Here is a 41,986-nt window from a genome sequence, read left to right as displayed (position 1 = left end):
GGACCGACCCACCCCCGACGCGTACGCCTGTGGCCCCCCGGGTCCGCGTAGGGGCCCCGGGGGCCCCCGGGGGGGTGGGGGTGGCCCCGCGTCGGGGACCGGCCGAGCCCGTGGGCGGGCCGGCCCCCGGGGCCGGTGGCGGGCCAAAGCCCGCCGGCGCTACTCCAGGCCCTTGTCGATGGCGGACATCAGGCTGCCGTTGGGTGTGTCACCCGACATTTCCCAGATCATGGCGCCCAGCAGGTTCTTCTGCTTCATCCAGGCGGTCTTCTTCTGGATCGACCAGGCGTCGTCGAAGGACCACCACTGACCACCCGGTCCGGTGTAGCCGTAGGTGGAAATGGACTGCTCGTCGTGGTGGATGGTCATGTTGGGCACGCTGGACAGCATGTTCTGGTAGCCGCGAATACCGGCCTCCTCGGCGAACTGCCCCGGCGCGGCCCCCTTCGCCGCCTGCCACTCACCCTTCTTGCCGCCCTCGTCCACACCCTGCCAACCACGCCCGTAGAACGGGAAGCCCATGGTCAGCTTGCGCGGGTTGACCCCGGCGTCGGTGTAGATCTTCAGGGCCTCCTCGATGCTGAAGTGTGTCGGATACGGGTCGTCGGTGTCGGTGTAGAGGTTGCCCTGGTGGCCGGTACGGTTGGGCTCCCAGGAGTTGTCGCTGCCCGAGCCGTGGAAGTCGTAACCCTGGATGTTGACGAAGTCCAGGTAGTTGAAGATCTTCGACAGGTCCCAGCCCTGCTCCACCTTGACCGGGTCGGCCGGCGTGAAGGCCGTCAGCAGCTTGCGCTCGCCGCCCGTCGCGTCGAGCTGCTTGCGGAACTCGGCCAGCAGCGCCGTCAGGTTCTCCTTGTCCTTGACGTTGTAGTGGTTGCCCGGGTGGCCGCCGTCAGGCGAGCCCGGCCACTCCCAGTCGATGTCGATGCCGTCGAAGACGCCCGCACCGGTGCCCGGACCGCCCGCGCCGTTGTAGGCGGGCAGGTTGCCCTTGATCCACACGTCGATGCAGGACTTGACGAGCTTCTCCCGCGACTCGGGGGTCGCCGCCGCGTCCGAGAAGAACTTGGAGAAGGTCCAACCACCCAGCGAAACCAGCACCTTGAGGTGCGGGTGCTTGGCCTTGAGCTTCTTGATCTGGTTGAAGTTGCCGCGCAGCTTGCCCCAACCGTCGTCGGCCACGCCGTCCACCGACTGGGCCGCCGACATGGGACGGCCGTAGTCGGCGTCCGCGTCTCCCGCGCCGGTGCCCTGGTCCGGGTCCTGCGGGTTGGTGGTGGTGCCCTTGGTGACCCCGGCCATGCAGGTCAGGTTCTTCGGGTCGAGGTTCTCGAAGGCGTAGTTGATGACGTCGAGCTTGGCGGCGGCACCCGAGGTGTCCAGGTTCTTGACGAAGTACTGGCGCCCGTAGATGCCCCACTGCACGAAGTACCCGACGTTCAGGTGCTTGCCCGAACCCGCCAGGTCGTCCGTGGTGACCTTCGCGGTGTTCGAGGCGGGGGAGGAGTTCTCCGCCGCGTCCCGGGCCTTGACGGTGAAGGAGTACTCGGTGACCGGGGACAGCCCGCTGACGACGGCCGTGGTGGTGTCCGCGGCCACCGTCTTGGCCAGCTTGCCGCCCTCGTAGACGTCGTACGCCGCCACGCCCACGTTGTCCGTCGCCTTCTCCCAGCTCAGGCTGACGGTGGAGGCGGTCTTGGCGGTGGAGCGCAGGTTGCCCGGCGCGGTCGGCGGCGTCGGGTCGGTGGCCGGGTCCACGGTGGTGGCGGTCACCGGCGCGCTGAGCGGACTCGGGTTGCCCCGGGTGTCCTTGGCGCGTATCGCGTAGGTGTAGCTGGTGGCCGGCTTGAGGCCGGTGATCGTCGCCGAGGTGGTGTCCGAGGTGGCGACGGTGGCGCCGTCGCTGACGACCTCGTACGACTTGACCGGGTAGTCACCGGCCGAGGCGGCGGTCCAGTTCAGCGCGATGGTGCGCGCTGTGGCGGTGGTGACCTTGGGCGTGCCCGGCGCGGTCGGCGGCACGTCCGGCGTGCCGTCGCACTTGTCGCCGTTGACGGTGCACGTCGTGGGCGCCTTGGCCGGCCCGTTGCCGATGAACCAGTAGCTGAACGGGTCGCTCGTGCCGCCGGCCGGGATGGTGCCGTTGTAGTGCGCGTTCTTCACCGAGACATGGTTGCCGGTGACGGTCGCGTCGCCGTAGTAGTGACCGTTGGTCGTCGTGCCCGCCGGCAGGTCGAACTCCAACTGCCAGCCGTTGACGGCCTCGGAACCACTGTTGCGAATGGTGTAAGTGCCCTTCCACCAGGATCCGTTGTCCTGGATGGAGAAGGTCGCCGTCAGCTTCCCGGCCGCCTGGGCCGAGCTCGACAGACCGGTCAGTAGGGCCAGGGGCAGGACGATCGCGGTGAGCAGAGCCGCGGCTCTGCTCCGGAATCTGCGGTGATGGTGAGACATGGCTCTCTCCCTGTGGGGGGTTGACCAGGGGAAGTGCGGAACCGTGCACAGACGCGCATCACCTGGGGGCCGTGGTGCGCGTGGTGCGGGTGCCGGCGGCCAGGGAAGCAGTCGTACGGTAAATGGTCTGGACCAAGGCGTCAACGGTTTCGGCCGTCACGGCGGGACCGGAGGAGGTGCCTCCGGTGGCCCGGACCAGCCGGGCGCCGACGATGGCGCGGCGGTCGGGGTGGGGCGGGGCGCTGTCCCGGACCCCTCGCGGCCGGCCGGAGTGTGGGGGCTCCCGCGTTCACGGTGGGGCGGGAGGAAGTGTGGCGGGGCGCGCGGAATGTGGGTGCGGCACCCCATGGTGTCGCTTTGAGCGGCGCGGGTGACCGAAACTGATCGAACTCGGGCAAAACGGTTTCGGATTTTGCGAAAGTGAACATTCGAGAACCGCAAGCCGCCCATTAACGGATCGTAGTGATGGTGATCGTATGAGTGAGCGGGTAGCGTCGCGAAAGATACGGGGGTCCCGGACCGGCGCCAACCATGAGCCGGGACCACCCGCTCCTCACTGACCCATACGATCGAGGAGGGCGAGATGCCTCCTAGTCCGTTCCGCGACCCGACTGCGGTGAGCAGTGGTCCACGGGAGTCCGAAATTAGCATCCCGCGCGGCCCGGGGTTCAAAACCTGCGAACGACGTGACATCGCAGGCAACAATCCCGAACTCCCCTTGGTTATCGCCCTTTTCCCGCAGGTCGCGCCGCCCCCGCTCGCTGACGCGAGCGGCCCGCCCGCCACCTGCCGCCCCCGGTCGGCGCCTGTCGGGTCTCGCCCGCTCCCGCGCCACCGGCGCCTTCGCGTCGCGTGTCGCCCACCGCTGCCGACCGGCTGTTGCTGACAGTCCCGCGGACTCCGCCGGCGCGGTCACCCCATCTCCCTACGGCTGACCGCCGCCGGTCGGGGTTTTCCACCCCGCGATACGGAAAACTCCCCGTTTTCGCACCGCGTTTCCTTCCGCACACCTCCCGAAAGGGCGAGATGCCATGACCGCCAAGGCGCAGGGAAGCAGCCTTCCGTGCCCCAACCCGGGCTGCCCCAACACCGTCAACCAGAGCGCGGGCTCCGGCCGCCCCCGGCAGTACTGCAGCGAGGGCTGCGGCCGGGCCTACCGCAAGCTGCGCAGCTCCCAACCGGAGACCGCCGACACCGACGACTACGCCGTCCAGGTCGCCGAGCGGGCCGCCCGCCACCTCCAGGACATCGTCCGACTGGTGCGCGACGGCCAGTCCCTCAACGTCCTGGAGAAGATCACGGAGAGTCAGCTCATCACGGGCGACCTGACCGCCGCGGTCGTCCAGCAAGCACGCGCTCGCAAACGCAAGGCAGCCGACATCGCCGGCGCGATGAGCATCAGCGTCGACAAGCTCAGCCGCGACTTCTCGGCCGAGTCCTGCGCCCGCCGCCAGCACCGCCGCCTGCGCGGCTCCGCGCCCAGCGCGCCCCGCCCCCGCAAGCCCCCCGCCCCGCGCGGCAAGCCGGGCGGGTCCGGTGGCGGCGAGAGCGAGGGCCGCACCGGGTTAGCCACGCCACGGGACCCCGCGGCCTGTCTCACCCAGGCCCTGAACCACCTCCACCGCGCCAGCGGGAAGACCCTGCGCGCGGCGGGCGGCGAAAGCCACGTCACCGCCTCGTATCTGTGTCGCGTACTGGCCGGTGACCGTCTGCCCTCGTGGACGGTCACCCGCCACCTCGGCCTGGCCTACGGCGTGGACCCGGGCGACCTGCGCCCCCTGTGGGAGGCCGCCCACGGCCACGAGACGCCCCAACCCCCCACCCTGCACGCCGCCCTGCGGGGCCTGCACCTCTCCGCCGCCCGGCCCTCGCCCACCACCATCCGCACGCGGAGCGGCAACGCCCTCACGGTGACCGACATCCGCGGCATGCTGGACGGCACGGCGGTTCCCGCCTGGGAACAGGTGCGCCACCTCGTCGAGGCCCTGCACGGCCAGGCGGAGGCCATCCGCCCCCTGTGGCGGGCCGCCCGGCAGGCCGCCGATGCCGGCCGCGCCTCGCCCGCGCCCACCCCGGTCGCCCAGCGCCGGCTGCCGGCCCAGGCGTTCGGGTGACCGCGCCCGCCCCCCGGGCCCCCGCGTCGTGTGGGCGCGCGGCCGTGGTCTTCGAGGGCTTCCGCGCGCTGTACGCCGGCCCCTACTCCGCCTACGCCCGCATCCACCTGGACCGCCACCAGGCGGCGGACGCGGTGCGCCGCACCTTCGGCACGCTGGTGCGCCGCTGGCCGGGAGTCGTCGGGTGCCACAGCCCCGCGACGGTGGCCTGGGAGCACCTGGTCGCGCACACCGGAAGCCGCCACCAACCGCTGCCCCTGGGGGCGCGCTCACCCCTGGAGTACGACACGGTCGTGCTGCACCACATCCTCGGCTACAGCGTCGCGCGCACCGGCGATGTCACCGGCCACCACCCCAGCAAGATCGACTACCTGGCGCGTGCCTGGTCCCCGGCCCTCGCCGCCGAGTGCCCCACACTCCCGCGCGCGAGCCCGGCTCTCCCCGCTCCCGTGGCCCGGCCCGCGCGACCCTGACCCCGTGCCCGCCCCCGGCTCCAGCCCGCCCGCCGGCGCTAGCTCTCGCCCCGGGCCGTGGCGGGCACGGGGCGGGCCTCGCCCGGGGTGTGCCCGAAGTGGTCCCGGAAGACCCGGGTGAAGTGTGCCTGGCTCGCGAAGCCCCACCGGTGCGCGACCTCGGCGATCGTACGGTGCCTGGCTTGCGGGTCGGCGAGCTCCTCGCGGGCCCGGGCCAGCCGCTGGCGCAGGATGTAGCGCGAGGGGCTGAGCCCCGCGCTGGCGAAGATGCGGCTCAGCTGTCGGGTGGAGACCCCCACCGCCTCCGCGACCTGCTCGGCGCACAGCCGCGGGTCACCCAGGTGCCGCAGGACGTACTCCTGGGCCACGACCAGTTGCGCGGGCCGGGCCGGGGTGGCGGAGCCATCCCCGATGCGGGGCGCGGCCAGCGACCTGACCAGGTCCAACACGGTCGCCTCGGCGCTCACCGGGTCTCCGGCCCCGCGCCCGCTGGCCCAGTCGCTGAGCACCGAGCGCAGGGTGGCGACCAGCACACCCTCGGCCGCCGAGTCCCCACCGAACAACAACGGCGTCGCGACGCCGCCGGGCGCGCAGTGCTCACTGAACGTCCTGCCGGGGATGTCCACCAGGAGCTGGCGCATGGTGGAGGGGAACCCGAACAGGTAGGACTGGCGCGTGTCGTACAGCACCAGGTCACCGGCCCGCACGTTCAGACACCCACCCGCGTGGAAGAAGACGGCCTGGCCGGCGGTGAGAAGGGTGGCGAACACCGACTCCTTGGGCAGCGCCCGACAGGTGCGCGGGGTGCGCTCGATGACGTGCTCGTTGCCGGCGATCTCGGCCAGCCGCAGACCACGCAACTGCACGTTGGTCTGCGAGGCCAACAGCCCCTGCTCGGAGTAGGGCGAGCAGGTCAGGCCGACGAGGGCCTTGCGGTTGTACTCCTCCCAGAAGTCGACCCGATCGGCCGGATCGACACACCGTGTGGAGACGTGGGAGGCGGCGGGGGCCGCGGGTGTGGACATCTGAGCCTCCTTGCCGGTCGGCGTGCCCGTGGCGGGGAAAGGTACCGGCATTCGCCGGGTTCCGCTACGGCCGGGACCCGCCCCGGGTCCACCGCCGGGACCGCGCCGAGCCGGGCCCGCCGGCCACCCACGGTGGCGCGGCGGGCCCGGGCTCACACGGCCAGGTAGCCGCCGTCGACCGGCAGGACGGCCCCGTTGACGTACGTCGCGGCCGGCGAGCACAGGAACGCGATGGCCGCCGCGACCTCGGCCGGCCGGCCGAACCGGCCCAGGGGGACCCGGGCCAGCGCCGCCCGCATGGCCACCGGGTCGTCCAGCACACCCCGGGCCAACGGAGTGGTGACGAAGCCCGGGGCGACGGCGTTGACCCGGATGCCGTCCTCGGCGTACTCGGCCGCCAGCGAACGGGTCACCTGGGCGATGCCGCCCTTGCTCGCACTGTAGGCGGGGCGGTCGCGGCTGCCGAAGAAGCCGAACATCGACGAGATGGTGACGATGCTCCCGCCGCCCTCGGCCAGCGCCGGGTGGGCCGCCCGGCAGGCCACCATCGTGGCGGTCAGGTTGACCGCCAGCACGTGGTCCCAGGTCGCGGGCTCGTACTCGGCGCGGTCGCGGCTGACACCCGCGCAGGTGACCAGGTGGTCGAGGGGGCCGACCCCGGCGATGTGGTCGGCGAGCCCGGCCCGGTCGGTGACATCGAGTTCGACCACGCGCACCCGGGGGTGCCGCGGCAGCTCCTCGGGCTGGGCCGGAGCCAGGCCCAGCGCGTGCACCCGGGCACCCAGCTCGGCGAACAGCACAGCCGTGGCGGCCCCGATACCGGAGGTCCCACCGGTGATCACGACACTGCGGCCGGCGAAGAGATCCGGGGCGAAACCGCTGGTCATCGTGTTACCCGCGCCCGGTCACCGGCCATGGCGGGCGGCGCGGGCGCGCGCGGGTCCACCAGCACCTTGATCTGGTCCCCACCGCCGAGCAACGCCTCGAAACCCGCGCCCACCACGTCCTGGAGCGCCACCGTCGAGGTGACCACGGGCCGCAGGTCCACCCCCTCCTCGGCCACCAGGCGAATCAGCTCGGGGTAGGTGTCGCGGTAGCCGACGCTGGAGATGATCGACTGCTCGTTGTTGACCAGGGCGAAGGCGTCCAACCGCACCTCCTGGGCCAGCCCCACCAGGACCACGCGCCCACCACGCCGGGTCGCGGCCAGACAGGTGTCCAGGGCGGCCTGCGAGCCCACGACCTCCAGGGCCACGTCCACACCCTCCCCCTCGGTCAGCTCACGGACCAGCGCGCCCGCGTCGGCCCCGCCCCCGGCGTCGACGAGATCGGTGGCGCCCATGCGGGCGGCGAGCTCCCGCCGGTCCGAGGCCACGTCCACGGCGATGATCCGGTCGACCCCGCGCTGCGCCGCCAGCCGCACGGCCAGCAGGCCGATCGGCCCCAGACCGACGATCGCCACCGTTGACCGCAGCGGCTCGGCCCGGCGCAGCGCGTGCAGGGCGACCGAGGCGGGCTCGAAGAGCGCGGCCTGTTCCAGCGGTACGCAAGCGGGCAGCCGATGCGCCATGTACCGGGGGACCGCCGCGTACTGGGCCAGCCCGCCGTTGCCCATCAGCCCGGCGAAGCCGAAGTGACGGCAGATGTGGTAGTCGCCGGCCTGACAGCGGGAGCAGGTGCCGCACCGGTAGTTCGGCTCGACGGCCACCGGGTCACCCACGGCCAACCCCTCCACCGAGGGCCCGAGCGCGGCGACGGTCCCGCAGAACTCGTGGCCCAGGGTGAGCGGCGCCGTCAGACCCGAGGCCGGGTGCGGCGCGGCGGTGGGGATGGCGTGCGGCCCGTCCGCGTACTCGTGCAGGTCGCTGCCGCAGATCCCGCAGTACGCCACCTCCACGAGCACCTCCCCGGGCCCGGGAACGGGCACCTCGGTCTCGGTGACGCGTACGTCGCGGGCACCGTGCCAGATCGCGGCCCTCATGCGGTGGCTCCTGTCGTGGTGGTGGCGTCGGTGCCGGCGGCACGCCGCCGCAGCACCCTGGGCGCGGTCTCGCGCAGCCCGAAGGAGAGCAGGACGACGGCGACCGCGCCGCCAGCGGAGATGTACATGGCCGTCTCCAACCCCCAGGCGTCCGAGGCCCAGCCGGCGGCCAGCGGCGCGAGGACGCCCCCGGTCAGCTCGCCGACCCCCATGACCAGGCCGAGTGCGGTGGCCAGCGCGCCCCGTGGGACGGTCTCGGCGGGAATGGTCGCCATGATCAGGGTGAAGCAGCCCAGCCCGGTGTAGGTGAGCACGACGACACCGCCGAGCAGCACGGGGTGGTCGACGAAGACCACCGCGAGCGGGCACAGGGCGGCGATCGACGTGAAGACGATCATGGTGGTTCGGCGGCCGACGCGGTCGGAGATCGCCGGAGTGAGGAACCCCCACAGCACCCAGGCGACGCCGAAGCACGTCATCACGGCGCTCATGGTGCCGGACGAGAAGCCCTTGACGTCCTTGAGGTAGACGGGGGTGAAGGTGATGATGACGACGAACCAGGTGAGGTAGCAGCAGGCGGCGAGCGTGCACAGCACGATGTTGCGATGCCCCCACACCTCCCGAACCGGCGTGCGCACCTCCCCGTGCGCGCCGGCCGAGGCGGTCGCCCGACCCCGATCGCGGGGCGCGCCCGGCGGCGCCTCCCGGACCGACCTGGCCATCCAGGCCGCGATGAGCAGGCCCGGCACGATGGTGAGCAGCAGGACGGTGCGCCAGCCGAACTGCTCGGCCACCCAGACCACCACCAGCGGGGCGGCGATCCCACCCAGCAGGCCGGCCGCGGAGCCCTGCAACAGCCCCATGTTCAGGCCCCGGCGGTGCTCCTGCGAGGCCTCCACCATCAACGACTGCGACAGCGGCAACACCGCGCCCTCGGCCACCCCCATCAACGCCCGCGCGGCGAACAGGCCCACGAAGCCGGCCATCAGCCCGCCCGCCGCGGAGAAGAGGGAGAAGAGCACGACGGCGGCGATCAGCAGCGGTTTGCGCCGACCCAGCCGGTCCGAGACACGGCCGATGACCATCCCGGACAGCGCCCAGGTGAACGCCAACGCCCCGGAGAGCACACCCAACTCGGTGTGGGACAGGCCGAACTCGTCGTCGATGTAGGGAGCCAGGAAGGCCAACGCCTGGCGGTCGAAGAAGACGAAGCCGAAGGCCAGGAAGAGGATCAGCAGCAGCCGGTTCTCGTAGCGGAGTGCCTCGCTGCTCGACGGGGCCGGCGGCGCCGCGCCGGCCTCCACGCGTGGTGCGGTCATGGAGACCTCGGGGGAGTGCGAAGGGCCAAGGTCAGCGGAAGAGCGAGTTGACGTAGTCGGCGCCGATGCCCACGCTCTCGTAGTGCTTGCGGCACATCTCGATGTAGTCGTGGACGTCGAAGTAGCCGGCCGTCTCTCCGTTCTCGTCCAGCCAGATCAGCGGGCCCTTGACGATGAAGTACGCCTTCATCGGCTCCTCGCTCTCGTACGCGACCAGGGTGTGCCCCTCGCCCGGCGCCTCGTAGACGAAGTCACCGGCGCTCGCCGTCCACGGTCGCTCCAGGTACCCCCACTTCCCGGAGATGGTGTACGCGAACACCTCGTGCGGGTGGTAGTGGCGGTTGACCAGCCCCGCCTCCTTGGCCCGCAGGATGTCGGCCCAGGAGTTGTCCTTCACGTTGATCCACAGCGGGCGGGAGCCGACGGTCTCGGTGAAGGGCACGTAGTACCGGTCGTCGTCGGTGGCCACCTGCGACAGGTAGACCTCCGGCAGGGCGTCAGGCTTGAAGGAGTTCTGGATCGGCTTGAGGTTCTTCCAGAACTCGTTGTTGGCTGCCTCGGGCATGTTCGGGCTCCACTTCGCTGGTAGGTGGCCGCAGTGAACCCCGTGGCGCGGGCGCCCGTCTTTCCCAGGGCGGACGTCGCGCCTTGCCGGTTTCGGACATGCCGGCGGCCCCCCCCGGAGCCCGCCGACGCGCGCCACCGGGTGGGATGCGCGCCGCCTGTGGTGTCGGATGTGCTGCCGGACGCGCTCGCCGGCTGCGCGGGAACCCACAGGTCGTTTCCTCCCGCGCTGGTCACCCACTCGCCGTCGCGCGGATCGCCGCCACCTGCCCGCACCCGTCGTGGACAGCCGAACGGCCACGCGCCCGACCCCGGCGCCCCCAACGGGCGACGACCGCCGCCCGGTTGCCACGGCGAGGGCCACCCCCGCCACCCGGCCCGCGCCGGCGGACCAGCCGCCAACCCGCCGCGCGGACCGGGTCGGGGTGGTGGAATGGCCGCATGGTTCGTACACCGCCCGCCACGCCCCCACCCGCCGCGAGCGGGACCGATCTGATCGTCGTCGGCGGCGGCCCAGCCGGCTGCGCCGCCGCCCGCATGGCGGCGAGCGTGGGCATGCGCTCGGTGCTGGTCGAACCCGCCGCCCTGTGCCGCAACCTGTACCGCGTTCCGGTGCTCGACAACGTCCTTGGCGGCCACACCAACGGCCCGGCCCTGGCGGAGATCCTGGCGACGGAACTCGCCGACACACCCCTGTGCCGACTCGCGCTCGGCCACGCCGCCACCCGACTCGACGCGAGCGAGCACCACGTGCGTGTCACCCTCGACACGGGCACCCACCTGTCGGCCCCGTACGCCGTCGTCGCCACGGGGGTCGGCCCCCTCGGGCCGGGGGACGTCGACTGGCTCACCGCCCCTCCCGACCTGTCCCCGTCCCCGCTGTGGGAGGCCAAGGCCGACGACGCCGACGGGCGCACCCTCCTGGTCCTGGGCGCCGACCGCCCGATCGGCACGTTCCTGCGCGCCCACCCGCGCTTGCGCACCCGCCTGCTCGTAGCCCACCCGCCAGCGGACGACTACAAGGCCGAGGAGGTTCGCGACGATCCCCGGGTCACCCTCCTGCCGGTCCGGCGACTCACCCTGGGCCCCGCGAGCGCGCTCACCACGGCCCAGGCGGTGGACCACGACGGTCACGCACACACCCTCACCGCGGACGCCGTCTACCTCAGCCTCGGCAGCGCCCCCGTCGCCCCACCCGGCGACCTGGTGCGGGCCCCGAACGGCTACTGTCCGCCGGCGTCCCAACACCCTCGCGTCATCGTCGCCGGCGACCTGCGCTCGGCCCGCTACCAGCGCGTCATGTCCGCACTCGGCTCCGGCGCCGAGGCGGCGCTGCGGGCCTACTACGCGATCCGGGACCTGCCGGCCACCGACTGACGCGCCGCGCGCGACCCACGGGAACGGAGGGCGCCAACCTCGCCAGCGACCCAACCCGGTCCTCGACGCGGGCCAGCCAGCCCGTCAGCCCGGTCTCCGACGGAGGCCAGCCGTCCACACAGGCTGGCGACCGACTCAGCCTGCCGACCGACACAGCCTGGCACGGCGCCTACCGCGTGGTCACCGGCTCCGGGTGGACACTGTGCGCGCACTCACGACAGGCGCGCGCCGAGGCGGCGATCCGGGTGTGACAGGCGCGGGCCACGACCCCCGGACCAGGCTCAACGGCCAGTCGGAGGCCGCGACCGAGGCCAGCGTGAGGGTGAGGGCGCTGATCGTGAGAGCCACCGCCGCCGCGGTGCCCGTCCACGCCACCCACGGCGGCAGCCGATGCGGGGTGGGCGGCACACGCGCGAGGACACCCGTGGCGGCCGGGGCGGCCCCCGCCAGCAGCGACGCCGTCGCCGCCACGCCACCCAGGTCAGCGGCGAACAACACGACCACGAACGGCAGTCGGTACCCCGTGGGCCACCGCTCCAGGTCTCCACCAGGTGCCGGCACACGAACAGCAGGGGCACGACCAACAGCACCACGCGGGCGGTGTGTCGCGCCTGGGCGATGGTGAGTTCGTGCTGGAAGCTCGGCGCGATCTCGGCCACCGAACCGAGCTCGCCCACCGCCTGTCGAGCGGCCCGGCCATCCGACTCGCGCCCGGCGGCGAGGTCGGTCGCGGCGTCGATCAGCCTCTCGCGCGGCTCCCGCACCAACGGCGACGTGACCCGGACCGGACCGTGCGACGCCGCCGTCGGGTCCGCGATGTGGGCCTCGACGGGGTCCACCTCGGCGGTGGGCGTGGTCACGTCGCGCGCTCCGGCCCGGGGGTCGACTTCAGCACGGCCCCGATCACGGTCGCGGCCTCGATGTTCCCCCGCCACGTCCGGCCCCCGGCCCCCGGCCGCCGAGGAGGGTGGCCCGGACAACGCCCGCACGGTGGTTCTCCCGCATCGGGTGTGTCGCGGGACCACCGTCGTCCGCGCCGCCGTCCCCGTCTCCGGTCACGGCGCGCGGCCCGGCGTCCCGCCCAACGCCTGGTCGCTGACCTCGATCGTGCTGACCGCGATGGCCACGGCCCTGCTGTCGCTCGCGATGCCGCCCGGACAGCGGCGGTTGCTCCCCCAGCCGGTGGGCCCGCTGGTCGCGGCGGGCGTCGGCGTGGCGGAGGTGAGGCGTCAGGCCGCGGCGCGACGGGTCACGGTCACGGGTGTGGTCAACCCGCTGTGGACGATCGTCGTCGTCCTGATCATCGTGCGCCCCGGCTCCACGACGGGAGCGTGATCCCCGTGCGACGCCCGCGCGTGGCAGTCACCGTCAGGCCGTTTCCCCGGCGTTCTTCCTGGTCACCGTCTTCACCGTGCCCACCCAACTGGTCACGTCGCTGGTGGTCCCACCCACGGAACGGCGTATCTGGTCGTCATCGTCGCCACCGGCACGCCCCGGCCCCGGCGGCACACCCCGGCCCCGGGCGCCAGGCCACGCGCCCCCGTTCCCGGTGTCGGGGGGTGCTCGTGCTACGCCGCGTGCGACGGGCGGAGTCGGCGACCGCGACAGGCTGAGCGGCGGTCTCGCCCGGGGTGTCGCGCGTCGCGAGGCGGGGCTACCGGTGCAGGGTGATGAGCTGGGCCAGGTGCTTGCCCGCGGCCTCCAACGGCTCCCTGCTCTGGGCGACCTGAGCCGCCAGTTCGGCGCCCTCGATGGTGCTGATCACGGTGTGCGCCAGGTCGTGGGCGTCGGCGTCGCTCACGCCGGTGGCGCGGAGCCTGTCGCGGACCAGGCCCCGCCAGCGCGCGAACGCCTGCGCGGCGGCCTGTTGGATGTCGGGCGCGCGGCCCGCCGTGCCCAGCGAGGTCGCGGTGATGGGGCAGCCGTCGAGCCACGCGGAGGCGCACAGCCCCTCGGCGAGGGTGTGACACAGGGTGGCGACGGCCTGGGCGGGATCGTCCCCGTGGTCGAGCGCCGCTTGGAGCACCTCGAAGAACTCCTGGTCACCGTGGTGGATCGCGGCGACGGCCAACTCCTGCTTCCCGCCAGGGAAGAAGTGGTACACGGAGCCGAGCGTGGCCTGGGCCTCCTGGGCGATCTGCTTGATCCCCGTGCCGTCGTAACCCTGCCGCTGCATCAGCAGGGAGGCCGCGCGAACGATGCGGGTGCGGGTGTCGGGGGTGGCCCCGGTCTGCGTGCTCACCGCGTCAGCCTACCGAATAGAACGTTCGTTTCAGAGCTGTGCTACGTTACCGACCGGCACTAAATAGAGCGTTCATTCTAGAGCTGTGTGGAGGGGTCTTTCATGTCTGTGAGCAGGCGATCGGTGACGGTCATCGGCCTGGGCCCGATGGGGCGGGCCATGGTGCGGGCGTATTTGGCGCGGGGATACGAGGTGACCGTGTGGAACCGCACCGCGAGCAGGGCGGACGACCTGGTGGCCGAGGGCGCGGTACGCGCCTCCTCGGTCGAGGCGGCCCTGGGCGCGGGTGAGTTGGTGATCCTGAGCCTGACGGACTACGCGGCGATGTACGCCGTCCTCGAACCGGTCACCGCCGCGTTGTCGGGCCGGGTCCTGGCCAACCTCAGCTCCGACACGCCGGAGCGGGCGCGTGAGGCCGCGGCGTGGGCGGGTCGCCACGGGGCTCGCCACCTGACCGCCGGAGTGGCGGTCTCGCCGGCCCTGGTGGGCAAGCCGGAGGGGTACACGTACTACAGCGGGCCCCGGGATCTCGTCGAGGCGCACCGCGAGACGCTTGAGGTGATCAGCAGGGTGGAGTACCGAGGCGAGGACCCCGGACTCGCGGCCCTGTACTACCAGATTCAGATGGACCTGTTCTGGACCAGCCTGACCGCGTGGCTGCACTCCGTGGCGGTGGCCGAGGCGAACGGCGTCAGCGTCGAGGAGATCCTGCCGTACTCGGTGGACGTGGTCAGCTCGCTGCCGGACTTCTTCCGCTTCTACGCGCCCCGACTGGCGGCCGGAGACGACACCGGTGACGTCGACCGCCTCGCCATGGGTGTGGCCAGCCTGGAACACGTGGCCGACACGGCCCGCGCCGTCGGCGTGGACGCGGCGCTGCCCGAGGCGGTGCTCGACGTGTTCCGGCGTGGCGTGGCGGCGGGCCACGCGGACGACAGTCTCACCAGCATCCGCGCCCTCCTCCAGTCGACCGGCCCGCGGGCCTGACGGGTCGCTCGTGGGCGCCGAGTCGAACGGCCCGTCGCCGCGCGAGATGCCCGGGAGTCGCGGCGTAACCCGTCGTGGCTCCCGGGCCCTCGCCGCGGGCGAGTGTCGGGGCGGCGCACCCGGGGCGGGGCAGCCGGGGCGGGGGTAGCCCGTGTCGGCGCACCGTCCCACGCCGCGCCGCTGGCCCCGTCTACGCTGGTCGCGCGGCCGTGGTGGCCGCCTCCCGACGTGTTGGTCGGCCCGGTGCGTGGCCGTCGTGGTGCGGCAGAGTGGTGAGCGGCCTCGCGCTGACGCAGCCGAGAGTGGCACCCCCCGCGAGGGCGTGGCCGGACGGGGATGGGTGGGTTGTGGGGGTGGTGAGGCTGTTTCGATTATGTGTCTGCCGCATAAAAAATGCGCCAAGCGCATGATCGTGATAGGGTTGCGGTCATGGGGATGTCGTTGTCGGAACGAGTGCGCGCTTCGGTGGCGGCTCTGATGCACGCCACGGGTGAGTCGCAAGCCAGAATCGCGCACGTGTTGGGTGTGACGCAGGGGCAGGTCAGTCGTCGTCAGTCCGGAGTGGCCGCCTGGAGCCTGGGGGACTGTGACGCCTTGGCCGCCCACTTCGGCATCGGGGCGCTGGACCTGGTGGCCGGCCCGACGCGGGCGTGCGAGGCCCTGCCCGCCGCGCGTCGCGTCGCGCCCACGCGACGCGACGCGACCGACGGGAAGGCGGTGCGGTGATGGCGCGGTTCGACGAGATCGACGCGTTGCTGGCCGATGTCCGCGAGGAGGTCGCGCTGCCCTCCGTTGAGCAGCGCCGCGCCCTGCGGGAAGGGTTGAACCTCTCCCGGGCCCAGGTGGCTCGCGCACTGGGGGTCGGTCCCTCCACGGTCGGTGGGTGGGAGTCGGGTCGAGACCCGAGCGGCGAGGTCCGCGAGAAGTACGCCTACTTCCTCACCGGCGCCCAGGCCAAGCTCGCCGCGCGTACGACGGACACCAGCGCCGAGTCCGACCACACCCCCGACACACCCACCCGGGCCGTCGACGAGGGTGTCGAGGTGACGCCTCCAGCGGCCGAACGGGACGCGGACACCGGAACGCTGGCCACGCTCCAACCCTGTGTGCTGTGCGGCGGCCCGGCTCGGCACGAGGTGGCCGGATACCCGCAGCACCTGGATCCCACCCAGTGCACCCCACCCCAGCCCGCCCCGCCGCAGGCCGCCACACCCACACCCACACCCACACCCACACCCACACCCACGGCCTCCGCCGGTCGCCCGTCCCGGTCGGCTGAGGCCGGTGCCGGTCGGCAGCACGTGCGGCTCGCCTCCGCCGGCCGACGCGTCCAGACGGTCGCCTCCGCCACGCCGGACCTGATCGACCAGGCCGTCACCGCCGCCCTCACCAAGTGCAGGGGTGACCTCGACGCGGCGACGGCGGCGCTGGTCAAGCGCGCCATCCCGGACGCGATGGCCCTGCTGGACACCACCCGCAGGGGAGGCCGTTACGACATCGTGGCCCACCCGTGGATGCCGGACATCCTGCGCAAGCCCACCGCCAGCGGCGCGGACGAGATCTGGGAGGCCCGCCCCAAGTGGACGCGCCCCCACCTGACCGCCGCCGTGCACGAGGTGACCAGCCTCGACATCAACGGCGCGTATCTGTCGGCCCTCAAGACCCACCTGCCGATCGGGCAACTGGAACACTCCGCCGGCGACACCCACGACCGCCGTCGCGCCGGTGTCCACCTGATCACCCCACCCGCCTGGGACCACGAGGAGACCCTGCCCAACCCGTTGGGCAACCGCGACGAGCCGGGCCCACTGTGGGTCACCGAACCCACCCTGCGCCTTCTGCTACGCCTGTCCGGCCCCACGTACCAGTTGTGTGAGCCACCCGTGATCCACGAGTCGTTCACCTCCGGCGCGACCGAAAGCCTGCTGGAGAAGTTCCGCACCACCCTCAAGGACGCCCGCGACCGAGCGATCGCCGAGGACGACGAGGTCACACAGGAGTACGTGAAGGCGATGTACTCCAAGTTCGTCTCCACCATGGGGCAGTCGACGTACAACCGGGAGTTGAACCGCCCCGACTGGATGCACATCATCCGCTCCCAGGCGTTCGCCAATCTCTGGATGAAGGCGTACAAGGCCCACGCGGCGGGCCTCACGGTCGTCAGCGTGCAGGGTACGGACGAACTGCACGTCATCGGCGACTGGCGACGCGTCTTCACGGAAGGCCGCGCCGTCACCGACGTGAAGGTCAAGGACATCTACCCGCTGGGCGCCGACCCCGCCGCCGGGGATACCGGCGACGAGGACTGAGGGACACGCACATGCCCGAACGCATCAGCGAGTTCGGCCGGTACGGTGCCACCGGCATCGAAGGCCACAAGGCCGTGGCCCGCCAGCTGGACTCCCATCTCGACTACATCGTCACCCCCGTCACCACCCCACGCGGCTGGCTGGCCCGCCTGCACTACCTCACGCGGACGAACCGTGCCCGCGCCGCCGCCCGCGCGGCCGGACTCACCGTCACCGACGCCACGATCAGGGCCTGGCTGGACGGCAAGCGCGGCCCGTCGAAGAGGAACCTCACGCGCATCGACGAGGCCTACCGCACGGTGCGCCGCCACAACGTCAGCCGCCACCTGCTGACCCGCCTGAACCGTGCTGGCCGTGGGACCCGGGTGGAGATCCACCCCCTCAACCAGTCCGGCGTGGACCGCCCACGGCAACGCGTGGTGGAGTTCCGGACACTGACGGTGCGGCACTGGGATCGCATCGTCGCAGCCTGGGCGGAACAGGACGACCGGGCCCTGGACGAGGCCTGGGTCGAGAAGATCGTCGACCTCGGATCACAGTGGGGCAAGTACCACTGGGTGACCAACGTGGGCTTCGCCGCCTGACCCTGGCGCCCCGCACCGGCCCGCCGCGCGGCCCGGTCGGGCCCTGTCCGCGCACGGCGACGGCCACCGGTGGTGGGTACGGCGAGGAGAACGGCAAACTCGCGATGTTCCGGTTTCACGACTTTTGGTGAGACGTCGAGCGAAGGACCGTTTCGGCGGGCTGCGGCGCCGGCAGGCTGAAGTGTCCGCGCGGAGCGGCCGGCTGGGCGGGCCGTTGGAGTGTGGCGCGGTACCCGACGAGAAGAGGTGCCATGACATCCTCGTATCCGGACCGACCCGACCAGCGACGGCCCCCGGCCCCACCGCCACCGACGGTGACCCCGGCCCTGACACCGAGATCGGCACGGCCACTCGGCCAGGCGGTCGAGGAGGTACGGGCCCGGACGGCGCGACCGACTCCGGACGGGTGGTTCGCGGTGGCGTCGAGCGCGGAGGTGCGCCCTGGGCGGGTGGTGACGCGACGGCTGGCGGGCCAGGACGTGGTGCTCTACCGCACGGCGAGCGGCCGACTGCGCGCGGTGCGCCCCTTCTGCCCGCACCTGGGGGCACATCTGGGACACGGGGGGCGGGTACACGGCGAGAACCTCGTCTGCCCCTTCCACCACTTCGAGTTCGACCCCGAGGGGACCTGCGTGGCGACGGGGTACGGTACGCCCCCGCCCAGGGCCCGGCTCGGGACGCTGGAGCACCGGGAGATCGCCGGGCTGGTCTTCGTCTGGCGGCACGGGCGCGGTGAAGGCCCGTCGTGGGAGATCAAGGCGCCACCCATGGAGGGCTTTCGCCCACCGCACTGCACGGTGCGCACCGTGGTGGCCCACCCTCAGGACTTCATGGAGAACGTCGTTGACACCGGGCACTTCACGTACGTGCACAAGATCGTGGCGGAGACCGTCGACGGCCCCCACTTCGACGGGCCGCGCATCGAGGCGCTGTACCGCCTCGGCCGAACCACCGACGGCACGAGCGGACTCCTCGCCTCGTCGGTCACCATGCGCATGATGATGCAGGGGCTCGGGGTCTTCCACTCGGAGGTCCGCATCCCACGGTGGGGCCTGGAGCTGCGCGGACTGTTCTGTGCCGTACCGCTGGACCAGACGCACATGGACTACCGGCTGGCCGTCACCGTGCGCTTTCCCCACCTGCGACACCGCGGAGCCGCCGACGCGCTGGCCCGGTCGCTCGCCGGGCCGATGGCCTGGCTCAACGCCTTCGACACCCGCCGAGACGAGGCCATCTGGGCCAACAGCGCCTACCTGAAACACCCTCGGCTCGCACCGGGCGACGGCCCCATCCTGAAGTTCCGCCGCTGGGCACGCCAGTTCTACACCGAGAACCCCGCCCAACCGACGACGTCACCCACCGAAGGCCACGACGGCTAGGGTGTTTCGTCTGGAACAGTCGGCCGTTGGTGCGGGTGTGCTGTGGGATCGCCAATGGCTTCGCCCCCGTGGCGTGATCGCCTCGGTATCGCCGGGCTCCGGCGTGTGGTCGGGCGCGATCCTGTCCGGCCCCAGCCCGATCCTGTGGGGATCGACGCACACTGGAGTCCTTCCCCCATCCGCGTACCTGAAGCCGTCGTCCGGGTTGAACGGGGCCTCGCGGTGGGGCCGGTCGTAGACCACGAACTCGCTCCGTGGCATGCGCTTGGCCGGGCAGATCCCGCACACGGGCCGGGACGGGTCGTCCGCGTCAGGGTCGATGTACGGCGCCTCGGCGTCCTTGTCCATACCGTGGCAGCGTACGGGGGTTGGGCACGAAAGCCGCGCACCGGCCACCTGGCCCGGTGGCGCGGCGAGGACCTGGACCGGTGCGCGACCTTCCGAAACCACGCCACCAACCCGCCCCGCCCCGCTCCCCACCGGCCCGCGCGCCCTTCCGGGCGTCCTGGCCCGCGCCCCGCCCTCGGCTCGGACGGACGTGGCCCCTGCTCGTGAGGCCGGGTGTGCGCCGCCACCTCGCCCGGCTTCGGCGGGGGTCCCCGGGAGCGGGCGTGCCCGGGGCCGCGCGGGAGTGCAGGGGTCTGGCGGCGGTCCTAGGGTCCGCGCGAGGGTGCGGGTGAGGGCGGGGGAGAGGGACACGCCTGCTGGGGGAGCGCGCGCGGGTGCGGCGGGTGGTGGCCGTGGAGGTCGTCCCACGAGGCGGGGTGTGCGTCCAGATGGAGGCCGAGGCGGTGCCAGAGGTCGGGGGAGGCAGCCCAGTGCCACCACTGGCGGTCGTGCCGGCCCAGGGTCTCCAGGCCGGTCAGCACGCTCATGATCAGCATCGCCTGGGGCAGGGTGTCACCGGGCGAGGCCCCGCGCGCGTGCGCGAGTCGGCGCTGGAGGAGGTTGACGAGTTGGCGCTGCGACGCCGGGTCCCGCTCCCGCGCGGCCAGAAGGCGTCCGGCGCGTACGATGTGATCGCCCGCCAGCTGGGCGAAGTACTGCGTGACGCACTCCCGCAGGGCCTCGGGCAGCGGGCGGCGGTCCGCGAGGAAGCGCCGCAGGAGGGGACACAGGCGCTGCTGGGCCTCCTGCCGTAGGGCGTTGAGCAGATCGGCCTTGGAGGCGAAGTGGTGGGTCAGCGCCCCTCGGCTGACGCCGGCCTTCTGACAGATGGTGTTCAGGCTCGCCGAGCCGCCACGGTCCACGTCGTGGGCTGCCGCTGCCAGGAGACGGTGGCGGGTCTCGTGGCCTCTGGGTTGAGCGGGCATGTGCAAGGCGCGGTTTCCTTAAGGGGTGTGCCGGGGCCGCTGGTGCGGCCCCGGCGATGCGGCGCTGGAGGTCAGTCGTCCGTCTCGGGTGGCGTGGCGAGGGCCCCTCCCCGTGCCCAGTGGGTGGGTTCGGTCTCGCGAACGATGACGGTGACGGCGTCGAGCGGGCAGTTGGCGCCCTCGGCGACGGCCGCGCTGACCTGTTTGACGGTCTCCGCGCGTGCGCCGGGGGAGGTGCCGGGCCACCAGTCGATCGTGACGACGGGCATGGGGGTCCTCTCTTTTCATGTTTCCGTGACGGTGCGTTAACAGGCAGATCGGTCTGTTTGTTATGCTCGGGCGTCTTGGCCCTTTGTGGGGTTCATGGCAATCGCGCTCTGATCACCATGGGCCCGGATTGGCCGTGTTCCTCGCGTCCTCGTTCCAGTTCTCATCGAGCAGGGGGAGTTCGTGACAACAGCTAGTCCTGTGAGGACTTCGACCAGTACGTCACGGCGAACGGCGCGGGATTCCGATTGCGCCGAGGAGACTTTCGCCCAGGAACTGGGGGCGGGGCTTGAGGCCGTCGAAGCGGCGGAGGCGGCCCTCACCCGCGCGCACGAGGTCCTGCGGGAGCAGTTGGTACGCGCTCGCAGCCTGCGTCGTGCCACGGCCGCATCGCCCTCCGTCGTGGGCGGATCGCGGGGGTCGACACCCGAGTTGATGCACACGGCTCGACGGCGGGTCTCGGTCGCGCTGGCCCCGCCCCCGTCGATCAGTTGCCTGCTCGACGCGGAAGAGCAGTTCCGCTCCCTGGTCTCGGGTGGGGTGGCGCTGCGGGCGTTGTATCCGCGTACGGTGCTCGCCGTCGAGGGTGGCGTAGAGCACCTTGAGCGCATCCATCAGCTGGGTGTGGAGTGCCGCATCGTGGACGTGCAGCAGATCTTCACGGCCGTCGTCGACGAGGAGTTCGTCCTCATGTCCGCCAAGGTGGCGCCCGGCGTGGTGGAGGAGGCCGTCTTCCGCGCTCCCGGTGAGACGGCGCTGTTGCAGGAGGCGTACGAGCAGGCGTGGCGCTCGGCCCGGCGCGTGCCCCAGGGGCGAGGCGAGGAGCGGCCACAACAGCGGCTGTCGGCCGAGCAGTTGGCTATGCTGCGGATGATGAGTTCGGGTACGAAGGACGAGAAGATCGCTCGGATCATGGGTGTCTCTTCCCGGACCTTGAGTCGGCTGATGGCTGGCGCGATGGAGACCCTCGGGGCCCGCAGCCGGTTCGAGGCCGGTGTGCGGGCCATGGAGCTCGGGCTGCTGAAGTAGTCCGGCCCGCCTCAGCGGCCGGGTTCCGCGGCGCCCTGTCGGGCCTGGGTCACGAAGTGACGCAACTCCCTGCGCAACTCCCATATCAGGTCCTCCAGCTCGGTCTTCTTCCGGCTGGAGGACAAAGCGGCGTCCGCCTTCTCCAGTAGATGCTCGATGTGGGGGAGGTTTGTGCTCTCCGCGCGGGGGTCGCTCATCTCATCTCCCTCTGGCTTTCCGTGCCGGTGGCTTCCTGTCGCGGCAACGAGCAAATGATGCCCAACGGGTAGACGCTTTTGCCAGCCGATACCGGATTCCTGGCAGATAGCGGTCAGGCGAGAATCCGCCAACCGACCCCAGGGCAGGTAAGCGGTGCGCGGAAGCGCATTCCATGCCGGTGTGGGGTCGTAACACGCCATGCGAGTTCGGGTCGGGCTTTTCCATTGTTTGACCTTGTTGGCATGACGTCGCCAGGCAGATAGTCGCCAGCTCATCCGGTGGACAATCGTCTTTCGGGCAGCTCAGGATTGGCCACCTGGTCGTCATTGGTATCGAGTTTCCTGGAGTGCTTTCGTGCCTGAATTACTTGAGGTCAGTGAGGAAGTGTCGACGGCGCTGGCTGAGGGGCGCCCGATCGTCGCTTTGGAATCCACGGTGATCGCACACGGCATGGCCTATCCCGGCAACGTGGAAACGGCGCTCGCCATCGAGGGCGCGGTGCGCGCGGCCGGGGCCGTCCCGGCGACCATCGGCCTGGCCGGGGGGCGCTTCGTGGTCGGCATGGACGACAAGCGCATCGAGATCTTCGCTACGGCCGACGGAGTCCCCAAGGTCAGCAGCAGGGACATCGGGCCCGTGCTCGCCGGCGGGGGACTGGGAGCGACGACCGTCGCGTCCAGCCTGGTCGCCGCGGAGCTGGCGGGCATCGCGGTGTTCTCCACCGCTGGCATCGGCGGCGTGCACCGTGGCGCGTCGACCACCTTCGACATCTCCGCCGACCTGGTGCAGTTCACGCGCAGCCGGGTGGCGGTGGTGTGCGCGGGTGCCAAGAGCATCCTCGACCTCGGGCTGACCCTGGAGTACCTGGAGACCCTCGGCGTTCCCGTCATGGGATACCGGTGCGATGACTTCCCCGCCTTCTACTCCCGCTCCTCGGGGTTTCGCAATCCCCAGCGCATCGACGACCTCGGCACCATCGCCGCCGCGCTCCACTATCACTGGCAGGCGGGGTTGCCCGGTGGCGCGCTGGTCACGCACCCCATCGCGGAGGCCGACGCCCTCGACAGCCAGGAGATGGAACAGATCATCACCTCGGCCCTGGCGAAGGCCGAGAAGGAGGGCGTACAGGGCCCTGCCATCACCCCGTACCTGATGAAGGCGGTCTCCCGCGCCACCGAGGGCAAGAGCGCCGAGGCCAACCGGGCGGTGCTGATCAGCACGGCCGCGGTCGCCGGTGAGCTCGCCGTCGCGCACGCTCAGCTCGTCGCCCAGGACGAGCCCGACGGGCAGGCCGGGCGGTGACGCGGGCTGTCGTCTTCGACGTGGACGGCACCCTGGCCGACACGCCGGGGGCCATCACCGCCCTGCTGGTGCGCGTGGTGGCCGAACACGGCGTCACGGCCGACACGGACACGGTGGCCGCCACGATCGGCAAGCCCCTGGAGCCGTCCGTCGCCGCGCTGCTGGGCCGCGACGTGGCGGACCCCGTCACGGTCCGGGCCGTTGCCCGCTACCGCGAACTCTTCGACACCGACGTCCTCACCCGGGGCGCGGCTCTGCTCTACCCCGGCGTCACCGAGGGCCTGGGCCAGCTGGTGGAACAGGGCTTCGGCCTCGCGGTGGCGACGTCGAAGATCTCCGCGAGCGCGGAGAAACTCCTGGCCGCCACCGGAATCCGTGGCTTCTTCGGCCCCGTCATCGGCAACGACATGGTCGAACGAGGCAAGCCCGACCCGCAGATGGGACTCCTGGCCGCGCGGGAGCTGGGCCTCGCGGCCGAAGACTGCGCCTACGTCGGAGACACCGTCACGGACATGTTGATGGCCGCCGCCGCGGGCATGCGGCCCGTGGCCGTCACCTACGGAGTCGGCCGGGCCGAGGACCTGGCCGCCCACACGGCGTGGCGATACGACTCCTTCGCCGCCGCCGTGCGCCTCCTGACCGGCGCCCACGCCTGACAGCCGGCGCGGCACACCCTCTCCCACCCCGCCAGCGACCCAAGCCACCTTGGCCCCACAGCTCATCTAGGACGCGAGAAATGACATCAGAGACGCAAGACTCACCGGCGGCGCGAGCGGCTTCGCCAGCAACGCCACAGGTCGCGACGGGCGATGAGAGCGCGAAGATGGCCCCGAGGCAGTTCTGGTCTCTGGTCGTGCTCAGTTGCGGCCTGTTCCTGGCCACCCTCGACTTCTCCATCGTCTACGTCGCGCTACCCAGCATCGGCTCCGACCTGAGCCTGGGGGAGAGCTCCCTGCAGTGGGTGGTCAGTGGCTACGCGATCTTCTTCGCGGGCTTCCTGCTTAGCGGCGGCCGTATCGGCGACCGCTTCGGGGCCGGCCGGGTCTTCCTCGGCGCGACGGCGCTCTTCGGCGTCAGCTCCCTGGCCGCCGCGCTCACCGACGACTTCACCACCCTGATCATCGCCCGTGCCCTGCAGGGCATTGGCGCCGGACTGCTCGACCCCTCCACCCTCGGACTGATCCAGCAGATCTTCCCGGTCGGGCCCAAGCGCAACCGGGCCATGACGGTCTGGGGCGCGGTGGGCGCCGTCGGCCTGGTGGGCGGAGTGGTCCTCGGGGGCCTGCTGACGGCGATCGCCTGGCAGTGGGTGTTCATCGTCAACGTCCCCCTGGCCGCCCTGATCATCGGGTTCGGCTTCTACCTGCTGCCCCGACACCGCCGAAGCGACAGCGAGCCCACCCCGCTGAACGCGCTCAGCGCCGCGTTCGGCACCGGGGCGATCCTGCTGCTGGTGCTGGGCCTGAGCCGGCTGGGCGACGCGGGCGTGGACGCCCCGTCCACCTGGCTCGGCCTCGGCGGCTTCGTGGTGCTGGGTATCGCCTGGGTGGCCCGGGAGCGCTCCAGCGCGCACCCGCTGATCGCCCGGCAGCTGTGGAAGACCCGCTCGCTGATGATCGCCTGCCTGGTCGACGCCTGCTACGTCCTCAGCATCGGCGTCGAGTTCTTCCTGGTGACCATGTACCTGCAAAACGAGCACCACTTCAGCCCGCTGGAGGCCGGGCTGGGCTTCCTGCCGCTCACCCTGACGGTGATCGTCGGCAACGCCATCACCGACCGGTTCATCGCCCGCCATACGGCACGCACGATGGTCGCCGTCGGACTCGCCACCGCGGCCGTCGGCCTGACCCTGCTGGCCATCGGCGTACACCTGGACGGCTACGCGCTGGGCATGCTGCCCGGCCTGCTGCTGTCCGGGGTCGGAAACGGCATCGCCTTCCCCGCCCTGTTCATCTCCGCCACCTCCGAGATCCCCGGCGAGAACCAGGGAGTCGGCGCGGCGCTGCTGACCACGACGCAGTACGTGTTCTCGGCGGCCGGCCTGGCGGTCCTGGTCCTGATCCTGGGATCCGACCCCGGCACCGGCAACTACCTCACCACCTTTGTCTTCACCGCTGTCATGGCCCTGCTCGGCGCGATCGCCGCCGTCGTGGGGATGCGTAACCAAGCCACCGACCCCGCGGCCTGACGTCTTCGGCGCCCGCCCGCACCCTGAGCGGGCGGGCGCCAGCCGCCGTGCCACGCCCTCGCAACCGCCGCCCAGAAAGGGCTCAGCCGACCGTGGAGATCCTGGCAAGCCGCATCGTCATCCGCCCCACCGACCCCGAAGCGTCCCGCCGCTTCTACCGCGACCAACTGGGGCTCGCCCTCTACCAGGAGTTCGGCAGCGGCCCAGAACGCGGGACCGTCTTCCACCTGGGCGGAGGGTTCCTGGAACTCGTCGGGCGCTCGCCAGCCCCACTGGCCGACCAGCCCGCCCTCTGGCTCCAGGTGCGCAACCTCGCCCGCACCCGAGCCCACCTCCTGACCCAGGGGGTGAGCCCGATCCGCGAGGCCCGGGCCGAGCCCTGGGGCCTGTGGGAGATGCATCTGGCCGACCCCGACGGCGTGCGGATCTACCTCGTCGAAGTGCCCGCGAACCACCCCTTCCGGCACGGCGTTCCGGCCCCCGACACCCCGGAGCCCACCGCCCTGGATGAGCAGATAGCCCTCGTGGAACAAGGACGGCAACCATGACGCTCTACACCCACACCGACGAGTCCTACCTGGGCACACCCGAAGACGCCGACCGGGCGCAGATCGGCCGCAACGTGTGCAAGATGCTGATCCCCACGCGGGCCACGGGCGGCAAGCTCGGCCTGTTCTCCCTGTCGATGGCGCCCGACGGCCCCTCCGCGGCACCCCACTTCCACCAGGAGATGACCGAGCTGTTCGTCGTCCTCTCCGGTGAGGTGAGCCTGCTGCGCGGACAGACCCCGGTGACCGCCGAGGCCGGCACGGCGCTCTACGTCCCCCCGGGCACCCCCCACGGATTCGCCAACCACTCCGGGGCCCCGGCCGAACTGCTGATCGCCTTCATGCCCGGCAACAACCGGGAGAACTTCTTCTACGGGCTGGCCGACCTGCTCAGCCGTCAACAGGTGCCCAGCGAGGAGGAGCTGGAGAAGTTCGCCGAACAGTTCGACCAGTATCGCTACCGCCCGCAGTAGCGGGCTCGCCGACGGGGGATGCCGTGTCACACCCACTCGCTCACGTGGATCCCAGCAGACCGACGCTGCCCAGCACCCGTTCCGCCACCCCGACGTACGCCCGCGCCACCGACGCCGCGGCCCGCCCCATCCGGCGCGCCCTCCTCCGCCGCTCCGCTGGCGAGGCACTCGCCGCCGGCCTGCGCCGGGCCAACTGGCTGACCGTCAGCCTCCACCTCCTTCTCGGTGGCGGCCTGCGCCCAGCCTGGCCCGCCACCCCCCACCCCACCGCGCGGGTCCGGCCCCACCGACGGTCCGCGTCCTGCCCGCCCGGCCCGCTCGCCCTCGCCGTACCGCCCGGGACGGGCACACCACCTCAAAGTGGTGCCGGCCGCCCGGCAGGCTGTTGCCGCCTCACGCGCCGGCCTCGCGCCAGCCAACGCCGCCGGCCCCGCCCGCGCCCTCCCGTCGCCGGGCGCGTATCCGCCCAGCCGTCGCGACCGTACGCGCTCACGCCCGCTACGCCGCTGTAGCCCAGGCACCCGCGCGCCGGGCCCGGTCGCCACCGGGGCCCTGCCGCCAGGCCCGCCGATCACCGCCGCCGAGGCGACAGGCCGTCGACGGGTCCGCCCACCCCGGCGGGTGACGACCGCGAGCGGAGTGGAGAAACGCTCCGTCACCGCGCACCCCGGCCCCCACCGCGTCGCTCGCCGCGAGCCGCCCCGGCCCCACACCCGCGCCAGGCCCGGGCGCGGACCAACCGGGCGACAGCCGCGGCCCGCTCACACGCGGCGTGCGCACCGTCGTACGAACCGGACGCGGGTCCGCTGTGCCGCCGCGACGAAGCCCGGCACCGCCCCGCCTCGCCCCGCTGAGGCGCAAGCCTCGCCTCTCCTCCAGCGCGCCCCGCCGCCGCACGCGCCGGTGCCCACCCACCGCCGCGCACCCGCCCACACCACCGACCCCGTAGGCACCACCGTGCCCGTCACACCCAACCCACCCCAGCACCTTCACGCCACCCAAGGATCCGGACATGACCACCGTTGACATGCGTGGCGCGATCATCCGCGCCAGCGACCTCACCTTCACCACCGACCAGGGCGTCGCGACCGCGACCGCGGTCGGCCCGCACCTGGGCGCGCACCTCGTCCGCCTGGACGTGCTGCGCGTCCCCGCCGGCCGCACGTGGACCCTGGAGCAGGCCCCGGCCGAGGAGAACGTCGTGGTGATCTTCGCCGGAGAGGGGCACGCCGCGTCAGGCCCCCACACCAGCGACGTCACCCGCGCCGACGCCCTCTACTCACCCACCGGCGACACCCTGGCCCTGACCGCCGCCCCCACCGGTGAGGTCACCGCCTACGTGTGGCGTAGCCGGCTGCTCCCAGGCCGCGCCCCGGGACACAGCCCGGCCCGCTTCTCCCGTCTGTGGAACAGCGACACCCAGCTGACCGGCTTCACCGGAACAGGCCAGGCGGCGGCCTCCACCCGCACCGCGCCCATGAACTTCCTGTTCTGGCCCGGAACCGGCAGCCCCCAACTGTGCCTGCACTGCGGCTTCATGCAGGCCGGCGAGTACTTCAACGTGCACGTCCACCCCCACAGCGAGGAAGCCTTCATCGTCTTCGAGGGCACCGGACAGCTCCACCTGGACGGCCGGTGGATCGACGCCACACCCGGCGACATCCTGTTCGCCCCACCCGGGGTACCCCACGGCACACGGCACCCCTCCACCGACCCGGCGGCCCGACGGTTCGCCACCTGCGGCGGACCCACCCCCTTTGACCCGGTGCTCTACGAGCGCGCCAACCTTTCCACCGAGGTGAAGTGATACGTATGTGCAGGATATTCGGCCATTTCGACACCCGCGCCACCCTCCACGAGCTCAGGACCGTGGCCGCCCTCCAGCGACACGGTGGCCCCGACGCCCAGTACCTGGTCAACGGCGACAACTGGGGCCTGGGCACCAACCGGCTCGCCATCATGGACCTCGACGGCGGCGACCAACCCTATGTGGACGGCCAGATCACCGTGGTCTTCAACGGGGAGATCTACAACCACGACGCGTTACGCCACACCCTGACCACCCGAGGGCACCGCTTCTCGGACCGTTGCGACGGCTCCATCCTGCCGGCCCTGTACGCCGAGTACGGCACGGAGTTCGCCGAACACCTCGACGGCATGTACGCGCTGGCCGTCATCGACCTGCGCGAGGAACCGAAACTGGTCCTGGCCACCGACGAGGTGGGGATGAAGCCCCTCTACTACTACTGGGACGCGGCCCAGGGGCACCTGTACTTCTCCTCGGAGCTGCCCGCCCTGCTGTCCTTCCCGGCCGTCCCCGCCCGCCCCTGGGAAGCGGGTCTGGACGCCTATCTGGCCACCAAGACACCCTTCGGCGAGCAGACCATGTTCGAGGGCGTCAAGGTCCTGCCGCCCGCCACGACGGCGACGCTCACCCGGGGAGGCGGGCTGCGCCTGGTCCACCGCCGGCCCGCCCCGGCGCCCCAGACGCGTACCAGCCTGGAGGAGGCGGGCGCCCACCTCCAGGAACTCCTCCGCACGGAGGTGGGCCGCCTCACCCTGGCCGACGTCCCCGTCTCGGCCATCACCAGCGGCGGACTGGACTCCAGCCTCATCACGGCCCTGGCCGCCGAGCACGTGCCCGAACTCCACAGCTTCAACATCGCCTACCGTGGCTCGTGGCCCGCCGACGAGCGCGCCTTCGCCCGCGAGGTAGCCGAACGCCACCGCACCCGCCACCACCAGGTCGAGATCGACCCCGCGGAGTTCCCCAAACTGCTCTCCGACGTCGTGTGGCACCTGGGCCAACCCAACGCCGACCCCATCACCCTGAGCACCTACGCGCTCTTCCGCCAGGTCCACCAGGAAGGCTTCAAGGTAGCCCTGACGGGTGACGCCGCCGACGAGCTGTTCTCCGGCTACGGCCGCATCAGGGCCGCCATGCAGGCGGGCCCCGCCGACGACTGGATACCCGACTACGTCCGCGCCCTGGCCGCCATCCCCCTGGAAGAGCGCCTACCGCTCTACTCCGGCGAGTACCGTCACTTCGTCACCGAGCACGGCGCCGCCGAGGACCGTCTCACGCACCACCTCCGCTCCTCCACGGACGACCGGCTCACCACCGTGACCGAGTTCGAGGTCGCCCACCGTCTGCCGGCCTACCACCTGCGCCGCGTCGACCACCTGAGCATGGCCTCCTCGGTCGAGGTACGCCTGCCCTTCTGCCAGCCCGCGATCGTCCGCTACGCCCGCACCCTGCCGGCCGCGCTGAGGATCGAAGGCGACCGCGTCAAGAAGGCCCTGTACGCGGCGGCCCGTGGCCTGCTCCCCACCTCCGTGCTCAACCGGCCCAAGCAGCCCTTCACCTTGCCCATCACGGCCATGCTCACCCGGGGCCAGCCGCTGATGGACTACGCCCACGACATGCTCGCCCCGCACCGACTCGCGGCCCGCGGCCAACTCGACCCGCGGGCGGTGCGGGACCTGCTGCGATCCCAGAGCACCACCCCCCGCGACTCCCACGCGCTGGCCATCTGGTCCCTGCTCATCCACGAACTGTGGCTGGAGCAGTTCCACCTGGCACCCTTAGGCGCCCGGCAGGCGGTCCCGGCATGATCGCCCACATCGCCCAGGCGGTCGGCGCCCCCACTCCCACCCTCGTGATCGACGCGAGACCGATCCCCTCCGACGAACCCGGCCTGCGGACCGTGCTCACCACCGCCCGCGCCTGGCTGGCCGACCACGGCCACGAGGGCGTACTCAAGATCGCCCTGGTCAGCCCCTCCGCACACCCGCTCTTCGACCTGGACTACCGCTTCGTCCAAGCCCTGCCCCAGGGCCTGGACCAGTTCGACTTCCGTGGCAGCTGCGGACACTCGATCCTCTCCTCGGTGCTCGTCGCCGACACCTGGGGCTGGCTGCCCAGCCTGGCCCCGGCCAGCCGCGTACGGGTGCGCGTCCTCAACAACGGGGACCACGTCGTCTGCGAGGTCGACGAGGCCCGACGCGGCGCCGGCACCTTCACCGTCCACTTCGTCCAGGAACCCGACAAGACCCTCAACGACCTCCTCCTGACGGGAAACCCCCACGATCCGTTGCTGACCGCCTGCGGCGTGCACGAGGCGTCACTGGTAGCCACCGGCAACCCGTACGTCTTCGTCGACGCGACCTCACTGGGCCTGACCAGCCGCCAGGCCCTCTTCGGCGCCGGCCCCGACACCTACGCGTGCCTCCAGCAGATCCGGGTCGCCGCCGCCACCGCCCTGGGCTGGCCGGCCGACAGCGTCTTCCCCAAGATCGCGGCCGTCGGCGCGTACGAGCCGGGCCGTCTGGCGGTACGAGCCATCTCCGTACCCACCTGGCACCCGACCCTCGCCCTGACCGGAGCCACCTGCCTGGCAGCCGCCACGGCCATCCCCGACACCATCCCCGCGCGCCTGCTCGAACAGGCCGGGGGCGGGCTGGAGAACATCGTCGTCGACAGCCCGCACGGCACCACCAACATCGCCGCGGCCCTGGACACCAGCACCGACCAACCCGCCCTCCAGTGGGTCAGCGTCAGCGACAAACAGGCCCACCTCCGTGGCCCGGTCAGGATTCCCGAACTGAGCACCTACCTCTACCAGGAGAGCCTGTCATGGCAGCCGGCGAACGCCTGATGGACCGCCATGCTCCCCACACCGACCTGGGTGAGCGATACCCCGCACTGGCCGAGGCGCTGCGCCGCGACGCGCCGGCCGCCGACGAGCGCGGTCGCCTCACCGACGAGGTCCTGACCCAGCTACGCTCCAGCGGCGTCCTCGCGGCGGCCATCCCCCCGCAGTACGGCGGACTCGGCGCCTCCGCGGCCCACACCAACAGCCTCATCAGCCAGATCGCCGCCATCGACCCGTCGGTGGCCATCATCTGCTTCCAGCACTACGCCGTCAGCGCCCGCATCGACGAGTGGGGCAGCGAGCACCACAAGAGCCAGTTCCTGCCGCGCCTGGCCAGCGGCGCGTGGATCGCGGCCTCGGCCTGGAGCGAGACCGGCGCGGGCGCGGCCAAGCGAAACCTGGCCACCACCGCCGAACGCACCTCCGGTGGCTGGCTCCTCAACGGCGCCAAGACCTTCACCACCGGAGCCGGTCTGGCCCAGCTCTACCTCGTACTGGCCCAGACCTCCACCCCCACCCACGACGACAGCCTCTACGGAAGCAGGGGGCAGACCTTCTTCCTCATCCCGGCCGCCAACGAGGGACTGGTCGCCGACACCGGCATGAACCTGGTGGGCATGCGCGCCTCGGCCACCGGCTTCGTCGAACTCCACGACTGCGCCGTCCCCAAGACCAGCGTCCTTGGCGGGGAGGGCCAGGCGACGCGCATCATCGCCGGCGTCCGCGAATCCGGCGCCACACTGGGCGCGGTCTCCCTGGGTATCGCCGAGGCCGCCTGGGCCCTGGTGCTCGCCCACACCCGCCGCCTGGGGCTCGACCAGGCCCAGGCGGTGCGCCACCGGCTGGTCGACCTGGCCGCCGAGATGGCCGCGCTCAGGGCCCTGGTCCACAGCGCCGGCCGGCGCGACAGCCACGACCCCGGCACCACGACCCTGCTGTCCAAGCTCCAGGCCGCGCGCTCAGCCGAAAACCTGTGCCTTCAGGCGCAGCGACTGCTGGGCAGCGCCGGCTTCCTCCACGACCACCCACTGAACCGACTGGCCCGTGACGCGCGCGCCGTCGGCCTCATGGGCCCCACCAACGACCTGATCCGAGAGCTGGTGAGCGCACCATGGACCACACAGCCCCGCTGACCAAGCCCTACGACCTCCTGGTCACCAACGCGCGCCTGGTCCTGCCGGACGGCGTACGCCAGGGGGCGTTGGCCGTCGCCGACGGCCGCATCGCCCGTGTCCTGACCACCCCCCAGGCACCCCTGCCCGCGGCGGTCGAGCACCTGGACGCGGCGGGCCGCCACGTCCTGCCCGGGATCATCGACTCGCACGTCCACTTCCGCACGCCCGGCCTGACCCACAAGGAAACCTGGTTCCACGGCAGCCGTGCCGCCGCTGCCGGCGGGGTCACCACCGTCATCGACATGCCCAACACCCAACCCCCCCTGCACACACCCGAGCAGGCCCTGGCCAAGGCCGAGCTGATCGCCGGACAGTCCCTGGTGGACTACCGCTTCCACTTCGGCGTGGGCGAGAACACCGTCGACGCCCTGCGCGACCTCACCCCCCGCATCGCCACCTCCGTCAAGATCTTCATGACCGGCCACCACACGGCCCCCCACGTCATCCGCGACCCGGACATCCTGGGCCGCGTCTTCGCCACCGCGGCCGACCGCGACCTGCGCCTAGTCCTGCACGCCGAGGACGACGGCATCTTCCGACTCCTGGACGGGAACCACACCCAACCCGCCGACTACGCCACCTACGAGGCCCACCGGCCCCGCAGCGCGGGCATCGTCGCCGTCACCAAGGTCATCGAACTGGTGCGCCGGTACGGCACCGCCGCCCACATCCTGCACGTCTCCTCCCACGAGGAGACCGAACTGCTGCACGCCGCCCACGCCGCGGGACTACCCCTGACCTACGAGACCACCCCGCACCACCTGTCCTTCACCGCCTCCGACACCCGACGCCTGGGCGCCCGCATCCGCCTCAGCCCAGCCATCCGGGAGGACCGCGACCAGCGGAGCCTGTGGCAGGCGGTGACGTCGCGGACCATCACCACACTCGGCAGCGACCACGCCCCCCACACCACCGAGGAGAAGGCGCGCCCAGCCCCCGACGCCCCACCCGGCCTGCCCGGTGTGCAGGAGCTCCTGATCGCCGTCTACACCGGGCTGCGCCGCCGCTTCCCCGACACCCCGGTCGACGACCACCTGACCACGCTGGCCCGGCTGTGCGCGGCACACCCGGCCGCCCTGTTCGGCCTCGACCGGCACAAGGGCGCCCTGGTCGAAGGGCTCGACGCCGACTTCGTCATCTTCGACCCCGACACCACCTGGCACATGTCCGCCGACAAGGCGCACACCAAGCACCGGTGGTCAGCCTACGAGGGGTGGACCTTCACCGGTCACGTCGACGTCACCGTCCGCCGAGGCCAGGTGATCTGGGACGGCACCGACTTCGGCCAGCCCGAGGGCCGCTGGCTCGACGCCCACCCGCTCCACCTGGACACCCCGCAGCCAGCCCACACCTGACCATGACCCAGCCTCGCGGCCTCGACCGGCCCTGAGCCCGTCCGGGAAGCGAACCGGATGCCGCCAGCCCGCACCACCGCCCACCCCACCACGGCCCACACCTCCTCTCCGGCGACCGAGCCCCCGCGGCCACCGGAGAGGAGGGAGGCAGCCGGCGCCCGCCCGCGAGGCGAGCGGGCCGCGACCACGCCGCCGGCTTCGGGCCCAGCGCACCGGGTCGGTCCCCGCCGAGTGCCACGTCACGACGGACCGTCGCGTTCCCCGCCGCCTGGGCGTGGGCAGGACCGTCCCCGTGACCTCGTCCCCGCCCAGGCGAGGGTCGTGATCCACCGGGCGGGAGCTAGCCTGCCTGCCGCGCGAGCGTGTCCAGGACGTTCGCGACCGGAGTGGGATCCAGCGGGCCGACGTGTGACGCCTCGGGGAAGTCGTGCACGCGGAAGCGGTTGCCGGGGGTGGACGCGTCGGCTTCCGCGATCATCCTGTCCTGGAGCGCGGTGGCGATCGTCCGGTCCTTGCCGAATCGCAGGTACGTGCGGGGAACGCGTCCCCAGCCGCTGGCCCGGCCGACCGCTCGGCCCGCGTAGGCGGCGATGGGCTCGTCGGTCTGCATGCCGGCCAGTGTGCGGCGGAAGTCGGGGTCGGGATAGTCCGCGCAGATCATCTCCTTCAGGAGGGCCAACTCGGCGCTGACCGCCGTACGGAAGTTCAGCCGCAGTACCCCGAGTCGGTCCGGGTCACCCACCGTCAGTTCCACCGGGCTGACGGCGTTCGCGTTCTCGGGCGCCGCCGTGCAGGCGTCCGCGGTGGGCAGGACGCGGCTGGGACAGAAGGCCGCCATGTAGCAGATGTGGTGCAGCAGGTGCGGGACGGCGTCGGCGACACGGCTGACCGACACGCCCCCCAGACTGTGTCCGACCAGTACCACCGGGCCGCTTCGCGCGGCCTGCCGCACGATGCCCGTGACGCGCGCCTCGTAGTCGTCCAACCCGAGGCCCTTCAGGGGGGAGGGTTCGACCGCCATCGCCGCGAGATCCTGTCGCTGGTACGACTCCGCCACGAAGGCCTCCGTGCCGTGCCGGGGCTGGTCCACCATGACGACGCGGTGGCCGCGCAGCGCCAGTTCCCGCGCGATGGGCATCCAGAACGCGCCGGCGCTGTGGGTACCGTGCACCAGCACATAGGTTCCCGGCCCCCGACGCGGGGCCGCCGCGGCCGGCGAGGTCGCGAGCCCGGTGGCCAGCGCCATGCCTCCCACGGAGAGCCCCAGTCCGCGCAGCGCCGTCCGCCGGGTGGTGCCGTTTCGTTCTTCGTTCGTGTTCTCGTTCATGAACACCACGCTACGAACGGCCCGTTCGGCCCACCAGCGGCCCAGCACCCCCGCCGGGGTGGACCCAGAACCACCCCGCCACATGGCTCACAGGGACCCATCCGCACGGGCTGAACGACCAGTGGGCCCACCCCGACCCCTCACGCCTGAGCACCACCCGAGCTCGGCGGACCCGGGAGGTGGCCGCTCGGAAGCCATCTCCGGCCGCGTCCCGTACGAGCCAGGGGGCGGCCGAGGGGGACGCGGCCCCGTCGCGACCCGGAGCGTGGCGTCACCGGCGACACCGCCCGGCTCCCGTACGGGAGGGCCAGCACGCGCGGCGGCCCCGGGCCGCCGCGCGTACCCACCCCACTCGGGCTCTCGACCCACCCGTCACACTCAGGCACGCGGCTCCGCCCCGCCCGCGGTCACCTCGCCCCGCGCCCCGCCGTCCGACCCACCCACGGACGGCCGCTCGGGGGGCCGCTGCCGGGGAGAGGACGCGGCCCCGCGCCAGCGCGTCATTCCCACACCCGCGAGCACGACGACCATGCCCGACATCACGCGCGCGCTGAGCTCCTCACCCAGGAAGACCGCGCCGAGCAGCACGGAGACGACGGGCAGCAGATAGCCGACCACCGCCGCGTTGGTGGCGCCCTCGTCGTTGATGATCCGGTAGGTGAGGTGGAAGGTGATCGCGGTGCACAGGACGCCGAGGGCGACGGCGGCGGTCACGACGATCGGGCCGGGGTCGATCGGGCCCAGGCCGCCGACCGGCACCGCGAGGGCGGTCAGCCCGCTCGCGGCGACGAGTTGGGCGGCGGAGAGCGAGAGGGTGGGAGTGCCCTTGCGGACCAGGGTGCGCCCCATGTACGTGAACGCGACGGCGTAGCTCGCGGCTGCCCCGAGGATGGCGAGGGCGCCCCAGCCGGTCGCCCGTGTCGTGTGCCAGGGGGCGAAGATGACGACGGCGCCGGCGAAGCCGAGCAGGAGACCCGCCAGCCGCACGGGAGGCAGCCCCCGCTCCGTCCTCAGCGCCAGGCCCAGAGCGGTCGACCACAGCGGGGTCGTGGCGTTCAGCACGCCCGCGAGGCCGGAGCCGACGGTCTGCTGGCCCAGGCTCAACAACGCGAACGGCAGGGCGTTGCAGAAGAGGGCCGCGACGGCGATGTGACGCCAGGTGGCGACACCCCGGGGCAGCCGGTGCCCCGTCACACAGCAGGTGACGACGAGGACGAGCGCGCCCAGAACACAGCGCGTGAACGTGACCTGGAGGGGTGAGAGCCCCCGCGACGCCAACTCGATCCAGAGGAAGGTCGAGCCCCACAACAGGGCGAGCGCCACCACCCGCACCCCACCCGACAGGCTCCGTGCACCACTGTTCACGACGCTTTCCCCCAGGACTCTCGGCGACCGGTTCGACGACGGACCCCCCGACCGGCCGCCGCGCGGTGCGGGGCCGCCTCTCGAAAGTGCCCGAACCCAGCTGTGACGACAAGCAAACAGTTGAACCAGGTCCGTTAAGCTGAGCTACATGCTTGATGTGAGGCGACTGCAGGTCCTCCGCGCGGTGGTCACCAGTGGAACGGTCACCGCCGCCGCGGCACACCTCGGCTACACACCCTCCGCCGTCAGCCAACAGGTGGCCGCGCTGGAGCGACAGGCCGGCACGGCCCTGCTGGAACGAGTCGGCCGCGGCGTCCGCCCCACCCCCGCCGGCCTGCTGCTCACCGAGCACGCGGCCCTGATCAGCGCGGCGGTCGCCCAGGCGGAGACCGCGCTCGCCGACCTCCGCGCCGGCCGCACCGGCCGTCTGGGCGTCCACTACTTCGCCACCGCCGGCTCCACGCTCGTGGCGCCCGCCCTCGCCGGGTTCCGCGCCGAGCACCCGGGCATCCGGATCGACCTCAACCTCACCAACGACCCGCGCCGCGAAGTGAGGCCAGACCAGCCCGACCTGGCCGTCGTCGTACAGGAACGCGCCCCCGTCGGCCCCGGCTTCCGCGCCGTCCACCTCCTCGACGACCCGTACGCCGCCGTACTGCCCCTAGGCCATCCGCTCGCCGACAAGGAGGTCATCGACCTGAACGAACTGGCCGGCGAACAGTGGGTCGGCAGCGAGCCGCCCGGCCCCTGTCTGGAGCCGGTCACCGACTCCTGCGCGGCGGCCGGCTTCAGCCCCGACTTCGTCATCCAGAGCGAGGACTACGCCACCGCGCAGGGATTCGTCGCCGCGGGTCTGGGCGTCGGCCTGATGCCCAGGCTGGGACTGCGCGACCGGCACCCCGGAGTCGCCGTACGCCCGGTCCGCAACCCCGAGCCGGTACGGGTGGTCGCCGCCGTCGTACGGGAGATCGCCCTGGAACAGCCGGCCCTGCGCGGCCTGTTGGACGCGCTGCGACAGGCGGCTGCCACCGCCGGCCCACCCGACGGCGGCCGACCGGACTGACCGTCGCCGACCGGCAGGACATCCGCACCCGCGACGACCCCGGCGCGAACACCACCGCCGGCGCGGCGCCGACCCGGGACGCCCGGTCGGCGCGTACCGCGCCCGCTCCACCGGCCCCTCCTCCCGGGCCGCGCCGCAGCGCGCCCGGTCGTCCGAGGTCCGCCGCACGGGGTGCCCGAGCCCCCTTCAAAGGAGGCGTCTAGGCTCGTCCACACGGACGAAGGAGGAAGCCCGATGAGGATGGTGCTCGCTGGCGGGACCGGACAGGTGGGCACGATCCTGGACCGGGCGCTGACCGACGCGGGCCACGAGGTCGTGATCCTGACCAGGAAGCCGACGCGTGAGCGGGAGGTTCCCTGGGACGGTCACACCCTGGGACCGTGGGCCCGGGAGATCGACGGCAGCGACGTCGTGGTCAACCTGGCCGGACGCAGCGTCAGTTGCCGCTACACCCCGGCCAACCTGCGCGCCATGATGGACTCCCGCGTGGACTCGGCCCACGTGGTGGGCCAGGCGATCGCCGCCGCCTCCCAGCCGCCACGCGTCTGGTTGCAGATGAGCACCGCCACCATCTACGCCCACCGCTTCGACGCGCTTAACGACGAGGCGACCGGCATCCTCGGCGGCTCGGAACCCGACGTGCCACGTTACTGGTCCTACAGCGTCAGGATCGCCAGGAACTGGGAGCGGGCACAGGAACAGGCCGAGACCCCCCACACCCGCAAGGTCGCCCTGCGCTCCGCCATGGTCATGAGCCCCGACCGCGACGGCGTCTTCGACGTCCTGCTGCGCATGGTCCGACTCGGTCTCGGCGGCCCGGTCGCGGGAGGCGGGCAGTACGTCTCCTGGATTCACGACCACGACTTCGTCCGCGCGGTCGAGCTGCTGATCAGTCGGGACGACATCAGCGGTCCGGTGAACCTCGCCGCCCCCGCCCCCCTGCCGCACCGCGCGTTCATGCGCGCGCTGCGCGCCGCCTGGGGCATGCCGGTGGGCCTGCCCGCGACGGCCTGGATGGCCGAGGTCGGCGCGCTCGCGCTGCGCTCGGACACCGAGCTGCTGCTGAAGAGCCGGCGGGTCACCCCCGGTCGGCTGCTCGCCGCGGGCTTCACCTTCGAGCACGCCGCATGGCCACAGGCCGCCGACGACCTCGTGCGCCGCGTACGCGACCAACGAGGCTCCCGGCGCCACCGCGCCACCACCACACCGGGCCCGTAGGAGCACGTCCCCCAGCCACCGCCGACACCGTCGAGGCCGTCGACCACACCCGGACAGCCGGTGGACGCCGACGGCGCCCCAGGCGGCGATCCGCACACACCGCCGCCGGCCCGCCGTGACCCACCGTGGCGCCCCGGTCGCCAACCGCCGAAGACCCGGCCACGCGCCCAGCACGCCACGGGGGCGACCCCCAGACGTCGGCCCCGGTTCACCCCCTGGCCCCGCGCTCCGGAAATCCTCCTCGTTGCACGAAGCCCGCACGAAGGAGAAGCGCACCCCATGACCCACCCCGTGCCCGAATGGGCCGACCCCCAGGTGCCCGCGGAGTCGCTCGACCCGCAGGGGCTCAGCCGCCGAGGGCTGATGCGCCGCGCCGGCCTGTTCGGGGCGGGTTTCGCCGCCGCCTCCCTGCCGCTGCCCGCGCTGGCCCACGGCCACGGCCACCACGGAGGAGGGCACGGCCACCACGGAGGAGGACCCGGCCACGCTCCCCACCTGGTCTACCTGGTCGGCGACCATCACAACCACACCGTCTACAGCCACGACGCCAAGTACACGTTCTCCCAGATCGCCTCGGCGGGACGACGGTTCGGCCTGGACTGGATGGTCTTCACCGAGCACAGCAACACCGGCCACGCCGAGTTCGGCGCGGCGCGCGAGCACCGCGAGATACTGCGAGCCCGCGCCGAGAACAGACGCATGCTGATCTTCCAGGGCCTGGAGTGGTACATCCCCGGCGCCGAACACGGCACCGTCTTCTCGCCGCCCGGACGGCACGAGGTCGACCTGCTGACCCGCTTCGAGAAGGCATTCGACGGCAAGCTGCTCGGCTACACGGCCGGCGCCCCCAGCCACCCGGACACCCCGCGCAACGAGGCACACGCGCTCAAGGCCCTCAGGTGGCTGGCCGAACAGCGCCGCACCCGCTACGTCGACGACGTCCTGGTCCTCGCCAACCACCCCATGCGGCTCGGCATCGACTCCCCGCACGAACTGCGCGGCTGGCGCGACGCCGCCCCCGACATCATGATCGGCATGGAGGGCGCCCCCGGCGCCCAGGCCGGCGCGATCCCGGGTTGGCACGCGGACACCAACGTCCGGGGCGAGTACACCAACTCACCCTCGGTGGACTCCTGGCCCGGCTACCCGCGCGAGGCGTACGTCACCCACGGCGGCTTCGACTGGGCCACCGCGACCGTGGGCGGCCTGTGGGACGCCATGCTGGCGGAGGGCAAGCTCTTCACCATCACCTCCAACTCCGACGTCCACCGCGTCGCCCAGGACACCTGGGTCAACGGTGCCTGGGCACCCGGCGAGAACTTCGACAACACCGGCCGCCTCCCCGACCCGTACAACACCACCGAACCGCAGCCCGGCGGCGACTTCTGGCCCGGCCAGTTCAGCCGCACCCACGTGGGCGTCACCCGCTACGGCTACCGCGACGTGATGGCGGGATTGCGGGCCGGGCGCGTCTGGGTCGACCACGGCCACCTCCTCGACGGCATCGACGTCACGGTGCGCGGCGAACGCGGCGGCAGCGCCACCCTCGGCGGCCGGCTGCGGGCCCGACGCGGCGAGCGCCTCACCCTCACCGTGACCGTCACCGCCGCGTCCCGCCGCAACCCGCACGGTGTGCTGCCCCGCCTGCACCACGTCGACGTCATCCGCGGCGCGGTCCGGGGCCCGGTCGCCGACCGCGACAGCTGGCGCGCCCCCGACACCCGGGTCACGCACACAGCCGACGTGCTGGGCCGCCGTGGTACGTACACCCTGCGCATCCCGGTCGGGCGCGCCGACCACCCGTTCTACCTGCGACTGCGCGGCAGCGACGGCCAGCGTCACGGGGCGGGCCTCCTCGGCGCGAGCGTCGACCCCCACGGCCCGCTGCCGCACGAGCCCGGCAAGGGCGACCCGTGGCTCGACACCTGGTTCTACACCAACCCGATCTTCGTGGACGTCACGCGCTGAGCCTCGACGGACCCGGGTACGACGGGGCGGCGGCCGGCCGGCACCACGGGCCGCCGCCCGTCACCCGCACGGTCCGGTGACCATCCGTCAGGATGTGCGCCATGGATGGAATGACCGGAGGCACGGTCCTCGCCCTGATCGGTGTGCTCCTGGGAACCGCGGGGACCCTCGTCGGGCAGTACCTGGCGACACGGGTCGATCTGCAACGCGACCGGCGACACCGCGCGGAGAACGAACGCGCCGAGCGCAAGGAGGCCATGCTGGAGTTCCTCGCCGCCGCCCAGCGCGTCGAGCTGATACTGGACCGCCGGAAGCTGGGGCTGCCCGCCTCGGACTCCGCGGACGAGAAGCTCCACGACCTGTGGCTGGCGAAGAAGGCCGTCGAGTTGACCTGTGCGCGGGAGACGGCCCAGGCGGCCCACGCGTACACCACGGTGCTGCACACCCACATACGCAACTCCGCCTCGTCCGAGCAGAGCCGGGGCAAGCGCGACTCCCGCTACGCCTTCATGGAAGCGGCTCGTGCCGCGTTGGCGAACGACCGCTCACAGGCCGGGCACTGACCGCACCAGGCCGAAGCCGTCGCGAGGTCGCCACAGCGCCCGGGCGGACGTCTCGCGGGAGGCGTCGCCGATCGGCCCGGTCACCCCGCGTCGGCGTGCCGGGCCCGTAGTCGGAGTACCGGGGGTCAGGGCGCCCAGCGGGGCGCGGGGTCCTCGGGGCGGGCCGCTCGTGAGGGAGCGCGGCGGCCCGCTCCCGGTCGGCGCGCGCTCAGGGCCGGGGGTCAGCCGACGGCGCGGGCTGGCCTGGGGTGGCGCTCTCGGCCGGATGCGCGACCTCGTCGGGGGCGGCCCCGGTCGGGCGGACCACCATCTTCGTCACCGAGCCGTCGTCGCCCACCACGTCGCGGACGAACGTGAAGCCCAGCCGCGCGCACAGCGCCAGGCTCGCCGTGTTCTCCGCGCCCACCATGCCGTAGACCCGGTCGACCCGGAGCGTCTCGGCGGCGTAGCGGATCAGCTCCCTGGCGAGTTCGGAGCCCAGCCCCTTGCCCCAACTGTCGCGCACGAAGGCGGCGATGACCTCGTAGCCGTCGACGTTGCCGGTCTTCTTGATCTCCGCGTGGCCCACGTAGGCGCCCTCCACCCACAGGGCCCACAGATCGAACCGGTTCTCGGGGTAGATCTCGTTCACGATCACCCGGAACGCGGCCCGGAGATCCGCCTCGGGAGACCGTTCCTGACCCATCCAGCGGCACACCTCCTCGTCGCGCAGCAGGCCGACGAAGGCGTCCTCGTCCTCGGGGCGGTAGGGGGCGAGCACGATGCGCGCGGTGCGCAGGGTCGGAGTCATCTGGGGTCCTTTCGGATGGAGCGCGCCGCGGCGACCGACGGTCACCGGGCGGGGGAGCGGAAGAAGAGAGAGAAGGGGCGGGTGGGGGAGTCGGTGACCACGAGGGCCGGCGGCCACGAGAGACGGGGGCCTCGGTGGCCGCTCGCGCGGTCGCCGGCCCGCGCCGTGGCCTGGCAAGCCCGGAGGGGGTCGCAGTGCGGGGCCCACGGCACTGGCGGGCACGGGCCGTGGGGCGGCGCCGCGCCGCCCCCCCCCCCGCGGCCGCCCCCGCGGGTCCCCCCCCGGGGCGGGGGGGGCGCGCGCCGCACCGCCGCCCCCCGACGAGATTACGGCGCGCGCTGGACTCGGTCTGCTGCACCACCGGGCGGCAAACGAAGGGAG

General features: G+C 72.3%; 36 protein-coding genes and 1 pseudogene. 24 read left to right on the top strand and 13 right to left on the bottom strand.

Features of this window, described 5'->3' with window-relative positions:
- Window positions 1–159: 159 nt before the first annotated feature.
- Window positions 160–2,454, bottom strand: a complete 2,295-nt coding sequence (locus tag ACFVFR_RS29910) for a glycosyl hydrolase family 18 protein (RefSeq protein WP_383707389.1) — start codon at window positions 2,452–2,454, stop codon at window positions 160–162.
- Between the two features lie 1,031 nt (window positions 2,455–3,485).
- Here ACFVFR_RS29910 and ACFVFR_RS29905 point away from each other — a divergent pair.
- On the top strand, window positions 3,486–4,568 hold the full coding sequence (locus ACFVFR_RS29905) for a helix-turn-helix domain-containing protein (protein ID WP_383707387.1): 1,083 nt from the start codon (window positions 3,486–3,488) through the stop codon (window positions 4,566–4,568).
- A complete protein-coding gene (locus ACFVFR_RS29900) occupies window positions 4,565–5,041 on the top strand; it encodes a hypothetical protein (protein ID WP_383707385.1) in 477 nt (158 codons plus the stop codon). The genes ACFVFR_RS29905 and ACFVFR_RS29900 overlap by 4 nt, the downstream gene beginning before the upstream one ends.
- A gap of 38 nt (window positions 5,042–5,079) precedes the next feature.
- Here ACFVFR_RS29900 and ACFVFR_RS29895 read toward each other — a convergent pair whose 3' ends face one another.
- The 5 genes from ACFVFR_RS29895 to ACFVFR_RS29875 form a co-directional block, all read right to left on the bottom strand.
- Entirely contained in the window at window positions 5,080–6,066 is a 987-nt protein-coding gene (locus ACFVFR_RS29895) for a helix-turn-helix domain-containing protein (RefSeq protein WP_383707383.1), read from the bottom strand.
- A 152-nt stretch (window positions 6,067–6,218) separates the two neighbouring features.
- On the bottom strand, window positions 6,219–6,953 hold the full coding sequence (locus ACFVFR_RS29890) for an SDR family NAD(P)-dependent oxidoreductase (protein ID WP_383707381.1): 735 nt from the start codon (window positions 6,951–6,953) through the stop codon (window positions 6,219–6,221).
- Window positions 6,950–8,047: a 2,3-butanediol dehydrogenase gene (locus ACFVFR_RS29885; RefSeq protein ID WP_383707379.1), complete on the bottom strand. Its 1,098-nt coding sequence runs from the start codon at window positions 8,045–8,047 to the stop codon at window positions 6,950–6,952. Before ACFVFR_RS29885 ends, ACFVFR_RS29890 begins: the two co-directional genes overlap by 4 nt.
- Window positions 8,044–9,366, bottom strand: a complete 1,323-nt coding sequence (locus tag ACFVFR_RS29880) for an MFS transporter (protein ID WP_383707377.1) — start codon at window positions 9,364–9,366, stop codon at window positions 8,044–8,046. Before ACFVFR_RS29880 ends, ACFVFR_RS29885 begins: the two co-directional genes overlap by 4 nt.
- A 31-nt stretch (window positions 9,367–9,397) precedes the next feature.
- The gene (locus ACFVFR_RS29875) at window positions 9,398–9,931 is read right to left on the bottom strand and encodes a 2,4'-dihydroxyacetophenone dioxygenase family protein (RefSeq protein WP_383707375.1); all 534 of its coding nucleotides are present in this window, start codon (window positions 9,929–9,931) and stop codon (window positions 9,398–9,400) included.
- 440 nt (window positions 9,932–10,371) lie between these two features.
- Here ACFVFR_RS29875 and ACFVFR_RS29870 point away from each other — a divergent pair, with 440 nt between their 5' ends.
- Together ACFVFR_RS29870 and ACFVFR_RS29865 are read left to right on the top strand one after the other, a co-directional pair.
- Entirely contained in the window at window positions 10,372–11,307 is a 936-nt protein-coding gene (locus ACFVFR_RS29870) for an FAD-dependent oxidoreductase (RefSeq protein ID WP_383707373.1), read from the top strand.
- Window positions 11,308–12,297: 990 nt separating this feature from the next.
- Window positions 12,298–12,642 carry a hypothetical protein gene (locus ACFVFR_RS29865; RefSeq protein WP_383707371.1) on the top strand — a complete coding sequence of 115 codons (345 nt, stop codon included), beginning with the start codon at window positions 12,298–12,300 and terminating at the stop codon, window positions 12,640–12,642.
- 319 nt (window positions 12,643–12,961) lie between these two features.
- Here ACFVFR_RS29865 and ACFVFR_RS29860 read toward each other — a convergent pair whose 3' ends face one another.
- Complete coding sequence (locus tag ACFVFR_RS29860; RefSeq protein WP_383707369.1) at window positions 12,962–13,549, bottom strand: TetR/AcrR family transcriptional regulator; 588 nt, start codon at window positions 13,547–13,549, stop codon at window positions 12,962–12,964.
- A 102-nt stretch (window positions 13,550–13,651) separates the two neighbouring features.
- Between ACFVFR_RS29860 and ACFVFR_RS29855 the strand changes: the two genes are divergently transcribed.
- From ACFVFR_RS29855 to ACFVFR_RS29835, 5 genes are all read left to right on the top strand, one after another.
- The gene (locus tag ACFVFR_RS29855) at window positions 13,652–14,536 is read left to right on the top strand and encodes an NAD(P)-dependent oxidoreductase (protein ID WP_383707367.1); all 885 of its coding nucleotides are present in this window, start codon (window positions 13,652–13,654) and stop codon (window positions 14,534–14,536) included.
- Window positions 14,537–14,965: 429 nt separating this feature from the next.
- The gene (locus ACFVFR_RS29850) at window positions 14,966–15,262 is read left to right on the top strand and encodes a helix-turn-helix domain-containing protein (protein ID WP_383707365.1); all 297 of its coding nucleotides are present in this window, start codon (window positions 14,966–14,968) and stop codon (window positions 15,260–15,262) included.
- On the top strand, window positions 15,262–16,845 hold the full coding sequence (locus tag ACFVFR_RS29845; protein ID WP_383707363.1) for a helix-turn-helix domain-containing protein: 1,584 nt from the start codon (window positions 15,262–15,264) through the stop codon (window positions 16,843–16,845). The genes ACFVFR_RS29850 and ACFVFR_RS29845 overlap by 1 nt, the downstream gene beginning before the upstream one ends.
- Before the next feature lie 11 nt (window positions 16,846–16,856).
- Window positions 16,857–17,429 carry a transcriptional regulator gene (locus ACFVFR_RS29840; protein WP_383707361.1) on the top strand — a complete coding sequence of 191 codons (573 nt, stop codon included), beginning with the start codon at window positions 16,857–16,859 and terminating at the stop codon, window positions 17,427–17,429.
- Between the two features lie 251 nt (window positions 17,430–17,680).
- A complete protein-coding gene (locus ACFVFR_RS29835; RefSeq protein WP_383707359.1) occupies window positions 17,681–18,808 on the top strand; it encodes an aromatic ring-hydroxylating dioxygenase subunit alpha in 1,128 nt (375 codons plus the stop codon).
- Window positions 18,809–19,461: 653 nt separating this feature from the next.
- Here ACFVFR_RS29835 and ACFVFR_RS29830 read toward each other — a convergent pair.
- Together ACFVFR_RS29830 and ACFVFR_RS29825 are read right to left on the bottom strand one after the other, a co-directional pair.
- Window positions 19,462–20,121, bottom strand: coding sequence for a TetR family transcriptional regulator (locus tag ACFVFR_RS29830; protein ID WP_383707357.1), 660 nt, complete (start codon window positions 20,119–20,121; stop codon window positions 19,462–19,464).
- 71 nt (window positions 20,122–20,192) lie between these two features.
- On the bottom strand, window positions 20,193–20,390 hold the full coding sequence (locus ACFVFR_RS29825) for a 4-oxalocrotonate tautomerase family protein (RefSeq protein WP_383707355.1): 198 nt from the start codon (window positions 20,388–20,390) through the stop codon (window positions 20,193–20,195).
- A 433-nt stretch (window positions 20,391–20,823) separates the two neighbouring features.
- Here ACFVFR_RS29825 and ACFVFR_RS29820 point away from each other — a divergent pair, with 433 nt between their 5' ends.
- Entirely contained in the window at window positions 20,824–21,417 is a 594-nt protein-coding gene (locus tag ACFVFR_RS29820; protein ID WP_383707353.1) for a LuxR C-terminal-related transcriptional regulator, read from the top strand.
- Between the two features lie 11 nt (window positions 21,418–21,428).
- On the opposite strand, the gene ACFVFR_RS29815 is transcribed toward ACFVFR_RS29820, so the two are convergent.
- Complete coding sequence (locus ACFVFR_RS29815) at window positions 21,429–21,614, bottom strand: hypothetical protein (protein WP_383707351.1); 186 nt, start codon at window positions 21,612–21,614, stop codon at window positions 21,429–21,431.
- A gap of 355 nt (window positions 21,615–21,969) precedes the next feature.
- Between ACFVFR_RS29815 and ACFVFR_RS29810 the strand changes: the two genes are divergently transcribed.
- From ACFVFR_RS29810 to ACFVFR_RS29765, 10 genes and pseudogenes are all read left to right on the top strand, one after another.
- Entirely contained in the window at window positions 21,970–22,917 is a 948-nt protein-coding gene (locus ACFVFR_RS29810; protein WP_383707349.1) for a pseudouridine-5'-phosphate glycosidase, read from the top strand.
- Window positions 22,914–23,573 (top strand): HAD family hydrolase, encoded by a 660-nt coding sequence (locus ACFVFR_RS29805; RefSeq protein ID WP_383707347.1) that lies wholly within the window; start codon window positions 22,914–22,916, stop codon window positions 23,571–23,573. Before ACFVFR_RS29810 ends, ACFVFR_RS29805 begins: the two co-directional genes overlap by 4 nt.
- Before the next feature lie 167 nt (window positions 23,574–23,740).
- Window positions 23,741–25,105: an MFS transporter gene (locus tag ACFVFR_RS29800; protein WP_383707345.1), complete on the top strand. Its 1,365-nt coding sequence runs from the start codon at window positions 23,741–23,743 to the stop codon at window positions 25,103–25,105.
- 98 nt (window positions 25,106–25,203) lie between these two features.
- Window positions 25,204–25,572, top strand: a pseudogene (locus ACFVFR_RS29795) (VOC family protein); the annotation flags it as partial.
- A gap of 77 nt (window positions 25,573–25,649) precedes the next feature.
- Window positions 25,650–26,126, top strand: coding sequence for a cupin domain-containing protein (locus ACFVFR_RS29790; RefSeq protein WP_383707343.1), 477 nt, complete (start codon window positions 25,650–25,652; stop codon window positions 26,124–26,126).
- A 1,012-nt stretch (window positions 26,127–27,138) separates the two neighbouring features.
- Window positions 27,139–27,933, top strand: coding sequence for a cupin domain-containing protein (locus ACFVFR_RS29785; protein ID WP_383707341.1), 795 nt, complete (start codon window positions 27,139–27,141; stop codon window positions 27,931–27,933).
- Window positions 27,934–27,938: 5 nt separating this feature from the next.
- The gene (gene asnB, locus ACFVFR_RS29780) at window positions 27,939–29,741 is read left to right on the top strand and encodes an asparagine synthase (glutamine-hydrolyzing) (RefSeq protein ID WP_383707339.1); all 1,803 of its coding nucleotides are present in this window, start codon (window positions 27,939–27,941) and stop codon (window positions 29,739–29,741) included.
- On the top strand, window positions 29,738–30,784 hold the full coding sequence (locus ACFVFR_RS29775) for a PrpF domain-containing protein (protein ID WP_383707337.1): 1,047 nt from the start codon (window positions 29,738–29,740) through the stop codon (window positions 30,782–30,784). The genes asnB and ACFVFR_RS29775 overlap by 4 nt, the downstream gene beginning before the upstream one ends.
- Window positions 30,763–31,914 carry an acyl-CoA dehydrogenase family protein gene (locus tag ACFVFR_RS29770; RefSeq protein WP_383707335.1) on the top strand — a complete coding sequence of 384 codons (1,152 nt, stop codon included), beginning with the start codon at window positions 30,763–30,765 and terminating at the stop codon, window positions 31,912–31,914. The genes ACFVFR_RS29775 and ACFVFR_RS29770 overlap by 22 nt, the downstream gene beginning before the upstream one ends.
- Window positions 31,893–33,311: a dihydroorotase family protein gene (locus tag ACFVFR_RS29765; protein ID WP_383707333.1), complete on the top strand. Its 1,419-nt coding sequence runs from the start codon at window positions 31,893–31,895 to the stop codon at window positions 33,309–33,311. The genes ACFVFR_RS29770 and ACFVFR_RS29765 overlap by 22 nt, the downstream gene beginning before the upstream one ends.
- A gap of 340 nt (window positions 33,312–33,651) precedes the next feature.
- Here ACFVFR_RS29765 and ACFVFR_RS29760 read toward each other — a convergent pair whose 3' ends face one another.
- Window positions 33,652–34,557: an alpha/beta hydrolase gene (locus ACFVFR_RS29760; RefSeq protein ID WP_383707391.1), complete on the bottom strand. Its 906-nt coding sequence runs from the start codon at window positions 34,555–34,557 to the stop codon at window positions 33,652–33,654.
- A 459-nt stretch (window positions 34,558–35,016) separates the two neighbouring features.
- Window positions 35,017–36,003, bottom strand: a complete 987-nt coding sequence (locus ACFVFR_RS29755) for a DMT family transporter (protein WP_383707331.1) — start codon at window positions 36,001–36,003, stop codon at window positions 35,017–35,019.
- A 148-nt stretch (window positions 36,004–36,151) separates the two neighbouring features.
- On the opposite strand from ACFVFR_RS29755, the gene ACFVFR_RS29750 reads away from it, so the two are divergent.
- From ACFVFR_RS29750 to ACFVFR_RS29735, 4 genes are all read left to right on the top strand, one after another.
- Entirely contained in the window at window positions 36,152–37,066 is a 915-nt protein-coding gene (locus tag ACFVFR_RS29750; RefSeq protein ID WP_383707329.1) for a LysR family transcriptional regulator, read from the top strand.
- A 234-nt stretch (window positions 37,067–37,300) separates the two neighbouring features.
- Window positions 37,301–38,284, top strand: coding sequence for a TIGR01777 family oxidoreductase (locus ACFVFR_RS29745; RefSeq protein WP_383707327.1), 984 nt, complete (start codon window positions 37,301–37,303; stop codon window positions 38,282–38,284).
- Window positions 38,285–38,563: 279 nt separating this feature from the next.
- Window positions 38,564–40,252 (top strand): histidinol-phosphatase, encoded by a 1,689-nt coding sequence (locus ACFVFR_RS29740; RefSeq protein WP_383707325.1) that lies wholly within the window; start codon window positions 38,564–38,566, stop codon window positions 40,250–40,252.
- A gap of 101 nt (window positions 40,253–40,353) precedes the next feature.
- A complete protein-coding gene (locus tag ACFVFR_RS29735; RefSeq protein ID WP_383707323.1) occupies window positions 40,354–40,815 on the top strand; it encodes a hypothetical protein in 462 nt (153 codons plus the stop codon).
- 208 nt (window positions 40,816–41,023) lie between these two features.
- Here the strand turns inward: ACFVFR_RS29735 and ACFVFR_RS29730 are convergent, their stop codons facing one another.
- Window positions 41,024–41,605: a GNAT family N-acetyltransferase gene (locus ACFVFR_RS29730; protein ID WP_383707321.1), complete on the bottom strand. Its 582-nt coding sequence runs from the start codon at window positions 41,603–41,605 to the stop codon at window positions 41,024–41,026.
- Between the last annotated feature and the right edge of the window lie 381 nt (window positions 41,606–41,986).

It is taken from the genome of Streptomyces sp. NPDC057702 (assembly GCF_042799315.1).
Lineage (GTDB): Bacteria > Actinomycetota > Actinomycetes > Streptomycetales > Streptomycetaceae > Streptomyces.
The sequence above is the reverse complement of the archived record's forward strand: the minus strand, read 5'-3'. Positions and strand labels throughout refer to the sequence as shown.

Bases quoted from the DNA above. Each gene is read 5' to 3' on its own strand.
- ACFVFR_RS29885 (WP_383707379.1), bottom strand. From the start codon at position 8,047: ATGAGGGCCGCGATCTGGCACGGTGCCCGCGACGTACGCGTCACCGAG.
- ACFVFR_RS29895 (WP_383707383.1), bottom strand. From the start codon at position 6,066: ATGTCCACACCCGCGGCCCCCGCCGCCTCCCACGTCTCCACACGGTGT.
- ACFVFR_RS29850 (WP_383707365.1), top strand. From the start codon at position 14,966: ATGGGGATGTCGTTGTCGGAACGAGTGCGCGCTTCGGTGGCGGCTCTG.
- ACFVFR_RS29735 (WP_383707323.1), top strand. From the start codon at position 40,354: ATGGATGGAATGACCGGAGGCACGGTCCTCGCCCTGATCGGTGTGCTC.
- ACFVFR_RS29890 (WP_383707381.1), bottom strand. From the start codon at position 6,953: ATGACCAGCGGTTTCGCCCCGGATCTCTTCGCCGGCCGCAGTGTCGTG.
- ACFVFR_RS29910 (WP_383707389.1), bottom strand. From the start codon at position 2,454: ATGTCTCACCATCACCGCAGATTCCGGAGCAGAGCCGCGGCTCTGCTC.
- ACFVFR_RS29765 (WP_383707333.1), top strand. From the start codon at position 31,893: ATGGACCACACAGCCCCGCTGACCAAGCCCTACGACCTCCTGGTCACC.
- ACFVFR_RS29815 (WP_383707351.1), bottom strand. From the start codon at position 21,614: ATGAGCGACCCCCGCGCGGAGAGCACAAACCTCCCCCACATCGAGCAT.
- ACFVFR_RS29830 (WP_383707357.1), bottom strand. From the start codon at position 20,121: ATGCCCGCTCAACCCAGAGGCCACGAGACCCGCCACCGTCTCCTGGCA.
- ACFVFR_RS29820 (WP_383707353.1), top strand. From the start codon at position 20,824: ATGCACACGGCTCGACGGCGGGTCTCGGTCGCGCTGGCCCCGCCCCCG.
- ACFVFR_RS29775 (WP_383707337.1), top strand. From the start codon at position 29,738: ATGATCGCCCACATCGCCCAGGCGGTCGGCGCCCCCACTCCCACCCTC.
- ACFVFR_RS29875 (WP_383707375.1), bottom strand. From the start codon at position 9,931: ATGCCCGAGGCAGCCAACAACGAGTTCTGGAAGAACCTCAAGCCGATC.
- ACFVFR_RS29840 (WP_383707361.1), top strand. From the start codon at position 16,857: ATGCCCGAACGCATCAGCGAGTTCGGCCGGTACGGTGCCACCGGCATC.
- ACFVFR_RS29750 (WP_383707329.1), top strand. From the start codon at position 36,152: ATGCTTGATGTGAGGCGACTGCAGGTCCTCCGCGCGGTGGTCACCAGT.
- ACFVFR_RS29855 (WP_383707367.1), top strand. From the start codon at position 13,652: ATGTCTGTGAGCAGGCGATCGGTGACGGTCATCGGCCTGGGCCCGATG.
- ACFVFR_RS29770 (WP_383707335.1), top strand. From the start codon at position 30,763: ATGGCAGCCGGCGAACGCCTGATGGACCGCCATGCTCCCCACACCGAC.
- ACFVFR_RS29880 (WP_383707377.1), bottom strand. From the start codon at position 9,366: ATGACCGCACCACGCGTGGAGGCCGGCGCGGCGCCGCCGGCCCCGTCG.
- ACFVFR_RS29730 (WP_383707321.1), bottom strand. From the start codon at position 41,605: ATGACTCCGACCCTGCGCACCGCGCGCATCGTGCTCGCCCCCTACCGC.
- ACFVFR_RS29740 (WP_383707325.1), top strand. From the start codon at position 38,564: ATGACCCACCCCGTGCCCGAATGGGCCGACCCCCAGGTGCCCGCGGAG.
- ACFVFR_RS29835 (WP_383707359.1), top strand. From the start codon at position 17,681: ATGACATCCTCGTATCCGGACCGACCCGACCAGCGACGGCCCCCGGCC.
- ACFVFR_RS29785 (WP_383707341.1), top strand. From the start codon at position 27,139: ATGACCACCGTTGACATGCGTGGCGCGATCATCCGCGCCAGCGACCTC.
- asnB (WP_383707339.1), top strand. From the start codon at position 27,939: ATGTGCAGGATATTCGGCCATTTCGACACCCGCGCCACCCTCCACGAG.
- ACFVFR_RS29870 (WP_383707373.1), top strand. From the start codon at position 10,372: ATGGTTCGTACACCGCCCGCCACGCCCCCACCCGCCGCGAGCGGGACC.
- ACFVFR_RS29800 (WP_383707345.1), top strand. From the start codon at position 23,741: ATGGCCCCGAGGCAGTTCTGGTCTCTGGTCGTGCTCAGTTGCGGCCTG.
- ACFVFR_RS29760 (WP_383707391.1), bottom strand. From the start codon at position 34,557: ATGGCGCTGGCCACCGGGCTCGCGACCTCGCCGGCCGCGGCGGCCCCG.
- ACFVFR_RS29825 (WP_383707355.1), bottom strand. From the start codon at position 20,390: ATGCCCGTCGTCACGATCGACTGGTGGCCCGGCACCTCCCCCGGCGCA.
- ACFVFR_RS29745 (WP_383707327.1), top strand. From the start codon at position 37,301: ATGAGGATGGTGCTCGCTGGCGGGACCGGACAGGTGGGCACGATCCTG.
- ACFVFR_RS29905 (WP_383707387.1), top strand. From the start codon at position 3,486: ATGACCGCCAAGGCGCAGGGAAGCAGCCTTCCGTGCCCCAACCCGGGC.
- ACFVFR_RS29845 (WP_383707363.1), top strand. From the start codon at position 15,262: ATGGCGCGGTTCGACGAGATCGACGCGTTGCTGGCCGATGTCCGCGAG.
- ACFVFR_RS29790 (WP_383707343.1), top strand. From the start codon at position 25,650: ATGACGCTCTACACCCACACCGACGAGTCCTACCTGGGCACACCCGAA.